This window comes from Actinacidiphila yanglinensis, from assembly GCF_900107965.1.
GTDB lineage: Bacteria > Actinomycetota > Actinomycetes > Streptomycetales > Streptomycetaceae > Actinacidiphila > Actinacidiphila yanglinensis.
Genome location: NZ_FNVU01000004.1, coordinates 457,310 through 513,042, shown reverse-complemented (window position 1 = coordinate 513,042; position 55,733 = coordinate 457,310). Strand labels below are relative to the sequence as shown.

Below are 55,733 nucleotides of genomic sequence, written 5' to 3'. Positions count from 1 at the left end.
ACGATGCTGCGGCGGGGCGACGAACTGCTCGTGGTGGCCACCGACCCGGTGCGCGACGCGACGGAGGACAGGCTTCGCGCCGTCGGACGCGGTGGAAAACTTGCAGGCTGGCTGAGCGGCAGCCGGTGACGTCATGGCGCGGTCACGCGGAGTGGCTTACGTATCATGACCCCGTTCATGTCGAATGCGATCCCTGCCTGACGCAGGACCGGCGCGGAGACCCGCGCTGAGCGGACGGTCCTCGGTGTCTGCATGCCCCAAGGCGCGTGCTCACACCACCAGGCGGCAGAAAGTCCGGACAGTGGCATCCAAGGTGCCAGCCTCCCCACCTCCCCCCTTGTCCTCCCCGGCTTCACCCCCGCCTTCACGTGCGGGCTCCCCGAATGTGTCCGGCCCGCCGGACAGCAAGGCGCAGAGCCCGGGTTACCGGACCCTTCTCCGCACCCCCAAGGCGTGGGCGTTCGTCGTCCCCGGCCTCGCCGCGCGGCAGCCGCTGGCGATGCTCACCATCAGCATGGTGCTGCTCGTCCGGCACGCGACGGGTTCCTACGGGACCGCCGGTGCTGCCGCGGCCATCACCGGGGCCTCGATGGCCCTGTGCGCGCCCCGTAGCGGTCGGCTGGCCGACCGCTACGGACAGCGCGCGGTCCTGCTGCCCGCGATCGCCCTCCATGCGTTGTCCGTCCTGGGCGTCGTGGCACTCGCAGCGACCGGGATAACCGCCTGGTGGCTCCTCGCGGCCGCCGTACCGGTGGGGGCCACGGTTCCCCAGATCGGGCCGATGGTGAGAGCCCGCTGGGCCGTCGCCCTGGACGATCCCTCATCCCCTCTCATGCAGACCGCAGCCGCCTTCGAGTCGGTGAGCGACGAGTTCACCTTTGTGGTCGGCCCGGTCCTCGCGACAGCACTGTGCACTGGCGTGCACCCGGCTGCCGGGTTGGTCGCCGAGGCATCGCTGACCGTCGCCGGTGGCGCACTGTTCGCCGCACAGCGACTTTCGGAACCACCTGCTCATAGGGTTTCGGCGAGCAGCGGTGTCGCGCACGCATCCGCCTTGTCGCTGCCTGGGGTGCGCGCCCTTGTGGTCGCCTTCTTGGGTGTGGGCGCCGTGTTCGGTGGCATGCAGGTGTCGCTCGCCGCCTTCACTCAGGAGATCGATCGACCCGGCCTCAACGGCGTCCTCTACGGCATGTTCGCTGCCGGCAACATGCTGGCCGGAGCGGCCTACGGCGCCGTCTCCTGGCGTCACGGGCCGCGCACTCGGCTGCTCGCGGCATACGCGGGTCTCACGGTGGCCTGCGCGCCCCTGTGGGCCGCCCATTCCCTCGCCCTGTTGAGCGTGCTCCCGCTGATTGCAGGAGCGTTCATCGGGCCCACCATCGTGACCGCGTACTCGCTTGTCGACGCTCTCGTACCGCGAACAGTGCGGACCGAAGCCTTCACGTGGCTGACCGGGGCCGTGGCGTTCGGACAGGCGATAGCGGTGACCGTGGCCGGCCTGCTGACCGATGCACAAGGTTCTTCCGCCGGATTCGCCGTGCCCCTGGCGGGCACGGCGTTGGCACTCGCAGTACTGGCGGGATTGCGCGCGCACCTGCTGCCCCACCCTGCCGGACGGGCCGTGACGGGTGGGATCGGTCACCGTCCGCCCGTCTCAGTGGACTGACGGCGGGAAATACTGCACTATTGAGCGTCGTTAGCACTCAACAAGTGAGAGTGCCAGGAGGAGCAAGTGCCGACGTACCAGTACCAGTGCACCGAGTGCGGCGAGGCCCTTGAGGCGGTGCAGAAGTTCAGCGATGACGCGCTGACGGAGTGCCCCAACTGCAGCGGGCGGCTGCGCAAGGTCTTCTCGGCGGTGGGCGTGGTCTTCAAGGGCTCCGGTTTCTATCGGACCGACAGCCGTGGGTCGTCGTCGAGCAGCACCCCGACACCCAAGAGTGGCGGCTCGGACAGCAAGTCCACCGAAAGCAGCAAGTCCTCGAGCTCGAACAGCGCGACACCGTCCAGCTCCTCTACGTCCTCGAGCAACACGTCGGCAGCCTGACCTGCGTGTTCGGGGGCACCCCAAGAACTCAAGACCGAACGAACCCCCGCTGCTGCGTACAGCGGGGGTTCTTCGTGTCGCGTGGCGCCGAATAGGGTGATCTCCATGGTGGAGAGCAGCGGCGCGCAGGCGCAGGCCGAGATCGGCGTCATCGGTGGGTCCGGGTTCTATTCGTTCCTCGACGATGTGACGGAAGTCACTATCGACACTCCCTATGGCGTGCCCAGTGACTCCCTGTTCATCGGCGAGGTCGCTGGACGCCGGGTGGCGTTTCTGCCACGGCACGGGCGCAAGCACCATCTGCCCCCGCACAGGATCAACTACCGCGCCAACCTGTGGGCGCTCGCGTCCGTAGGAGCGCGCCAGATCCTCGGGCCGTGTGCGGTCGGGGGGCTGCGTGCGCAATACGGCCCGGGCACCCTTCTCGTCCCCGACCAGCTCGTCGACCGCACCAAAGGCCGGGTGCAGACGTACTTCGACGGCGAGGCGCGGGCCGACGGTCAGGTGCCGAACGTGGTCCATGTGACCTTCGCGGATCCGTACTGCCCGGTGGGCCGCAAGGCCGCGGTCAGCACCGCCAAGCAGAGCGGTTGGGAAGCCGTCGACGGCGGGACGCTGGTCGTCGTCGAGGGCCCCCGCTTCTCCACGCGTGCGGAGTCACTGTGGCACGCGGCCCAGGGCTGGTCGGTCGTGGGGATGACAGGACACCCCGAAGCGGTCCTCGCTCGGGAACTCGGCCTCTGCTACACGTCGTTGACGCTGGTGACGGATCTGGACGCAGGCGCCGACACCGGCGAGGGCGTTTCGCACGAGGAAGTCCTCGAGGTCTTCGCGGCCAATGTCGGCCGAATGCGCGACGTCCTCTTCGACGTGGTCGCAGCCCTGCCCGACAACGGTGGGCGCGACTGCCTGTGCGTGAACCCGCTCGGCGGCCAGGAACCGGGCATCACACTTCCCTAGCACATCGACGCCGGCGGTCAATGGCCGCAATCTCCTTTCGCCCCAATGGATGAGCCATTTTCCACAAGCGCTCTGGTTTTCCACAGGGGCTTGAACGGCGTTGCGGAAACTGCGCGATCGTGGAAACACCGACCGGACCTCGGTCGGTTCTTCCTTCCACCTCGGGCGGTGCTCCAGCATGCAATCCCCAATTCCCGCCGTTCTCCCTGCCTCTTGCACGCTCCCCCAGGCGCACACCAAGGCAATGCCGGGCGCACTTGAGCCCTACACCCCGCCACGCGTCGCGCTCCCCCTCTTCCCACCGATCCACGCCGGCGGCAGGGGCGGAGGAAAGCTTGCGACGACTCTCCGGCGCAGACGGCGGCAACTCGCTGCCGGGATGGCCGTGGCGGCAGCCCTGTTCGCCGTGTCCACGGCACACGGCGACCCGCCAACACAGGGATCTCCAGCGAGGCCTCGCGGTCCCGCGCCGGCGGCGACACCAGCCGCCGCGTCACGAAAGACCCCGGCAGATCCGCTGGTGAAAGCGCCTGTGCGGATCGCAGATCCGGCAGCGGTGGCCCTTCTACGCCCGGGCGTAAGGGTGGACGTCCTGGCCGGCCCTCGAGTGGTGGCGTCCGGTGCCGCGGTCGTGGCACTGCCACCGGACCCCATCCATTCTCAGCAGGCAGTTCCGGTGGGAACCGAAGGAGCAGCCACGCCCAGTGGCGCGCTGATCGTGCTGGCGGTGCCGCGCAGTACGGCCGCAGCCTTGTCCGGCGCGGCCGCGACCTCATCCCTGGCGGTGGCACTGTGCTGAATCACCCGTTCGTGAAGGGAAATTGGACAGCCTCGCCTCGCAGTGCCTTCTATGGCGACACGCATCAATACGCCGCGACGGCGTACGAGGAGAGGCACAACGGTGATCGACAGGGGAAACCCGAGCCTGCTGGCGGGCTTCAAGGAATTCATCACTCGCGGGAACGTGATCGATCTCGCCGTGGCGGTGGTCATCGGTGCCGCGTTCAGCAACGTCGTGAACTCGGTGGTGAGCGGGTTCATCAATCCGCTCGTCGGTGCTTTCGGTACGAAGGACCTCGCTGGGTACTCGTCCTGTCTCAAAGGACCCTGCAAGGTGAACGGCAAGGGGGACGTGGTCAGCGGCGTCCCGATCATGTGGGGTTCGGTACTCAGCGCCATGCTGACATTCCTGATCACCGCGGCAGTGGTGTACTTCCTGATGGTCGCGCCGATGGCCCGCTTCCTGGCGCATCAGGCAGCCAAGCGCAGGCCGCAGGAGCCGATCGTGGAGGACAAGGCGCCCGAGGCCGACGAGATCGTACTGCTGAGGGACATCCGGGACGCACTGGTCGCTCCCCGGGCCGGCAACTGATCGCTGCGGCGAAATCGGTTCGTGCGAGCCGCGCCGACGGCAGGGACAGTGGCCGCGCGCAGCTGCTTCAGAGGTGGTGCGGCGGCTTCTCGTTCAGGAAGCGCGTGAAGTCGTCGTCCGCCGTTCCAGAGGACCCATCGCCCCAGCCACGGTCGGTGTCATCGGCGGAGGGCCGATCGAGCGGATCGTCGAAGACGAGTCCGGCGCCCGCGGACGGCGATGTCTCCTCGGAGGCCTGCGCGCCCGTCGAGGCGGCGCCTGCCGACCTCGGGTCGACCGCTTCGGGGTCGCGCCCGGTTTCGTCGCCTGTGCTCATGCCACCAGCGTACGGCGGTGCGCAGGACTCTCGGGAACCGTCACCACCCAAGAACGTGTACGGAGATACCCCAAGTGTCCGTTTGAGCCCTCAGGCCGGATATACCTGGCCCCATGGACACACCGAAGCCGACGCCGTCCGGCCCGCCCCCGCCCGCCGGGGGAGTCGCGCAGGTACTGGACATCGACCGAAGCGACCTCGCGTACCGTCACTGGTTGAGCACTGCTGTGGCGAAGGTCCATGCCGACGCCAACAGGTCCGCCGATACCCATTTGCTGTCAGTTCCGCTTCCGACGAACTGGGGCGTGGACCTCTACCTGAAGGACGAATCGACCCACCCGACGGGCTCCCTCAAGCACCGGCTGGCCCGCTCGCTGTTCCTGTACGCCCTGTGCAACGGATGGGTCCGGCCGGGTCGGCCGGTGGTCGAGGCCTCGAGTGGATCGACGGCGGTGTCGGAGGCGTACTTCGCCCGTCTGATCGGTGTCCCCTTTGTGGCCGTGATGGCCCGCGGAACGGTCCGGTCGAAGGTGGAGCTGATCGAGTTCCAGGGCGGGCGATGTCACCTGGTGGACAACCCGAGCGAGGTGTACGAGGCAGCCGCCCGGCTCGCCCTGGAGACCGGCGGCCACTACATGGACCAGTTCACGTACGCGGAGCGCGCAACGGACTGGCGGGGCAACAACAACATCGCGGAGTCGATCTTCCGGCAGATGGCTGCGGAACGTCACCCGGTCCCGACCTGGATCGTGGCGACCGCGGGAACGGGGGGCACTTCGGCGACGCTGGCCCGATACGTCCGGTACGCGCAGGCGACCACGGGGATCTGCGTGGCCGACCCTGAGAACTCGGCCTTCTTCGCAGGCTGGCGGGACGGCGACCCGGACGCCACGACTGCGATCGGTTCGCGGATCGAGGGGATCGGCCGGCAACGCGTTGAGCCGAGTTTCGTGCCGGGCGCCATCGACCGGATGATGCGGGTGCCGGATGCGGCTTCGGTCGCGAGTATCCGCGTCCTGGAGAGGCTGCTGGGTCGTCGCGCGGGAGCCTCGACCGGAACGGGCCTGTGGGCAGCTTTTCGGATCATCTCGGAGATGCGTGAGCGCGGTGAGCGCGGCAGCGTCGTCGGGCTGCTGTGCGACCCCGGGGAACGCTACGTCGAGAAGTACTACGCGGATGCCTGGCTGGCCGAGCAGGGCATCGACATCGCGCCCTATCTGGTGTGCCTGGAGCGTTTCGTCGAAACAGGACGACTGAACGATCCGGAGGCCGGCAGCGTCGGTTGAGCGGATGAAGCGGTGGGCGAGGTCGGCCAAATCTCCGAACCCGGCGCGCCCTGGCGAGGCGCATCCCGGGTGAGCTCGGAGACCCCCGTCGGCGTGGTCAGATCCCGGCGGCACCGAGGAGCGTGCCGACGGCGTAGGTGACGGCCATCGCGATGATGCCTCCTGCGGCATTGCGCAGGACCGCAGGACGTACCGGCGCGTTGCCCAGGCGGGCGCTGATCGTGCCGCAGGCGACGAGAGCGACGAGTACGGAGACGACGGTGACGGCCAGGCGCCAGCCGTGCGGTGGCAGCACGATGGCCAGGAGCGGCAGCAGCGCTCCAGCGGTGAAGGAGACGAAGCTCGCCCAGGCGGCGTGCCAGGGGTTGGCGAGTTGGTCGGGGTCGATGCCGAGCTCAACGCGGGCATGGGCACCGAGTGCATCACGGGCGGTGAGTTGTTCCGCGACCTCGCGCGCCAGTTCGTGGGTGATGCCGCGTTTTTCGAGCAGGTCGGTGAGCTCGGCGAGCTCGGCTTGGGGGGTGGCCGCGAGTTCTTCTCGTTCGACGGCGAGGGCTGCCTGCTCGGAGTCGCGCTGGGTGCTGACGGAGACGTACTCACCGGCAGCCATCGACAGCGACCCGGCGAGGAGTCCGGCGAGTCCCGCGGTCAGGAGCGCGGATCGGGAGTCCGTGGCACCAGCGACACCGACAACGATGCCCGCGGTGGAGACCACGCCGTCGTTGGCACCCAGGACCGCGGCACGCAGCCAGTTCAGACGCGGGCCGAGGTTGTTGTGGTGTGGCTCGTCCGGGTGTTCGCCGGAACGCTCTGGCAGGTCCGGTGCGTCGGGCTGTTCGCTGCCGCCGGCGCGGTCGTCGTTCATGGCAGGCAGCGTCTCATTCCGCGCACGGTGGGTGCCGGTAGGACAGGCCGAACCCCGGCGCGGGGGGGATGCGCCGGGGTCCGGGTCTTGGGGCCACGCTGTGCGTGGCGATGGGTTACGCCGCTTCGTAGTCCAGCCCGGTGGCACGGGCCATTCGCTTGAGGTCAGCGAGGGCGTGCTTCTCGATCTGGCGGATACGTTCGCGGGTGAGGCCGTGTTCCTTGCCGACCTCGGTGAGGGTGCGCTCGCGGCCGTCCACGATGCCGTAGCGGGCCCTGATGATGGACGCGGTGCGGTCGTCGAGTCGGTCGATGAGGCCGTCGAGCTCTTCCCGGCGCAGCATGACCAGGACGGAGTCCTCCGGCGAGGGCGCTGCACCATCCTCGACGAGGTCGCCGAATTCGGTCTCGCCTTCGGCGTCAACGGACATGTTGAGCGATACCGGGTCGCGGGCCCAGTCCAGGACGTCGGAAACGCGCTCGGGAGTGGAACCCAGTTCGGTGGCGATCTCGGCGGGCTCGGCGTCGCGGCCGTTCTCCCGGTTGAATTCGCGCTGGACGCGGCGGATCCTTCCGAGTTCCTCGACGAGGTGAACAGGAAGCCGGATGGTGCGCGACTGGTCGGCGATGGACCGGGTAATGGCCTGCCGGATCCACCAGGTCGCGTAGGTGGAGAACTTGAATCCCTTGGCGTAGTCGAACTTCTCGACGGCGCGTACCAGGCCGGCGTTCCCCTCCTGGATCAGGTCCAGCAGCGGGAGGCCGCTGCGGGGGTAGCGTCGGGCGACGGCGACTACCAGGCGAAGGTTGGAGCGAATGAAGATGTCCTTGGCGCGTTCACCTGCGGCGACGAGCTTTTCGAGTTCTTCTCGCTGCACGTCGCCGCCTGCGGTTGCGGGCAGTTCGGTGTCGGCGGTGAGTATGCGCTCCGCGTAGACGCCTGCTTCGATGTCCCGGGACAGCTCAACCTCCCTGGCGGCATCGAGCAGCGGTGTGCGCGCGATCTCGTCCAGGTACATGCCGACGAGGTCGCGGTCGGCGACTTCCCCGCCTGCGGCGCGAACGCTGCTGGTCCCGCCTGCGTGACGACGGGCGACGGCACGGGTTGCCATGCGTGCTCCCTTTCGAAGGTGCGAAGAGTCTGTCTTTCGGATCGGTTCGGTCGCATCGCCGGCTTCCGCTGTCGGCGGCTCCTGTTCTGCGGCTGCCCCTTCCGCTCTGGATAACGACTGGAATACGGACACAATTCCCATGTCGTCACCTGTTTTTTATGATCATGCAGTACCCTGTTCCGCCACACAGAGAGGCCATATGGTGCCGGATCGTATGAACGTGCAGGTCAGTCCTGGCTGCGAGGACGATCTGGTCGCCCTCACGGAGATCTACAACCACTACGTCCGCGAGACGGCCATCACGTTCGACGTTGCTCCCCTCACGCCCAGTGAGCGCCGCCCGTGGCTGCTCTCCCATGCGAAAGACGGCCCGCATCGTCTGATGGTTGCTCGGATACCGGGTTCCACGGGACGAGTGGTCGGTTACGCGACCAGCAGCCCGTTCCGCCCGAAGGCCGCGTATGCGACGTCGGTGGAGACCAGCATCTATCTTGCTCCGGACGCCGGCGGCCGCGGGATCGGCAGCCTCTTGTACGGGAGGCTCTTCGAGCTGCTCGTGGCAGAGGACGTTCATCGCGCGTACGCCGGCATCGCCCTCCCGAACGACGCCTCGGTGCGAATCCATGAGCGGTTCGGGTTCCGGCAGGTCGGCCTGTACGAGGAAGTGGGTCGCAAGTTCGGCGAGTACCACGACGTGGCGTGGTTCGAGAAGCGGCTCGGCTGAGATCCCCGGGTGCGGGTAAGGCAGGGCGAGCGCACGGATCACCGAGGCATTTCTTTGAAGTTTCAACCGCAGGCGCTACCGTCGTCCGTAAGCTTGAAATTTCAAGGAGGGTGCGATGTCCACGCAAGCACCAGAACGTATGCCCGCGCTCTACCTCTCCCATGGAGCGCCGCCGCTGGCCGACGACCCCGTGTGGCCGGGACAGCTCGCCGCCTGGGCAGCAGACCTGCCCCGCCCCAAGGCGATCCTCATCGTCTCCGCGCACTGGGAGGAGGCACCCCTGGCGATCGGCGCGACGAGCCCAGTGCCCCTGGTGTACGACTTCTGGGGCTTCCCGGAGCACTACTACCAGGTGACGTACGACGCTCCTGGAGCCCCCGCGCTCGCGGAGGACGTACGCAAGCTGCTGCGGGGCGCCGGTCAGCCGGTGCAGGACGTGCCGGAGCGCGGCCTTGACCACGGGGCGTACGTCCCCCTGGTGGAGATGTTCCCGGCGGCCGACATCCCCGTGCTCCAGGTGTCGATGCCGACGCTGGAGCCGCAGAAGCTGATGGGGATCGGGCGCCGGCTCGCGCCGCTGCGCGACGAGGGCGTGCTGATCGTCGGCAGCGGTTTCTTCACGCACAACCTTGCGGCACTGCGGCACGCGGGCAGCGGGCCGCCGAGTTGGTCGACCGAGTTCGACGACTGGGGGCACCGGGCGCTGCAGGCAGAGGACATCGACGGGTTGATGGACTTCGAGCACACCGCTCCGGCGGGACGGCTGGCCCATCCGCGCACCGAGCACTTCGCGCCTCTTTTCGTTACGCTCGGCGCCGCCGGGTCCGAGCTCGGCAGCCAGCGCAGCATCATCGACGGTTTCTGGATGGGGCTCGCCAAGCGCTCCGTCCAGTTCGGCTGACAGGAAGACACCCACACCCATGCGGAAACGACGCATCACGACCGGCGCTGCTGTGCTGGCCGGAGCGGCCCTGCTGGCCGCCTGCGGGTCGAGCGGCGGCGGTGGTTCGCCCAGCAAGACGGACTCGGCCGACAGCAAGCCCGCCGGTCCGGCGGCCTCGCCGCTGTCGTGGCCGGCGCCTGCCGACGCCTCGGCGCACGTGAAGGCAGCCGGGCTGCCGATGCTCGGCCAGGAGGGCCAGGTGCTGCACATCCACAGTCACCTGGACGTGTACGTGGACGGCAAGGCCGTGACGGTGCCGGCCCTGGTCGGCATCGATGAGTCCGCGCAGCAGATCAGCCCGCTGCACACCCACGACACATCAGGCGTCGTGCACATCGAGTCGCCGGTGAAGCGGGACTTCACGCTCGGCGAGTTCATGACCGAGTGGAACGTGCCCATCAGTGCGGACGCGCTCGGTCCGCTGAAGGTCGGCGGCGGCAAGGAACTGCACGTGTACGTCAACGGCAAGGAGCGGGCAGGCGACCCGGCCGCGTTGAAGCTGGCCGCTCACGAGGAGATCGCCCTGGTGTACGGCTCCCCCGCCGACAAGGTGCAGGTGCCAGCGTCCTACAACTGGCCCGAGGGCCTGTAGCGCGTACCCGATCGGCTCTCGGCCCCGGCGACCGGCACAGGGTCTTGCAGTAAGGCGGCCGGACGCGCCTGCGTCCCTGGACGCGTGGTGCAGCCGCTGGTACAGGTGCGGGAAACGGCAGGTCCCCACCGCTCTCCGGTGATCCGGAGCGGTGGGGACCTGCCGTTCGCGCGTTGCGCCTAGGACGCGGTGGTCACCGTCAGTGGGCGACGACGGGGATGGCGACCTCGTCGAGGGAGTCGTCGCCGTCGGCACGGGCGGTGCTGTTCTGGACGCCCGCGTTCAGGAAGGTGAACGCGATGGCCGAGGAGGCCAGCAGGATGCCCATCGCCACGTAGATGGCGACGGAGTAGCCGTGGACCGCGGCCTCGTTGATCAGCAACGGGTTCTTCTTGTCGGCCAGGCTGTGGATGTGGCTGCCCGCCCACGAGGTGGTCGCGCTCGCCGCCAGGGTGTTCAGCAGCGCGGTCCCGATGGAACCACCGACCTGCTGCGAGGTGTTGACCATGGCGGACGCCACGCCCGCGTCCTCCGGGCGCACGCCGTACGTGGCCAGGCTCATCGCCGGCATGAACGCGGTGCCCATGCCGAGGCCCATGAGGATCAGGCCGGGCAGCAGCACCTCGGCGTAGCTGGAGTCGACCTTGATCTGGGCGAGGATCGACATGCCGATCGCGGCGACCAGGAACCCGGGGCCCATGAGGAGCCGGGGGCGGACCCGCAGCATCAGCCGCGCGCCGATCTGGGTGGAGCCCACGACCATGCCGCCGACCATCGGCAGGAAGGCGAACCCGGACTTGAGCGCCGAGTAGTCCTTGACCTGCTGGAGGTAGTACGTGAGGAACAGGAACAGGCCGAACATGCCGATGACGGCGAGGCCGAGCGAGAGGTAGATACCGCCGCGGTTGCGGTCGGTGACGACGCGCAGCGGCAGCAGGGGCGCCCGGACCCGGGACTCGACGAAGGCGAAGGTGGACAGCAGCACCACGGAGGCGACGAACAGGCCGATCGTCACAGCGGAGGTCCAGCCGTCGGTCTGCGCACGGCTGAAGCCGTAGACGAGGGTGATCAGGCCGGCGCTCGCGAGGACAACACCGGGGACGTCGAGACGGTTGCGGTTGCGTCCCTTGGCGGGCTCGTGGATGTAGGTGACGGCGCCGATGACGGCGACGACGGCGAACGCGATGTTGACGAAGAGCACCCAGCGCCAGTTCAGGTACTGGGTCAGCACGCCGCCGAGGATGAGGCCGACGGCCGCGCCGGCGCCTGCGATGGCACCGTAGACACCGAACGCCTTGGCGCGCTCCTTCGCCTCGGTGAACATCACCGCGAGCAGCGAGAGGGCGGCCGGGGCGAGCAGCGCACCGAAGGCACCCTGCAGGGCGCGGGCGCCGTAGAGCATGGCCGGGTTGACCGCGGCGCCGCCGATCGCGGAGGCGGCCGCGAAGCCGAGCAGGCCGACGATGAAGGCGTTCTTGCGTCCCCACAGGTCGGCGATGCGACCACCGAAGAGCAGCAGGCCACCGAAGGCCAGGGTGTAGGCGGTGATGACCCACTGACGGTCGCCGTTGGAGATGCCCAGGTCCTTCTGGGCGGACGGCAACGCGATGTTCACGACGGTCGCGTCGAGCACGACCATGAGCTGGGCGAGCGCGATGAATATGAGCGCTGTCCAGCGCTTCGGATCGGGTTGGAGCTGTTCAGGCATGAGTGGTCTCACAAAACGAGTCGCGGAGTGACAGGACGTGGGGACGTGTGTCAGCAGGTGATACGGGAGCGGATCGGCATCCTGAACCCGTGCCGGCGTGCAGGGGGACGAGCGGACTTCTGCGGCGCCGGTTCGGCCGCCGTGCCGGCTGGGCCGTTGCATGCGGGCGGTGATCGGCTGAGACGATCATCGGCGCGGCGAAGTGGACCACGCTGATACCCGCACGGTGAACAAGCGAACGATTATTGGCAGCCTTGCAGATCCTCCAGGGTCGCGGCGGTCCCCTCGAGCGTCGAGCGCGCGGGGGCGCGCAACCCGTCGAGGAAGAGTTGTAGGTGGCGTCGGACGAAGCGGTCGAAGCCCACGCAGCCGGTACCCGGAAGCGGCCGGGTCAGCTGCGTCAGCGCCACCATCAGGTCGCCGACCGCGATGTCGCCGCGCAACTGACCCGAGCACTGGGCCCGGTCCATGATCGCGGTGATCGCGTTCTCCATGCGGCGTCTTCCCTGCTCCACCACGGGCTCAGCGCGATCGAAGGCGGACGACAGCATGGGGCACAGAGCGCCGACGCGTTCATCGGCGGCCTCGAAGACGAACCGCTGGAGTGCGGAGAAGGCGTCGGGCTCCTCGACGAGGGCGTCCTCTGCGCGCTGTGCGGTTCGCGCCATCACCGACAGTGCCACCTGGCGGATCAGTTCCGTGCGGTCGGTGAAGTGGCGGTACAGCGTCGCGTTGCCGACGCCGGCGCGGCGCGCCACCTCGTCGAGGGGGAAGTCGGGGCCGAACTCCACGATCGTCTCGCGGGCGGCGTCGACCATCCGCTCACGGTTGCGGGTGGCGTCCGCACGCAGCCTCATGGTGCGCGGCTTGGCGGCGGTGCCGATGTCGAGCGTCACGGCCAAGCTCCTTCCGGCGATGTGGCCCCGTCTCCACAAGGCCGGGAAGGCCCTGCGGCGAAACGGAGAAGGGCTCTCCGTTTCGTACGCATGGGTAAACGGGGAGTCGATCCCCGGATATTTCCAACAGATAAGTGATGAGGGTCACATCGGATGAGCTCTTTTGTTGAACCTTCAAGGAACGCCCCCTACGATGTCGTCCATGAAGTGGCTGACCGAAGACGAGCAGGCGACCTGGCGGGCCTTCCTGCACGCCACGACCCTGCTGGAGGACCATCTCGACCGCCAGCTCCAGCGGGACGCGGGCATGCCGCACATGTACTACGCGCTGCTGAGCACACTCTCCGAGACGCCGCAGCGCCGGATGAGGATGACCGAACTTGCCGAGCAGACCAAAATCACCCGCTCCCGCCTCTCGCACGCCGTCGCCCGCCTGGAGGGCAACGGCTGGCTGCGCCGCGAGAGCTGCCCCTCCGACCGTCGCGGCCAGATCGCCGTCCTGACAGACGCCGGGTACGAGGAACTGGTGCGCACCGCACCCGGGCACGTCTCCGCCGTCCGCGCGGCGATCTTCGACCGCCTCACCCAGGAGCAGGTCGAGCAGCTCGGTGATATCTCGCGGATCATCGCCGACGGGCTGCACCATCCCGAGGGCGCGGACGTACCCTGGCGGCGCTGAGTCGCCACCTGCGGCCCTTTCGTCCGGAATTCGCCCCGAGGGCCATGTCGCCCTTCCCGGTCCGCTCAGGACGTCAACGGCGCCCCGAGCGGGCCAGCCAACGGCCTTCGTGCCGGCTGACCTCGATCGGCCTGCCGAAGCACTCGCTCATCCGCTCGGCGGAGAGGACCTCCTCGACGGGACCGGCCGTGAGCATCCGGCCCTCCTTGAGCAGCATCACGTGGCCGATCGCCGGGGACAGCTCCTCCAGGTGGTGCGTGACGGTGATCGTGGACAGCGCGGTCCGGGTGACCGCGAGCCGGTGCATCGCGTCGATCAGGTCCTCGCGTGACGGGAGGTCAAGGGCATTGAACGGCTCGTCGAGCAGCAGCAGCGACGGGTCGGCCATCAGCGCCCGGGCCACCAGGATGCGCGCGCGCTGGCCTCCTGAGCACACGCCGAAGGCGCGCTCCGCGAGCTCCTTGATCTCCAGCTCGGCCAGCAGCGCGTGCGCCCGCTCCCGGACCTCGGCGTCGTACTTGCGCCACAGCGGCTGCACGGTGCCGGTGTGGCCGGTCAGGACGACGGTGTACGCGGCGGCGTCCTGGGGGACCTTCTGCGCGGAGGACACCAGGCCGATGTGGGCGCGCAACTCCCGCATGTCGACACGTCCCAGGCGGTGGCCGAGGACCTCGACGGTGCCGGTCGTCGGGTGCATCAGGGCGCCGATCAACCGGAGCAGGGTCGTCTTGCCTGCGCCGTTGGCACCCAGTAGCGCCCAGTGCTCCCCGGAGCGCACGGTCCAGTCGATGTCGTCGAGGATGACCTGGCCGGTGGTGAAGCGGCGCACGCTGACCGCATCGAGAGCCGCGACCACCGGCGGCGTGTGGCCCGTCGTGTCCTTGCCGTTCGCTGCCATGCCTAAACGGTAGCTGTACCCACCAACTGTCTGCGGGGGCGTTCCGCGATGTGGATACGGCCCGCCCCTTACGCCCTCACCGCGCCTCGACCAAGGCCTCGGCCGGCGCGACCTCACACTGCGGCCGGACCCTGGGCGGTCGGGTCCGACAGGCTCGCCGGCACACCGCGCCGGTAGAGCAGCAAGGTGACCAGGAAGCCGATCGCGAAGAATCCGGCGGACCACCAGTACGCCACGGTGTAGCTGTGCAGCTGTGCCTGGGCGGCGACCGCGGCGGACCGGGGTTTGCCGGCCGCGTAGCTGGCCGCCGCAGAGGTGGCCAGAGTGTTCAGCAGCGAGGTCCCGACGGAGCCGCCCACCTGCTGGGAGGTGTTCACCATCGCGGAGGCCACACCGGCGTCGCGCTCCTTGACTCCCGCGGTGGCCAGGTTCATGCCGGTCGCGAAGATCATGCCCAGCCCCAGACCCAGAAGGAGCAGCGGGGGCAGCACATGGGCGGCGAAGGTGCTGCTGCCGTTGAGCGCGGTGAGCCAGGCCATCGCCCCGCCGCCCAGCAGCATCCCCGTGGGAACGATCGGCTTGGCACCGAAGCGCGGCACCAGGACGTTCGTCGTGGTCACCGACACGATCATGACGACGATGACCATCGGCAGGAAGGCGAGGCCGGTCTTCACCGGCGAGTACGACAGGCTGCGTTGCAGGTAGTAGGTCAGGAACAGGAACACGCCGAACATGCCCGCGCCCGAGATGAACATCGCGAGGAAGGAAGCGCCCCGGTCGCGGTCGCCCACAACGCGCAGGGGCAGCAAGGGATGGCGCGCACGCTGCTGCCACAGCACGAAGGCCACCAGGAGCACCGCTCCGGCGAGCAGGAACCCCCACGTGCTCACCGCGCTCCACTCGTGCCGTTCGGCGTTGGAGAAGCCGTAGACGATGGAGAACAGGCCCCCGGAGACCAGGATCGTGCCGGGCAGGTCCAGGGAGGGCCGGTCGGGAGGCGCTCCCGCGCGCAGCAGGCGCAGGCCGCCGAGGAAGGCGATCAGCGCGAAGATCAGGTTGACGTACAGGCACCAGCGCCAGTCGAGGTACTCGGTGAGCAGGCCACCGAGGAGCAGGCCGACGGCGCCGCCCGCGCCGGCGATGGCGCCGTAGATGCCGAACGCCTTGGCGCGCTCCTTGGGATCGGTGAACGTCGTCGTCAGCAGCGACAGGGCCGCCGGGGCGAGCAGGGCGCCGAACATGCCCTGGAGGGCGCGCGCGATGACCAGCACCTCGAAGCTGGGCGCCGCGCCGCCGATGGCCGAGGCGACCGCGAAACCGATCAGGCCGACGAGGAACGTCGTCTTGCGCCCGATGAGGTCGGCCAACCGCCCGCCGAGCAGCAGCAGCGAGCCGAACGCGAGGGCGTAGGCCGTGACGATCCACTGCCGGTTGCCGTCGCTGAAGCCGAGGTCCGTCTGCGCCGAAGGCAGCGCGATGTTCACGATCGTCGCGTCCAGTACGACCATCAACTGGGCGAGGGCGATGACGCCGAGCACCCACCAGCGGTGGGATGCGTCACCGGCGGTCGAACGCGGGGACCTCTTCGGGCCGCCCCCAACGCCCGAGGCCGTAGAAGTGTCCTGGATACCACGGGCCATGAGGTGGGTCTCCTTAGGCGCGGACGCGCAGCCCCCTGGGCCCCCCGGGGTCTTTGCCACGGTAAGCGCAGGTCCGGGTGGCCGCCACGCGAGTGACCCGGGCCCTTCGCAGAGCGGCGCCGGGCCGCTGTCGCATACGCGACGCGGGGTCAGATCGGCGGCAGCACGGGCCGACGGGATGCGGCGTGGAGACGGCGAGGCCGCCCGCGCCCGGGCCCCGTCCCGGGCGCGGGGGCAGATGCTCCGTGCCCTGACACGCCGTCGGCTGCTGGTGCGAGGAACCGGAGATCACCCGCGACCGCCATCGGGCGACCGTCCCGGGAGGCGATGACGGTCACGGAGCGGTCGGCCGCGCGGGAGTCGGTGGTGCGCGCGAGCGGGCTGCCGGCCGGCGGCACGGAAGGGGCCTCGCCGGTGGCACGGGCCGACGGGACCGATCCCGTGGCGACCTCATGTGCCCCGAGCAGCAGACGAACGTCCACCCGGCATGCCCTTCGTGCGACCGACTGCCGCTCGCCCTGTGCTTCGGCGGGTGTGCGGCACCGACAAAACGATCTTTATCCGACGTCCGGTGACGCTAACCCCACGTCACCCGGATGCCACGGCTCCGCGTGCGCGTCGGCGGGTGGCGGTGTAGGGCACCCGTCAGCCGCGGCGCCGACGCCGGGCGCGATGGCACGGACCGATCCCATAGTCCGCTGATCTGCGTGATCGACGCGCCGGTCACCCTCACGGCCCCGTCGTGCCGTTCACGTACGCACTAACACCGCGCGCGGTACGGGTGCTCAGGCCGTTTTCTGAAGTCCGGAGGGTCGGAACGTCCGAGTGGTCGCGAGGGGACGAGGGAGAGTACGGATGTCCGGCGATGCTGACGCCACACCCCCCAGTGGCGCGAGCCTTGCCCCGCTCAGTGAGGACGAGCGGGCCGAGCTCGCCGCACTGCGGGCCCGATATCCCGCGCGCCACAGACTGCGGTCGGCCGTGTCCGCCGTACTGATCACCCTGGCCGCGCTTCTCGCGCCCCTGAGCGCGGTTGCGGTGTGGGTAGCGGACGACATGGCGAACACCGACCGCTATGTGCGAACGGTCGAGCCTCTGGCCTCGCAGCCCGACGTCCAGGCGGCGGTGACCGACAGGGTCACCGATGAGGTGATGAAGCGGGTCGACATCAACGCGATCCTGTCGCAGGTGGCGCCCGACAAGCGGGCGGAGGTCAAGGCCGCCCTCGGTGCGCTGAACGGTCCGATCACCAGCGGCATCAGGGACTTCGTGCGCCAGACGGTCGCGAACTTCGTGGCGAGCGACGCCTTCCGGACGCTGTGGGTGCAGCTCAACCGCCACGCGCACGCCGCGTTCACCGGCGCGCTGACGGGTAACAGCAACAGCGCGGTGAAGATCAACGGTGACACGGTGACGCTCGACCTGGCGCCGGTCGTGGCGCAGGTCAAGCAGCGGCTGGTGGACCGCGGCCTGACGGTGGCCTCGAAGATCCCGGAGGTGCACACGGACTTCACGCTCGTGAAGTCCGATGACGTCAAGCGGGTGAGGACGGGTTTCCGGGCGCTGCAACTGGCCGGGAACTGGCTGCCCGTCATCACGGTGGTCCTGGCGGGCGCCGGGGTACTGCTGGCGGCCCGCAGGCGCCGGGCGCTGGTGACGGCGGCGCTGGCGGTGGCCGCCGGGGTCGCGCTTTTGGGGATCGGACTGTCGATCTTCCGGATCTTCTATCTGAACCAACTGCCGGCGAACACCAACGAGCGGGCGGCGGGCGCGATCTACGACCAGATCCTGCACTTCCTGCGGGGGACGGTGCGCACGGTGATCGTGCTCGGGGTGGTCGTCGCCATCGGTGCGTGGCTGAGCGGATCCGGGAAGTGGGCGCTGCGGGTCAGGTCGGTGTGGGAGTCGGGCATCACGGCGGTCAGGGAGGCCGCCGGGCTCCGCTCGACGGGGTCGGTGGGGCCGTGGGTGCACCGGCACCGGCACCTGCTGCAGTGGCTGGTCGTCCTGGCGGCGGTGGTCGCTCTGCTGCTGTGGTCCTATCCGACGGGCCTGGTCATCTTCTGGATCGCCTTGGTGACGCTCGTGGGACTGGCGATCGTCCAGTTCCTTGACGATCGCCAGCAAGGCGGCGGGAAGACGGCGGCCGCGCCGTAGCGGGCACGCAGCCGCAGGTGCGTCGGGCGTTGGCGACTCCTCCCGTCAACCAGACGCCCGGGAACTCACTCGTACGAAGACGCGCGTCACGTCTCCTCCCGCGACGTCACCCCTCCACGGCGAGCGCGGCGAGCTGTTGCGCGAACGGCACGACTGCCATGTCGTCCACGTCGGCCGGTCGGCCCGGCTCCTCCGGTCCGTTGCTGTCACCCAGCGGTCGGTCCGGGCGGGCGCCCAGGAGCGCGGCGAGTTCGGACGCCGCCCGGTCCACGCGGCCGGCGAGCGCGCCGGCGCCGTCCGACGCCCAGTCCTCGGAGGCGGCGTACACCGCGGTCGGGACGACCACCGCTCGCAGGTAGGCGAACAGGGGGCGCATCGCGTGTTCCAGCACCAGGGAGTGCCGGGCGGTGCCGCCGGTGGCCGCGATCAGCACGGGCAGCCCGGCGAGCGCCTCCTTGTCGATCACGTCGAAGAACGACTTGAACAGCCCGCTGTAGGAGCCGGTGAAGACCGGGGTGACGGCGATCAGCCCGTCGGCGGAGGTGACCGCGTCGACGGCGTCACGCAGCCGGGGCGAGGGGAAGCCCGTGACCATGTTCTGCGCGATGTCGTTGGCGAGCTCGCGCAGTTCGATCACCTGGATGTCGGCCTCGGCGCGCCGGCCGGTGGCGGTCGCCAGGCGGTCGGCGAGCAGCCGGGTGGACGACGGCTTGCCGAGGCCCGCGGTGACGACGACCAGTCGCTTCGTCATGCCTGCACCTCCTGGGGGTCGGCCGCGATGTCTGCGGCGTCCTTGGCGTCCTGGTCACGCCGTGCGACCAGCGCCTCGTGGGTGGGACCGTCCGGGACCTGCGCCGGGCGCCCCATGGCGAACTCCTCGCGCAGGACGGGCACGACCTGCTCGCCGAGGATGTCGAGCTGTTCGAGCACCGTCTTCAGCGGCAGACCGGCATGGTCCATCAGGAAGAGCTGGCGCTGGTAGTCACCGAAGGACTCGCGGAAGGACAGCGTCTTCTCGATGACCTCCTGCGGCGAGCCGACGGTCAGCGGGGTCTGCTCGGTGAACTCCTCCAGGGACGGGCCGTGCCCGTAGACCGGCGCGTTGTCGAAGTACGGGCGGAACTCGCGGACCGCATCCTGGGAGTTCTTCCGCATGAACACCTGTCCGCCGAGGCCGACGATCGCCTGCTCGGGCGTGCCGTGGCCGTAGTGCGCGAAACGGTCGCGGTACAGGCCGATCAGCCGCTTGAAGTGGTCCTTGGGCCAGAAGATGTTGTTGGCGAAGAAGCCGTCGCCGTAGTACGCGGCCTGCTCGGCGATCTCCGGGCTGCGGATGGAGCCGTGCCACACGAACGGCGGCACGCCGTCCAGCGGCCTCGGCGTGGAGGTGAAGGACTGCAGCGGGGTACGGAAGCGGCCTGCCCAGTCCACCGACTCCTCGCGCCACAGCTTGTGCAGCAGCGCGTAGTTCTCGACGGCCAGCGGGATGCCCTCGCGGATGTCCTTGCCGAACCACGGGTAGACCGGGCCGGTGTTGCCGCGCCCCATCATCAGGTCGACCCGGCCGTCGGCGAGCTGGTGGAGCATAGCGAAGTCCTCGGCGATCTTCACCGGGTCGTTCGTGGTGATGAGGGTGGTGGACGTGGACAGGATCAGGCGCTCGGTCCGCGCCGCGACGTATCCGAGCATGGTCGTGGGCGAGGACGGCACGAAGGGCGGGTTGTGGTGCTCGCCGGTCGCGAAGACGTCGAGCCCGACCTCCTCGGCCTTCAGCGCGATCGCGACCATCGCCTTGATCCGGTCGCGCTCGCTCGGCGTGCGACCCGTGGTCGGGTCGGTCGTGACGTCGCCGACCGTGAAGATTCCGAACTGCATCGCTCTCCCACCATCCCCAATTGGTTGACCATTCAACCACACCGAACAGATCGCTCCGGTCCCCTATTCCCAGCCTCCACCCGGACCCCGTCGCTGCCCGCATCCGTGGTTGTCCACAGGCCCGCACCCCGCGCTTGCGCAGGCCGCCGGAATCCGCGAGACTCGGAACCGAACGAATGGTCGGTTGGGAGGCAGCGATGGCCGCAGGACCCGCGCGCGCCGCGGAGCAGGACGAGGACCGGGACCCGGGTGCCGAGAGTCGGCTCCAGGCCGGCTTCGACGCGACAATCGGCAAGGACCAGCGGATCGAGCCGCGCGACTGGATGCCGGAGGGGTACCGCCGGACCCTGGTCCGGCAGATCGCGCAGCACGCGCACTCCGAGATCATCGGCATGCAGCCGGAGGGCGAGTGGATCACCCGCGCGCCCTCTCTGCGCCGTAAGGCGATCCTCTTCGCGAAAGTGCAGGACGAGGCCGGCCACGGGCTGTACCTCTACTCCGCCGCGGAGACCCTGGGCGCGGACCGGGCGGATCTGACCGAGCGGCTGATCTCCGGACGGCAGAAGTACTCGTCGATCTTCAATTACCCGACGCCGACCTTCGCTGACGTCGGCGTCATCGGCTGGTTCGTCGACGGCGCGGCGATCTGCAACCAGGTGCCGCTGTGCCGCAGCTCCTACGGTCCCTACGCGCGAGCGATGGTACGGATCTGCAAGGAGGAGTCCTTCCACCAGCGGCAGGGCTATGAGCTCCTGCTGACGATGATGCGCGGCACGCAGGCGCAGCGCGCGATGGTGCAGGACGCGGTGGACCGCTGGTGGTGGCCGTCGCTGATGATGTTCGGGCCGCCGGACGGCGACTCACCGAACTCGGCCGCCTCCATGGCCTGGAAGATCAAGCGCCACACCAACGACGAGTTGCGGCAGCGGTTCGTCGACATGACCGTGCCTCAGGCCGAGAAGCTCGGCGTCACCCTCCCCGACCCGCAGTTGCGGTGGAACGAGAAGCGCGGACGGCACGACTTCGGCACGCCCGACTGGTCGGAGTTGAAGCGCGTGATAGCCGGCGACGGGCCGTGCAACGACGAGCGGGTCGCGCGACGCACCGCCGCACACGAGGACGGCGCCTGGGTGCGTGAGGCGGCCGCCGCACACGCCGCCAAGCAGGCCGCACGCGCTCAGGCACGGACACACGAGGGGGCAGCGGCATGAGCGATGCACAGATCGGCCGCAACGGCGACAACGGCACACCGTCCAAGGGCGACTGGCCGCTGTACGAGGTGTTCGTCCGCGGCAAGCGCGGCCTGAACCACGTGCACGTCGGCTCGCTGCACGCCGCTGACGACACGATGGCCCTCACGCACGCCCGTGACCTGTACACGCGTCGCAACGAGGGGGTGTCGATCTGGGTGGTCCGTTCCTCGCACATCGCGGCGTCCACTCGGGACGAGAAGGACCCGTTCTTCGCGCCCAGCGCCGACAAGGTCTACCGGCACCCCACGTTCTACGACATCCCCGACGACGTCCCCCACATATGAGGCGCACCCGAAGGAGGCAGACGGCATGAGTTCCACCGAGGCGGCCGACGACGACCACGTCTACCTCTCGCTGGCCGAGGGACATGACGACGGCGACGCCCGCTGGGCGTTCGGCACCGGCTTCTCCGACCCGCTGCACGGCGTCGACACCGCGGTGCCCGACGCCGTGGACGGCTCCGCCCTGGCCGCGGTGTGCCTCGCACTCGGCGACGACGCCCTGGTCGCGTCCCAGCGCCTCGCCGAGTGGTGCACCCGCGCACCGGAGTTGGAGGAGGAGGTCGCGCTCGCGAACATCGGCCTGGACCTCCTCGGACAGGCCCGGATGCTGTACGCGCGCTGCGGTCAGGTCGACGGCACCGACCGCCGCGAGGACGCCTACGCGTACTTCCGCGCGCCCGCCGACTTCCGCAACGTGGCACTGGTGGAGCTGCCGAACGGCGACTTCGCGTTGTCGATCGCCCGCCTGCTGATCCTTTCGACGTGGCGGCTCGCCCTACTGTCCCGTCTCGCCGGCACCTCCGACCCGGTACTCGCCGCCATCGCGGCCAAGGCCGTACCCGAGCTGACCTATCACCGCCAGTACGCCGCCGACTGGGTGGTACGGCTCGGGGACGGCACCGAGGAGTCGCACCGCAGGATGCGGGCCGCCCTGCGCGAGCTGGCACCGTACGTCGAGGAGTTGCTCACCGCGACCGGCGACACCGTGCCCGGCATCCTCGCGGCGCCGGACACCGGGACCGAGGCCGTACGCGAGGAGACCCTGGGCGTACTTCGCCAGGTCCTGGCCGCGGCCGGGCTCGACCTGCCGGAGCGGCCCGCGGCGCCGTATCGGGGGCGCGGCGGCGAGCACACCGAGCACCTGGCCCCGTTGCTCGAGGAGTTGCAGAGCGTGGCCCGAGAGCACCCGGAGGCGACATGGTGACCACGCCTGCCCTCCCCGATGAGCAGCGGGCCCGGCGGATCGCCGCCGAGGTGCCCGATCCCGAGCTGCCGATGCTCACCCTGGCCGATCTCGGGGTGCTGCGCGAGGTGCGGACCACGCCGGACGGGACCGTCGTCGCCAGCCTCACGCCGACGTATTCGGGATGCCCCGCCATGGCCGAGATGCGGGCCGACGTCGCCGCGCGGCTGCACGCGGCCGGATTCGCGCAGGTCGAGATCCGCACCGTCCTCGACCCCCCGTGGAGCACCGACCGGATCAGCCCCGAAGGCCGGCGCAAGCTGCGCGAGCACGGCATCGCGCCCCCCGGCCGCGCGCCGCGCAAGGCCGCCGGGCCCGTCCCGCTGGTGCTCGGCGCCACCCGGCAGGCCGTCCCCTGCCCGCGCTGCGGCAGCACCGACACCGAGCAGACCTCCCGCTTCTCCGCCACCGCCTGCCGGTCGCTGTGGCGCTGCCACGCCTGCCTTGAACCCTTCGAGCACGTCAAGGAGTTGTGATGGCCCCCACCACCGCAGCCACCCCGCACAGGGAGACCGCCCGCCCGAGGCGGCGACCCGCGTTCCACTCCCTGAGGGTCTCCGAGGTGCGGCCGCTGTGTGAGGACGCGGCGGTCGTCGGCTTCGACGTGCCCGCCGAGCTGGCCGAGGAGTTCGCGCACCGGCCCGGCCAGTCCCTGACGCTGCGGCGCACCGTGGACGGACGCGACGAGCGCCGCTCCTACTCGATCTGCTCACCGGCCGGCGCGCCGCCCCGTATCGGGGTGCGGGTCGTGCCCGACGGGCTCTTCTCGTCCTGGCTGGTGCACGACCTGCGGCCCGGGGACACCGTGGAGGCATTGGCGCCCAGCGGCGCATTCACCCCCGACCTCGACACTCCGGGTCACCACGTGCTCATCGCCGCCGGGTCCGGCATCACCCCGATGCTGTCCATCGCCGAGTCCGTGCTCGCCGCCGACATCGTCTCGAAGGTGACCCTCTTCTACGGCAACCGCCGCACCGACACGGTGATGTTCGCGGACGAGCTGGCCGATCTGAAGGACCTCCACCCCGCCCGGTTCCAGATCGGGCACGTGCTCTCGCGCGAGCCCCGCGAAGCCGAGCTGCTGTCCGGACGCCTGGACGCCGACCGGCTCGCCGCGCTCGTCGAGGGCCTGGTCGACGTGCCGAGCGTCGACCACTGGTGGCTGTGCGGCCCGCACGGCATGGTCACCGATGCGCGGGGGCTGCTGGCGGACCTGCACATACCCGGCGACCGGGTCCACCAGGAGCTGTTCTTCGCCGACGACGAGCCCATCACCCCGCTGCGCCACACCGACGACGCCGTCGAGGGCCCGGTCAGCCAGGTGACGCTCACCCTCGACGGCCGCACCACGACCGCCGCCCTTCCCACCGACACCACGATCCTCGACGGTGCGCAACGCAGCCGCCCCGACCTCCCCTTCGCCTGCAAGGGCGGCGTCTGCGGCACCTGCCGGGCCAAGATCACCGAGGGCCGGGCCGACATGCGCCGCAACTTCGCCCTGGAGGCCGCCGAGGTCGAGGCCGGTTACGTGCTGACCTGCCAGTCCTTCCCGGCGTCCGACGCGCTCACCGTCGACTACGACGCCTGAGGCACACCTCCGGGCGGCGCTGCGTGGGGTCTCGACGAGCCCTGCGCCGCGCCGCCCCGCGCGTCAACGGCGTCGCAGCCGCTTGTCGAGGATGGGCGGGGTCGGGTCGATGTAGAAGTCGCCGGCGTGGACGTCCACCCCCGGGGGCACGATCTCGTCGATCCGGTCGAGGACGTCGTCCCCCAGCACCACGTCGGCGCCGGCGAGCAGGTCGGCCAGCTGCTCGGGCCGGCGCGGACCGATCAGCACCGACGTCACCGCCGGGTGCGCGCGGACGAAGGCGATGGCCAGGTGCGGCAGCGACACCCCCACCTGTGCGGCCAGCTCCGCCAGTTTCCCGACGGCCTCGGCCTTGGCCTGGACGCCAGGTTGCGACAGGTCGAACATCTTCGCGCCGAGGCCGGCGTTACGGTGCCCCGCGGTCGGGTCGGCCCGGCCGGACAGCCAGCCGGAGTTGAGCGGGCCGAAGGTCAGCACCCCCATCCCGTAGCGCTGCGCCGTGGGCAGGACACGATTCTCGATGCCGCGGGTGAGGATCGAGTACGGGGGCTGCTCGGTGCGGAAGCGGTGGTGTCCGCGGCGCTCGGCGGTCCATTGCGCCTCGACGGTCTCCTCGGGCGCGAAGAAGGAGCTGCCGATGGCGCGGATCTTGCCGGCACGGACCAGGTCCGACAGCGCGCCGAGGGTCTCGTCGACGTCGGTGCGCGGATCGGGCCGGTGCATCTGGTAGAGGTCGACGTAGTCGGTGTCCAGGCGGCGCAGGCTGGCGTCCAGCGCCCGGCGGATCCAGCGCGCCGAGCCGCCGCGCTGGTTGGGGTCCTCGCCCATCGGCAGCCCGAACTTGGTGGCCAGGACGATGGCGTCGCGACGGCCCTTGAGCGCCTTTCCGACGATCGTCTCCGACTCGCCGCCGGAGTAGACGTCGGCCGTGTCGATGAAGGTGACGCCGGCGTCGATCGCCGAGTGGATCATGCGGACGGACTGGTCGTGGTCGGTGTTGCCCATCGCGCCGAACATCATCGCGCCCAGGGCGTACGCGCTCACGGACATGCCCGTGCCGCCGAGAATTCGCTGTTCCATCGGTCCTTCGCTCCGTTCCGCGGGTGGGTTCCAGGGGCGTGCGGCTTTTCGCCGCGCAAGGCATTGCGGGTCCCAACGGATGGGGCAGTCCCGCGCTTGCTCCGGCCTCGTCCCCTCGGTCCCGAGCACGCCCGGACACGTAGGGATCAACGGGCCCGGTTCCAGGCAAGCACGGCATCGGTCCGCGGTGGGAGACCCGCTCCTACCGGGGGTCCGGCGGAACCCCCCGGGCATCGGAAGCGCGGAGCCCTCCCGGCGATCGGACGTGTCCGTCGCGGATGGGCAGCGGATGGGGTCGTACGGCTCCGCGGCCGGCCACCGACAACCGGTACAGTGTGCAGCGCACCACCTCGGTGGGCGCAGGTCCCCGCCCCAGTAGCTCAGGGGATAGAGCACGGCTCTCCTAAAGCCGGTGTCGCAGGTTCGAATCCTGCCTGGGGCACACGCGTAGCAGCAGGTCGGAGAAGCGAGAGGGCGCCACGTTTTCGAACGGGGCGCCCTTGGTCGTGGGTCGCCCTAGCAGGCGAGCATCTTCTGGATGGCCTGGCGGGTGACGCCGAGTTCGCGGGCGATGTCCGCCTGCGAGACGCCCTGGGCGATCAGGCCCTGCATCAGGTCGCGGCGCTCGGCGGCGAACTGCCGGGACAGGCGGGCGTGATGGATCGCCTGGTCGCGGACCTCCCTGATCCGGTCGAAGGTCTGCTCGTGCGCGGAGAGGTCCCTGGTGCCTGCCATGCCATCAGGATGACAACCCCCGGTTGTCACGTCAACCCCCCGTTGTCACCCCGGGGACGCCGTCCTCAGGCGGACCGGTTCTCCGCGCCGACCATCCAGGCGTGCTTCTCCAGGCTGTCGATGATCGTGTGGAGGAGGTCGGCGGTCGAGGGGTCCTCGCTGTCGACCCGGTCGTGCACGGTGCGCACGGTGTCGGCGGCGGCGCGCAGGCGTGCGGTGATCAGATCGACCACGGCAGCGACGCTCTGCTCGCCCTCGGGGTAACGGGGAAGCGTGGTCGCGGCCACGACCGTGTCGGAGCGCCCGTCCGGAACGGCCTTCACGGCCCGCATGCGCTCGGCGATGGTGTCGGTCGCCTCCCGGACGTCGTCGACGACCTCGTCCAGTTGCAGGTGCAGGTCCCGGAAGTTGTGGCCCACCACGTTCCAGTGCGCCTGCTTCCCCTGGAGGCTCAGCTCCACGAGGTCCACCACGATCTGCTGCAGGGCCGCGACGAACTCGGGCGAGGCCGTGAACCCTGCGAGGTCCTCGTCCGAACGCCGGGAGGACCCCGGGGCGGCGGAAGCAGTCATGACGGCTCTCCTTCGGGTGGTGACGGACCGGGCCCGGCACAAAGCCTGTGGGGGATGCCACCGAGCCTACGAAGATCGCTCCCGGCCGCCACCTGACCCCAGCCCGGCGGGAGACCCTCGACGACGCGCCGTGCACGGGGCCTGCGGCTGCAGGACGGCCGGGGCGTTCACACGATCGGGCGCATCCTTCCGGACCAGCGTCGTCCACCCGGGGATCCGACAAGGGTGGGGCGGGGATCGGGCGGGCCCCCTGTGCGTGCCTCCGTCACAGCGAGCCCGCCCGGGCTCAGGGCGCGGATCAGGTGCGCGACCAGCTCTGGTTGCTGCCGCCGTTGCAGGTCCAGATCTCCAGTGGGGTGTTGTCGGCGGTGCCGGCGCCGGTGACGTCCAGGCACTTGCCGGACCCGGTGTTGACCACCGTGCCGTCGGCCCTGACCCGCCACTGCTGGGCGGCCGAGCCGTTGCACGCGTTGATCTGCACGCCGGTGCCGTCGGTGGTGCCGGCGCCGATCACCTCCAGGCACTTGGTGTCGTACACGGTCAGCTGGTCGGTTGCGGTGGACGTCCACGCCTGGTTGTTCGCGCCGTTGCAGTCCCACAGCGCGGGCTTCGTGCCGTTGTCCTGGCTCGCGGCGGGCACGTCGACGCAGCGGCCCGAACCCTCGCCCTTGAGCGGGCCCGTGGTGTTGCCGCGGGCCCACGTCTGGTTGGCGCCGCCGTTGCAGTCCCACAGTTCGAGCAGGGTGCCGGTCGCGGTGGACCCGCCGGTGGCGTCCAGGCACTTGCCCGAACCGGTGTTCACCACGCTGCCGTCGGCATTGACCGTCCACTGCTGGGCGGCGGTGCCGTTGCAGTCGTAGATCTGGACGGCCGTCCCGTTCGCGGTGCCGGCAGCCGCTGCGTCCAGGCACTTGGTCCCGGACACCTGGAGTTGCTTGGCGGGGGTCGCCGTCCAGCTCTGGTTGGCGCCGCCGTTGCAGTCCCACAGCTCGACCGGCGTGTTGTTGTTCTGGCTGAGGCCGGTGACGTCCGCGCACAGGCCGGAGTTGGCGTCCTTCAGGAAACCGCTGATGTTCCCCGCTGCGTTGGGCGTGACGGACAGGTTGTCGAACTGGTCGGTCTGGTAGCCGACAACGCCGATGCCGACCTGGCCGCTCTGGTACGAGTTGTCGGCGACCGTGCCGAGGGTCGCACCGTCGAGCTTCGCCGTGATCTGGTCACCCGAGAAGCCGAGGCTCAGCGTGTGCCAGGTGTTCAGGCCGATCGACGCGTGGGTGCCGGAGGCGAGGGTGCTCAGGTTTCCCGCGCTGGTGTTCTTCGCGATCGACCAGGCACCGCTGTCGCTCAACCGGACCTCGTACGCCGCCTGGTGGCTCTGCGGCCGGTTCTGCGTGTTGGCGCGGCCCAGCAGTTCCACGGTGCCGGCCTGCCGCAGGTCCACGTCGGAGCTGACCGTGTAGTTCGACCAGGTCGGATCGCCGATCAGCGAGTACGCGTCGGAGTCGTCCTGCCATTCGATCGGCTTGACCGGCGCCATCTGCTGCACGCACTGCCCCGAACGGCCGGACGCACAGGGCTGGACCTCGTAGGAGCCCTGCATGTCGGAGAGGTACGTCGCCTCGGTGCTGGTGGCGTCGTTGTCGAAGTTGTCGGAGTAGGGCAGCGCGAGGGCGTGGGCGGCCGGGGCGGTGGCGGTGCCCTTGCCCTGGCCGGTGGTGGTGGAGGCGGTGTAGATGTAACCGGGCTGCATGGTCAGGGAGTACGTCCCGTCGGCGGCCGGGGTGATGTCCTGGGTGTGGACGAAGTCGGTTGCGGAGGAGGGGTGGTTGACGTCGGTGGCCCAGACGTGGACGGCTCCGGTGCCCAGGCCGCCCTGGACGGTGAAGGTCGCGGTCTGGGCGGCGGTGGCGGTGGTGGTCTCCAGGACGGTGGAGTAGTCCTTGCCGTTGGGTGACTTCAGCGTCACGTAACTGCCGTTGGACTCGGCTCCGTTGAGGTAGCCGGAGGCGGAGTCGATGAACGTCCAGCCGGGCTGGGCGAACTGCGTGACCTGGGCGGTGGCCCAGGTGTTCTCGCCGATGCTGTAGTTGCCCGACCAGGGGGAGCCCGCGGTGGCCAGGCCCACCGTGGCATAGGGCAGGTTCGGGTAGATCGCCGCGACCAGGGGCCAGTTGAGGTAGGCGGTCATGTCGGCGTCGACGTAGCCCCGGGTGATCGAGCGGATCAACGCGGGAGCACCGGAGTTCATGTCGAGGGAGCCGTTCTCGCTGGCCCACAGCGGTTTGCCGTTGTTCTTGGCGTTGGCGGTGCTGGAGCAGGTGTCGGCGTTGCCGCCGTCTCCGCCCTGGCAGGGGTAGTGCGCACCGATGACCTGCACGGCGTTGTTGAACGCGGAGTTCGACGCCATGTCGTCCGCGACACCCCAGCCGCTGTCGTCACCGACGATCTGCACTCCGGAGTAGCCGGCGGCGTTCAGCGCGGAGCGGAGCTGGATGTACCAGTTGACGTCGTGGCCGCGCTCGTTCCAGCCACCGAGGTAGTCGATGGACAGCCCGTCCTGCTTGGCGCAACCGAGCCAGGAGATGAGGTAGTTGATGGTGTCGGTCGACCAGAAGCCGCCGCTGATCCAGCCGGGCGCCGCCCAGGCCAGGCCGTAGAGCTTGATGGCGGGGTTGCGGGCCTTGGCCTGCTTCATCAGCCAGAACTCGTAGCCGGCGTTGCAGTTGACGGTGCCCTTGCTGTGCTCGATGGACGGCTCCGAGCCGTCGGTGGAGTTGGCGTCGCCGCCGATCTCCGCCTTGAGGATCTGCAGGTCGGCGCCGTAGTCGGGCGTGAACAGGTAGTCCAGGATCTGCGACTGCTGCGCGGCCGGATAGTCGGTCAGCAGCCGGGAGTTGCCGCCTCCGCCGCTGATCGCGCCGATCCCGTCGAACGTCCGGCCGCCCTTGCTGCCGTCCACGGTGATCGTCGTGGACGCGGCGGCGTGCGCGGGGGACACACCGACCGCAAGCAGGGCGGCAAGCAGCGCGATCACCCACACCGGGGCAAGTCTGCCTATGCGTGCCATAGTTGACACCCTTCATTGGGGGGAATGGCGCACAGTGTGCGGTCGTGTTCGCTTCTCGGTCAATCCTCGCGACGGAAAAAACAGAAGCCAACAGGACCGCAAGCGTCCGACCAGCGGCGTACCCCGGAGAACCGCGCATGCCCGACGGGCTTCACCGACCGCGCGCGGTCTCCGGGAGCCGGGCTCCGGACGGACTCATCGGGTCAGATCCCTGCGGAAGGCGGCGAGGAGGCGGCCGGTCCGCTGGACCGGCAGGGCCTGCGCGCAGATCCGGTCCAGCGCTTCGTGGAAGACGGCGACCTCGTCACCCTGATCGAGGTACATCGCGCCGGCGAGGTACTCGATGTAGACGATGTCGGAGATCTCCTCGTGCGGCAGGCGGAAGATGTGGAACGGCCCGTACATCCCCTCGTGGGGGCAGGTGCCGAACGGCATGATCTGGAGCGTGACATGGGGCAGGTCGATCAGTTCGGCCAGCCGGTCGAGCTGGCCGCGCATCACGTCGGGCGGGACCACCGGGCGGCGCAGCACCGTCTCGTCGATCACCATCCATATCTCCGGCGGCGTCGGGGCGGTGAGGAGTTTCTGCCGCTCGGCGCGGACCGCGACACGGCGGTCGAGGCCGGGTCCGGCGCCGTTGCTCCCGGTGCGCAGGACAGCGCGGGCGTACGCCTCGGTCTGGAGCAGGCCGGGGACGTAGTGGGGTTCGTAGCCGCGGATGAGGGCGGCCGCCTGCTCCAGGCTGACGTAGGCGTTGAACCAGGACGGCAGCGCGTCGCGGTAACCATGCCACCAGCCCGGCTCGTTGGCCTCCCGGACCAGGTCGAGGAACGGCACGGCCTCGGCCTCGGGCACGCCGTACGCCTCCAGCAGGCTCCTGACGTAGGGGAGTTTCCATCGGCCCTTGGCGATCTCCATCCGGCGGATCGTCATGGGGGCGACGTCGAGTACGAGCGCGGCGTCCTCGAAGGACATCTCGGCGGCGGCGCGCAGATCACGCAACCGCCTGCCCAGGACCATCAATCGGACGGTCGAGCCGTTCGACGCGTGCGCTGCGGTCATCTCCCCCGCCTCCTCGCGCGGCGTCCCAATGGCAGCAGTGTGCCACTTCGAGGGGAGAATCACACTGCGAGCAGGTCACGGTGGAATTATCAACTATCAAGAGGAAAAGGTGCGTTGAGCACGCATCGATGGGCCGTCGACCGGCCTTCCCAGGTCGTCGTGGGTGATGGCGGCGGTGGGGACGTCAAGCGCGCGGGCGCAGCGGCGGATCGTGTCGTCGCTCGCACCGGCCAGGCCGCGCTCCAGACGGGACAGATGGCCGCGATCGAGGCCGGTCAGCGTCTGCATCTCGCGAAGGCTCATCTTCCGAGCAATGCGGAGTGCCCTCATTGCCGCACCGTTCGTTCTCACGTCTCGAAAGTATCCGTCAACCACCCTGGCTGCAAGCCGCATTGGAGCATCGAACATTGCTATCAGAGCTTTTCAGCTCTCTCCCCCCGCACACCCGCGAGCCCAACTCCCGTTCCGTCATGCAACCAATGGACTACTTCCGGCCGCATCCGGCGCTGGTCGAAGGCTCGGAAGACGGCTGCGTGGTTGCCTGGGCTCCGGCATGATGTGGGCCATGGACGGAGATTGGTTGCGACTGGGCGGCGTCATCCGAGCAGCACGCAAACGCAAAGGGCTCAGCCAGGTACGCCTCGGTGACGCGATCGGCGTGAAGCGGACCGCCATCCAGACGATCGAACGCGGGCACGAGTTCCAGAGCGTCACGGCGACACTGCGCGACATCGAACGCATTCTGGAGTGGGGCCAGGGCTCGATCGAGCACATCCTCGACGGAGGCGATCCGCTGCCCTCCGACACACCGGGCAACCGCTACTACACCAAGCACGCGCGCCAGGACTCCGGTGGCGAGTTGCCGGTGCGCATCTCGCGCGCGCTCACCGAGGGCACCACGCTGGACACCGCCATCCTGCCGCTGTCCCCCAACACCGAGATGGTCGTGGTGGTCAAGGGCAAGCCCAACGCCACGCACGACCAGATCATGGCGGCCCTGACGGCGTGGGAGGAGAAGGGCGGCTACCTGGAGCGGCTCGGGGAGCTGACGGAGGGCAGGGAGGACTGACCCCGCCGGGGCGGAGCCCCCTCCCGGCCGCCCGGCTCGCGCCGCCCCCCTCCACTCGGCAGGTGCCCGACGAGTTGTCCACAGGCCGCACGCACTCGCGTACGCAGCGTAGTCGCGATGTGATTCCATGGCCGGACCGGCGAGAGGCCACCGGACAGGGCGGTGGCCTGGGTCTCGCAGGTACGTGAGCGGGAGCCGGGTCGGGTCGAGTCGAGGGGGTGTCGTCGTATGGACGCGGTGGGACACGCGCTGTCCATCACCGGGTCGATGACCTGGGAGATCACCTGGGCGCTGGTGCTCGGGTTCGCACTGTCGGCGGTCGTGCAGGCGGTGGTGCGCAAGGCGACGGTCGTGCGGCTGCTGGGGGACGACCGGCCCCGCACGCTGGGCACGGCAGCGCTGCTGGGCGCCGCCTCCTCGTCGTGCTCGTACGCCGCGGTGGCGCTCGCGCGCTCGCTCTTCCGCAAGGGCGCGGACTTCACCGCCGCCATGGCCTTCGAGATCGCCTCGACCAATCTCGTGGTCGAACTCGGAGTGATCCTCGCCCTGTTGATGGGTTGGCAGTTCACGCTCGCCGAGTTCACCGGCGGCCCGGTGATGATCGTGGTACTCGCGGTGCTCTTCCGGCTGCTCCTGGACGGCGGCGCCGTCCGGCAGGCGCGGCGGCAGGCGGAGCGCGGGGTGGCCGGGTCGATGGAGGGCCACGCGGCGATGGACATGTCGGTGACCGGCGACGGACCGTTCCTGCGGCGGCTGCTGTCGCGGGAGGGCTACACCTCGGTGGCGCACGTCTTCGTGATGGAGTGGGCCGCGATCATCCGCGACCTCGTGGTGGGGCTGCTGGTGGCCGGAGCGATCGCCGCATGGGTACCGGACTCCTTCTGGAGCGGCTTCTTCTTCGAGGGCCACCCGCTCGCCGCGAAGGTGTGGGGCCCGCTGATCGGGCCGCTGGTGGCGCTGGTCTCCTTCGTCTGCTCGATCGGGAACGTGCCGCTGGCGGTGGTGCTGTGGAAGGGCGGCATCAGCTTCGGCGGGGTGGTGGCGTTCATCTTCGCCGACCTGCTGATCCTGCCGATCCTGAACATCTACCGGAAGTACTACGGAATACGTATGACGCTCCTGCTGTCGGCGTCGCTCTACGTCGCGTCGGTCGCCGCCGGGTATGTGGTCGAACTCGTCTTCGGCGGCCTCGGATTGGTCCCCGATCAGGCGCGGGCGAAGATCCCGGAGGACGGCGTGAGCTGGAACTACACGACGTGGCTCAACATCGTGTTCCTGCTGGGTGCGGCCGCGCTGGTGGTCCGCTTCCTGCGCACCGGCGGACTGTCGATGCTGCGCATGATGGGCGGCTCCCCGGAGTCCTGAGCCGTAGCCTGGCGGTAGGCGGGTGGGCCCCGCCCGGTGCGCGGGTGGGCCTGCCCGGTGCGCGGGCGGACCTGGCAGGTCGGGCCTGGACCGGGCCGGGCCTGCCGGCGAGTGGGCGACCCCCGACCGGGCGGACACGGCGGCTCGGGACGGGACGGACAGAGGACGGGCACGATGACACGCAGACCGGGGCGCAGGGCGCCGGCCGCGCCGCTGGGGCAGCGTGAGGGGGTCGACCCGGTGCGAGTGCGTCTGCCCGGCCCCGGGCCGGCGAGTGGCTCGGGTGCTGCGGGTGCTGCGGGCTGGGCGACGGTGGGCGGGTACCTGCTGGCGCGGTACGGCCCGGCGGTGGGGCGCGAGCGGATCGAGGCCATGCTCGCCGAGGGGCGGTTCGTGACCGCGACCGGACCGGTGGAAGAGCGGACGCCGTACGAAGCGGGGGCGTGGGTGTGGTTCCACCGGGACTTCCCGGTGGAGCCGGTCGTGCCGTTCCCGGTGGAGGTGCTGTACCGGGACGAGCGGATCGTGGTCGCGGACAAGCCGCACTTCCTGGCCACCACGCCGCGCGGCAGCCACGTCACCGAGACGGCACTGGCCCGGCTCCGGCGCGACCTGGGGCTGCCGCTGCTGGCGCCGGCGCACCGGCTGGACCGGCTGACCGCGGGCGTGGTGCTGTTCGTCGTACGCCCCGAGGACCGCGGGGCGTACCAGACGCTCTTCCGGGACCGGCGGGTGCGCAAGGTGTACGAAGCGGTCGCGGCCCACGACCCGGCGGTGGCGCTGCCGTTGACGGTGCGCAGCCGCATCGAGAAAGAGCGCGGGCAGATGGCGGCGCGGGAGGTGCCCGGGCCGTGGAACGCGGAGAGCCGGATCGAGCTGCTGGCGACGGGGGGCGGGCTCGGCCGCTACCGGCTGCTTCCGCTGACCGGGCGCACGCACCAGTTGCGGGTGCACATGAACGGGTTGGGGCTGCCGTTGCTGAACGACCCGGTCTATCCGGTGCCGGCGGATGGGCCCGAGCCGTTGGCGGGGCGGGACCCGGCATCGGGGGTGGGGGGCGCTGAGGCGGATCCCTTCGCCAGGCCGCTCCAGTTGCTGGCGCGGACGCTGGAGTTCACCGATCCGCTGACGGGGCGGGAGTTGCGGTTCGACAGCGCCCGCCTCCTGGCCGCGTGGCCGCCCGGCGCGGAGGAAGAGCGCGCGGGCGGCTGACGGCCGGGCAGCGAGGCGTCAGGGGCCTGGGCGCCGGGCAGACGTGCTGGTCAGGCGGCGGTCCCTCAGGTCGCGGGGACGGCGGGCGGGTCGGGCTGCAGCACGGCGAAGAACGCTCCTTCGGGGTCCCGGAGCAGCGCGATCCTGCCGACGCCCTGCACATCGGTGGCAGCCATGAGGAGCGTCGCCCCGCGCGAGGTGGCCCTGGTCACCACGGCGTCGGTGTCGGCGACCCCGAAGTACGGCTGCCAGTAGCACAGGCCGTCGGGCAGCTGCTCGGGCGCGAGCTGCATGATGCCGCCGTGCGAGCCGGCCTGGCCGCCGCCGGCGCGGGAGACGATCGTGTAGCTGCCGGCGTCTCCGGGCAGCGGCATGTCCTCGGTGTCCCAGCCGAAGACCGTGCCGTAGAAGCGCTTGGCCTGGCCGGCGTCCGTCGTGTAGAGCTCGGTCCAGCACAGCGCGTCGGCACCGGTCCGGTCCAGGCCCTTGAGGCTGCCGGGCTGGAGGACCGCGAACTCGGCGCCCGCCGGGTCGGTGTACCCGGCGATCCGGGCCTCCCCGGGAATGTCGAGCGGTGCGAACCGGACGGTCCCGCCGCCCTGCTCGACGGCCTTGGACGTGGCGTCGGCGTCGGCGGTCTCGAAGTACACCGTCCAGGCCGGGCTGGCACCCTCGCCGGTGATCGGCCCGAGACCGGCGACGGTCTGCCCGGCGAGCTGGAACATGCCGTACCCGCCGGCGTCGGGCCCGGCCGAGCGGAACTCCCAGCCGAACACGGCGCGGTAGAACTCCGTCGCGGCGTCGACGTCGCGGCTGCCCAGGTCGAGCCAGCTCGGCGCGCCGGGCACGTAGTCGTTGGTGAGCATGGTGCGGTCCTCCGTGATCGTGGGGCGCGGGGTACGCAACGCGGACTACCGGATGCGGAATACGGGGAGGTGCCGGGATTCAGTGGGATTTGCAGCCGATACGTGTGCTGTGTCCTCCCTCACACTCAGGATGCCAGCAGACCGCGGGCCGCGCCGTTTCTGCCAGGTCACGCCGGGGCGGTCGGCCGCGGACCGGGGCGCGGCGGGCACGCGCGGTGGTCAAACGATTCGGGATTGTCAGTGCCCCGGTCTAGGGTGGATCACATGTACGGGGGAGATCTCGATCAGGCGAACGCGGCCCTGCGCGCTTATGTGCAGGAGCATGGCGACCGGCCGTGGACGGCCGAGGAGTTGACGGAGCTGGCGCGGCTGCGCGCCCAGTGGACGGCAGCAGCGCGCGGCGTTCGCATCGAGATACGTCCCGTGTCCGGATCGGTGCGCGGCTCCTCGGTGGTCACCACCGCCGCTTGAAGGGGCGCGCGGCCCCCGGCGTCAGCCGTGGACGACCGCGTGCGGGGGACGCAGGGCGTCGGTACCGGGAGCGGGCTCGGCAGTGTCGTCGCCGAGCGCGGTGATCCGGTTGGCGGTGTCGACGTGGACCACGGCCGGCCGCAGCGTACGGGCCTCGGCGTCCTCGACCTGCGCGTAGCTGATCAGGATGACCAGGTCCCCGGGGTGCACGAGATGGGCGGCGGCACCGTTGATGCCGATGACGCCTGAGCCGCGTTCGCCCTCGATCACGTAGGTCTCCAGGCGCGCGCCGTTCGTGATGTCGACGATGTGCACGAGTTCGCCCGGCAGCAGGTCCGCGGCGTCCATCAGGTCGGCGTCGACGGTCACGGAGCCCACGTAGTGCAGATCCGCCTGGGTCACGGTGGCCCGGTGGATCTTGGACTTGAACATGGTGCGCAGCACGGCGTCGCCTCCTGGCGGATGAGTGGTCGCGTTCCCGGGTGGGATACGCGCCGTCGCCTCCAGGGTAGAGCCGCCGGCAACAGGCGCGGCCAGGGGTCGGAGCGGAGTGCGGAAGATCTCAACCGGCTGCGGCGGGGGCCGGCTCGGACGGCGGCGGGGACGCCGGCGGCGCCGGGTCGGCGGCGGGCGCGGGCAGCAGGTCGTAGAGCTCGCCGAGTGCGGCGTCGAGCCGGACCACCGCGGCGGGCCCGGTGCGTGCCGGCCGCGGGGGCGTGGCGTCGGGCCGGCGGCCGAGGCGGCGGCGTACCTGCCCCAGGTTGAGCGCGGCCAGGCCGAGTTGGGGCCGGGCGGCGGCGAGTGTGTGCGCGTCGCACAGGGCGAGCGAGCGGGCGGCGTGCGCGCAGGTGGCCAGCGCGTCGACCCAGTCGGCGTCGTGCGGCCGTGCGGGGACGGCCCGGCGCGCGGCCCGGGCCGAGTGGCCGAGGGCACGCCGGGTCAGCGTGCGGTGGGCGCGCGCGGGCGCGGCCACCACCGCGAGTTCGCGGACGGCGCGGTCGAACCGGCGGGCCAGGTGGCGGACCGCCGCAGGGCGCGGTTCGGGTTCGCGCGCGGCGGCCAGCAGGTCCTGGAGCACCCGCAGCGCGTTGCCGGCCCGGCCGCGCAGGACCAGGGTGGTCGGCAGCGGCAACACGAAGTACGCCGCCGCGATCCCGCAGGCCGAGCCGAGCAGGATCCCCTCGGGCCGCTGCACGATGAGAGCGCCGCCCTGCTCGCCGTTGAGGCTGTTGAGCACCGCGAGCAGGCTGGTGACGCAGAACGCCCAGACCGCGTAGGTGGTCTCGCGCAGCCACAGGCCGACCAGCAGGTAGCAGAAGATGACGGCGATGGCGGCGACGTGGTCGCCCGCCACCTCATGGGCGACCAGCGTGCCGGTGACCGCGCCGGTGAAGGCGCCCGCCACCCGCAGCCCGCTGCGGTGCACGACGTCACCGCGTCCCCGTGCGGCGCTGCACACCACGAACGCGGTGATCACCGTCCACGTCCAGTGCCGCGGAAAGATCAGGTGGCCGGCCGTGAACGCCGCCGCCATCGCGACGACGAGTTGCGCGCTCAGCCGCGCCTGGGGCTGCGGGTTGCGCCAGCCCCCCGGTCGCGCCGCTGGGGCGGGTACGTCGGGCGCCGCCTCCTGCACGGAACGCACCCGGCGCACGGCCTCGGATGCGGAACGTACGGCGCCGAGGGCGATGTCGACGGCGTCGGGCACGGAGGAGGGCGCGGCGCCGGACGCGCTGTGGGCCTCCTCGTCCCGGGCGACTGTGCCCTCGCCGGCCGGGCCGGGCGTCACCTCTCCGGCCGGGCCGGGCATCGCGCCGCCGGGTGCCGCGGGCTCGTCATCGCCGGCCCGGGAGCGTACGGCCGGGGTCCGTACGAACCGTTCCGCGGCAACCCGCTCGGAATCGGCCCCGTCGGAATCGGCCCGCTCGGATGCGGCTTGCCCGCGTGGGAACGGCTCCTGCGCGGGGACGACCTGCGCGGCCTCGCCCGATGCGGCCGGCTTCGTACCGTGCCGAGGCGCCGCGGAGCGTTCGTACCGTGCGGCCACCTCCGCGGTGAGGACGGCCGCCGCAAGGGTGTCGAGCGGGGCGCGGTCGGTCCCGTCGGGCAACCGGGCGGCGTCCAGGCGGTCCTCGACGGTCAGCGCGGTGCGGTGCAGGGCGGCAGCGGCCTTCGCGTGCGCGGCGGTTCCCGGGGCGAGGGCGCGCAGGCGGGCGGCGGCCCGGACGAAATCGCCGGCCGCTGCCGCCGCCTCGCGGGTGGGGCGGGACGGCAGCGCGATCTGGGAGGCGAGCACGCAGGCCACCGCGATGACCCCGCACACCGCGCCCCACAGCGGCCCGGTGGCCTTGGCGGCCGACGGCGGCACCGGGGTGACCAGAACGGCGATCAGCGGGGTGAGCGCGAGCCGGCCGAAGCGCCGCACCTTGCCGCCGAAGCGCATCAGGTAGCGGGACCCGCCGACCGCCCCCACGAAAACCGCCGCGCCGCACCACGCGCTCTGCACCATCAGCCGCCCGACGAACGCGGCGAGGAGGCCGACCAGGGGGACGTGGACGAGCGCCGACAGCCGGTGCGGCAGGCTGGTCGCGTGCAGGCTGCGCGACACCATCACCGCGACCACCGTCGCGATCACCACCATGCCGCCCGGCAGGCCGGCGGCCCGGCCGATCGCGCCCGACACCAGCAGCGCCGCGACGGCGGCGGCCAGGGTGCGTACGGCGATCCGCAGCCGCACCCGTCCCGGGTCGAGCAGGCGCAGCCGGATCAGCATCCTTCGTCCTCTGCCATGAGCCTCTCCTCGGGCGGGGTCGGCGTGGTCACGTCGGTCGGATTACTAAGCCTTGCGTATGACTCTCGCCATCTGCAACTCGATTCTTCCCTCCCTTCACGCCCTATCGACCCGATTCCGGGTAGATTGATCATACGCGTAGCTTAGGAAATGACCTGATGTCGTTCCCTCCCCCGCCCTTCGATGACAGCGCGGTGGTCCGCCGCTCGGTGAACCGCCTGGCCCGCCGGATGCGCGCCGAGCGGCTGCCGGACTCCCTGCCCAGCGCCCGGCTCGCCGTCCTCGCGCAGCTCTACCGCGGCGGCTCCAGCACTCCCGGCGCCGTGGCCGCGGCACTCCACGTCCAGCCGCAGTCGCTGACCCGGACGCTGGCAGCGCTGCGCGAGGACGGTCTCGTGACGCGGTCGCGGGACGAGGTCGACGGGAGGCAGTACGTCCTCGAGCTGACGCGGAGCGGCTTCGAGGCGATGGCCCGCGACGTCGGGTACCGGGACGCGTGGCTGCGCCGCCGGATGGCCGCCGAGCTCAACGAGACGGAGGTGGCGGTGCTGCGGCTGGCCGCCACGCTGCTCGACCGGCTCGCCGCCGACGACACCGCCGACACCGCCGACACCGACACCCAGGTCCATGGCGGCTCCGACCCGAACACCGACGCGGACGCCGACGCCGACTGACGTTGCCGCCGGCCACGAGCGGACACGACGGCCCCGACCGATCACGTACCCACCGATGGGAATACCCCTAGGGGGTATATGGTTGCTGTGAGAGGGGGACGGGGAAGGCGCCCGTCCACCGCAGGCGGCACGACAGCCGCGAGAGCCGTACGCGTCACCACGCACGCGTACCCGTGGAGGAGGAGCACAGCATGAGCGAGGCCGTCTACTCGGTGTCGGGGATGAGCTGCGGGCACTGCGAGTCCGCGGTGAGCAAGGAGATCACGGCGATCCCCGGTGTGACCTCCGTGACGGCCGTGGCGAGCAGCGGCCTGCTGACCGTCGCGTCGGAACAGCCGCTGGACGACGACACGGTGCGCGCGGCCGTGGACGAGGCGGGCTACGACCTCGTCGGCCGGGTCTGACCGACCGGGACGACACGGCGGCGCGGGCACCGGGAAACGGTGACGGCGCACGAAGAGGCGCCCTGCGAACAAGCGCAGCACGGGCGGACTCCGCACGCGCGTAGCGCGCCGCTGCCCGGCACCCGACGCGCGAGGCGAACGTCGAACGGATCGACCAGGGAGTGAACATGGCGACCACCACGGCACACGCACACAGCGGGCCCGAGGGCCGGCGGGTCGAGCTGGCCATCGGCGGCATGACCTGCGCGTCCTGCGCCGCCCGGATCGAGAAGAAGCTCAACCGGATGGACGGGGTCACCGCGACCGTCAACTACGCGACGGAGAAGGCCCGGGTCGACTATGCGGGCGGCGTGGCGGTCGGCGACCTGATCGCGACGGTCGAGGCCACCGGGTACACCGCGGCGGTGCCCGCTCCCCCGGCCGCGAAGACGCCACTCCGTGGCTCGGACGGCGCCGAGGGTGACCTGGACGGCGCCGCGCCCCAGGGTCCGGGCCCCTCCGAGGACCCCGAACTCACCACCCTGCGCCAGCGCCTGACCACCGCGATCCTGCTCGGCCTGCCGGTGGTCCTGCTGTCGATGGTCCCCGCCTGGCAGTTCACGAACTGGCAGTGGCTCGCGCTGACCCTCGCCTCCCCCGTGGTGGTCTACGCGGGCTGGCCGTTCCACCGCGCCGCGCTGGCCAACGCCCGGCACGGCGCCGCCACCATGGACACCCTGGTCTCCGTCGGCACTCTCGCCGCCTACGGGTGGTCGCTGTGGGCGCTGTTCTTCGGGGACGCGGGAATGCCGGGCATGACCCATCCCTTCGAGTTCACCGTCTCCCGCGGCGACGGGGCGAGCGAGATCTATCTCGAAGCCGCCGCGGGCGTCACGGCGTTCCTCCTCGCCGGGCGGTACTTCGAGGCCCGCGCCAAGCGGCGGGCGGGCGCCGCGCTGCGCGCACTGCTCGAACTCGGCGCGAAGGACGTGGCGGTGCTCCGCGACGGCACCGAGGTACGGGTGCCCGTCGGTGAGTTGGCCGTGGGCGAGCGCTTCGTCGTGCGCCCGGGCGAGAAGATCGCGACCGACGGAGTGGTCCGCGAGGGCGGCTCCGCGGTCGACGCGTCGCTGCTGACCGGCGAGTCCGTCCCGGTCGAGGTCGGGCCCGGCTCCCTCGTCACCGGCGCGACCGTCAACGCGGGCGGCCGGATCGTCGTCGAGGCGGCCAAGGTCGGCGCCGACACCCAACTGGCCAGGATGGCCCGCCTGGTGGAGGACGCGCAGAGCGGCAAGGCGGCCGTCCAGCGGCTCGCCGACCGTATCTCCGGGGTGTTCGTGCCCGCGGTGATCGCGCTGGCGCTCGGCACCCTGGTGGTCTGGCTCGCCCTCGGCGAGGGCGCGACGGCGGCGTTCACCGCGGCGGTCGCCGTGCTGATCATCGCCTGCCCGTGCGCGCTGGGCCTGGCCACCCCCACCGCGCTGCTGGTCGGCACCGGGCGCGGCGCCCAACTCGGCATCCTCATCAAGGGACCCGAGGTGCTGGAGTCGACCCGTGCCGTGGACACGGTGGTGCTCGACAAGACCGGTACGGTCACCAGCGGTTCGATGACGCTCGTCGCCGTGCACGTCGCCGACGGCGAGGACGAGGACACCGCGCTGCGGCTGGCCGGCGCCCTGGAGCACGCTTCCGAGCACCCGATCGCCCGCGCGATCGCGGCCGGCGCGGCCGAGCGCACCGGCACACTGCCGGTGCCGGAGGGCTTCGCCAACGTGCCGGGGCTGGGCGTGCAGGGCGTCGTCGACGGGCACGCGGTGCTCGTCGGCCGCGAGCGCCTGCTGAACGAGTGGTCGCACGAACTGCCGCCCGCGCTGTCCGCGGCGAAGGCCGCGGCCGAGCAGGACGGCGCCACCGCCGTCGCGGTCGGCTGGGACGGGAAGGCCCGGGCCGTGCTGGTCGTCGCCGACGCGGTCAAGCCGACCAGCGCCGAGGCGGTTCGGCGGCTGCGCGCGCTCGGCCTGCGGCCGGTGCTCCTCACCGGGGACAACACGCAGGTGGCCCGCGCGGTCGCCGCGCAGGTGGGGATCGCGGCGGAGGACGTCCACGCGGAGGTGCTGCCCGAGGACAAGGTGTCCGTCGTACGGCAACTCCAGGAACGGGGACGGGTGGTGGCGATGGTCGGTGACGGCGTCAACGACGCGGCGGCCCTCGCGCAGGCGGACCTGGGCCTGGCGATGGGGACCGGCACCGACGCGGCGATCGAGGCGGGCGACCTCACCCTGGTACGGGGCGACCTGCGCGTCGCGGCCGATGCGATCCGGCTGTCCCGGCGCACCCTCGGCACCATCAAGGTGAACCTCTTCTGGGCCTTCGCCTACAACCTCGCCGCCATCCCGCTGGCCGCGGCCGGACTGCTCGATCCGATGATCGCGGGTGCGGCGATGGCCCTCTCCTCCGTGTTCGTCGTCGCCAACAGCCTCCGGCTGCGCCGCTTCTCCGCGCTGGACTGACCCACCCGGCTGCCCCGTTCGGCCCGGGCGGGCCGGGCAGCAGGTGACGGCGGCGACCGGCCACCAGAGGGGCGCGTGGGGGCACCTCCCAGCCGCCAGGCTGGGGGAGAACGGCACGGGCAACCCCCACCGGCGGGGGGCCGAACCGTAATGGCGGGTCCCCGCTCCGCCCCACGCGACGCCACGCCACCCCACGCACTGTCAGTGCCACGTGTGACCATTCCCGCATGAGCGGAGCGCAGCGACTTTTCGGCGACGATCAGCGGCGGGCCCGGCTGGCGGTACGCCACCGGCTGGCGGCCGGGCGGGCGGCGGCCACCTGCGAGGAGGTCGTCGACGCGCTGGCCGTCCTGCACGCGACGGACCCGGCGACGGTCTTCCTCACGGTGGGGGCGCGGCTGGCCGACCCCGCGGCGGTGACCGCACGGATGGAGGCCGCGCTGTACGGGCCGGCCTCGACGCTCACCCGGATGCTGGCGATGCGGCGGACGATGTTCGTGGTGCCCCGTGAGGCGGCGCCGGACGTGTTCGCGGCTGCCGGGCAGCAGATCGCGGCGCGCGAGCGGAAGAAGCTGCTGCAGTACCTCGCGGAGGGCGGCGGCTGGGACGAGAAGTGGCTCGCCGCGGCCGAGGCGGAGGTCGAGGCGGCGCTCGCCGAGCTCGGTGACAGCAGTGGGGCCGAACTGTCCCGCCACGTCGCGCGGTTGCGCGAGAAGGTGACGGTCGCCCGCGGCAAGCCGTACGAGACGACGCAGAACGTGGCGAGCCGCATCATCCGCACGATGGCCGCGGAGGGCCGGATCGAGCGGCGCAGGCCGGCCGGTTCATGGATGAGCGGCCAGTTCCGCTGGGCGCGGGCCGAGCCGCTGCCGGCCCGTCCGGTCCCGCAGGCACGCGCCGCGGTCGTCCGCGCCTGGCTGGCCGCGTACGGGCCGGGGACGGCGGCGGATCTGAAGTGGTGGACCGGCTGGGGCCTGGGCGAAGTCGGGAAGGCGCTCGACGCGGTCGGAGCCGAGACCGTACGACTCGAGGAGAGCGGCGAGGGGTTCGTGCTTCCCGGGGACAGCGACGGCGCGACGGCGGAGGACGCGCCCGCGGCCGTGCTGCTGCCGGGGCTCGACCCGACGCCGATGGGCTGGCAGCGGCGGGAGTGGTTCCTGCCCGAGGAGCACCGCGCCGCGCTCTTCGACGGGACCGGGAACGTGGGGCCGACCGTGTGGTGGGGCGGCGAGGTGATCGGCGGCTGGGGCCAGCGCGCCGACTGCACCGTGGTGTGGCGGCGGTTGGCCGACCGCGGCGCGGATGCCGACCGTGCGGTGGACGCGGCGGCCGCCGAACTGACCGCGCGGCTGGCGGGCGTACAGGTCACTCCGCGTTTCCGCACGCCGCTGGAGCGGGAGTTGGCCTCCTGAAAGGGCCCGACGCACGAAGCCCGCGGTGTCTACCGGGTAGCTACCCGGTAGACACCGCGGGCGGTCCCGAACGGACCGCGCGGGGCGGCCCGTTCGGGTGCGGCGCAATGGCCGCGGCCGGTTCGGGACCGGCTCCGATTCAGAAACGGGTCCGGTTCAGAACCGGGTCAGTTTCGCCCCGAAGCCCGGTGCGCTGAGGTCGCTCTGCAGGACCACCGGCACCTCCGTACGGGCCGCGCCGGTTCCGAAGCTGAGCGTGCCCACCTTGGTGCCGGCCGGCGCGTTGTGCGGCAGGCCGCCGTCGTCCGGGGTGAGGGTGAGGTCCTTCTTCATGCCGGGCCAGCCGATCGCGGCGAGGTCCTTGCCCACCACCACCGGGGTGGTGCCACCGAGTCCGTCGTCGACCTTGCCGACGACCGTGCCCTTCTTCACTATCGTCGCCGAGTCCAGGCCGGCCTGCACGGAGTCGATGAGCGTCTGGCTGCGCTGCAGCGCGGTCTGGAGGCTGTCGTTGACAGTGCTCCCGCCGTGCTGCTGGAGCACCACACCGAGGATCAACTGCTGCTTGCCGTCGACCGTCTTGTGCGCCGCCCACATCAGCGCGCCGCCGGCCGGCGTGCTGGAGCCGGTCTTGATGCCGACCACGCCGAACTTCACCAGGTCGTTGTTGTTGTTGTAGATCCGCCCGACACCGGGGATGTCGATGTTCGGCATCGCCACGACCGAGCGGAACACGTCGTTCTTCATCACCTGGCGGGCCAGGTCGAGTTGGTCCACCGCGGTACTGACGGTGGTCTCCTCGATGCCGCTGGCGCCGGTATAGGTGGTGTGCGTCATGCCCAGCTGCTTGGCGGCCTTGGTCATCTTCGCGACGAAGGCGTCCTGCGTGCCGGAGTCCCAACGGGCCAGCAGGCGAGCGATGTTGTTGCCCGACGGGATCAGCAGCAGTTGCAGCATCTGCCGCTCGTCGAAGCGCTGCCCCGCCTTGACCGGCGCGGTCGACTGGTCCTCGGAGCTCGCCTCCTGCGCGGCCTGCGCGTCCACGGTGATCATCGGCCCGCCCTGCTTGCCGGTGAGCGGGTGGTCGTGCAGGACGACATAGGCCGTCATGACCTTGGTCAGGCTCGCGATCGGCACCGGCGACTGGGTGCCGTGCACTCCCAGCGAGCCCAGCCCCTCGACCTCGGCGACCGACTGGCCCTCGGTCGGCCACGGCATCGTCTGCGGCAACGGGGTGCCGGCGAAGGTATACGACGGGACCGTGGTCAGCGCCAGCTTCGGCGACGGCAGCGGCCTGACCGCCTGGACCACCACGAAGACGATCGCCAGCAGCACGACCAGCGGGGTCCAGATCTTGAACCGGCGCACCACGGTGCGCAGCGTGGTCTCCGCCGGGGGCGGGGTGTTGGTCAGCTCGGCGAGCAGCTTCAGCGGCTGCTTGTCGGGAACCGGCGGCACCGGCATGCCGCGGGTGCCCTCCGGGCCGACGACGTCATCCTGCGACGTCCCCCCGGACCGGCTGCCCGGGGCGTCCTGCTTGCCGGGCTTGCCCGGGACGCCCGCGGGCGGCTGCGCGGGAGGCAGCGGCACCGAGCGGGGGCGTGCACCGGGAGCCTGGGCCGGCGGAGCGGAGTCCGCACGGGTGGGGCGGCCGGGCGTGCCGAAGGCCAGGGGGCCGCTGGAGGAGCCCTGGCGGCTCTTCTGCGACCCTTCCGGCCATTCCGCGGGGATGTCCGAGACCAGCGGCTTCACCAACGGCCCGGGGCGCTCCACAGGCGCGGCCGGGGGCGCGGAGGGCGGCGGAGGCGGAGTGGCCGCGCGGGAGCGCGCAACGTCCACGTCGGACGGCGGGAGTTCACCCGCGCGGGTGTCGCCCGAACGGGTGCCGTCGGGACCGTCCGCGGAGGCTTCGACGGCCCCTGCTCCAGCTCCGGTTCCGGCGTCCTCGTCCTCGTTCTCGTCCTCGGCTTCCTCGATGTCCGACGCTGCGTCGGCCTCGGCCTCGCCCGCATCTGCTCCGCTCGGGGAGACCGCCACGTCCGCATCGCCCTCGTCCGCGCCGGCTCCCTCCGCGCCGGCCTCGGCGCCCGACGCCCCGTCACCATCGGTCGTTCCAGCGGCGCCGGCCGCCTCCTCACCATCGGAAGCGGCCCCGGAATCGGCCTCGGGAACGGCCTCGGAATCAGCGCCGGAATCGGCATCCGCGTCCGCTTCGCCCTCACCGTCCGCTTCGCCGGTGTCCTCCGCGGGCTCGGCCGGTTCCGCACCGGCCGGGCGAGCCGGATTCCCACCTGCCACACCAGACCCAGCAGCCTCCGCGGCCCCAGCATCCTGATTACGATTCGGTTCCGTTTTCCCGCCCTCGTCCTGCGCCGAACGGGGCGCGGGAGGCGCCGCCGGGGGCGCGGGATCGGCCACGGCGTCCACTGCCGCTCCCTCGTCGGACGTAGCCACCGCACCCGCCCGCGTAGGCGCCTGCGACTCCGCGGAGGAGTCGGGCTCGGGGTGGGAACGGGGCGCTGAGCTGGGATCTTCGACGTCGTCCTGCGCATGCGCGCGCGGCTCGCCGTCGTCCTCTCCCCCGGGGCGCCCGCCGGCCCCGCCCTCGGCCACACGCTCCTCCGGTGCCTCGACAGGCGTTCGGAACACCGCCAGCCTCGGATCCGTGGCCGGATGGATACCCGGCTCCCCCGACGTCTCGTGCTGCTGCTCCCTGCCGGGGGCGTCGCCCGCCACGCAGACCTCCTCCACACATCGTGATGACACATGCACACACTGTGTAAAAACGCTCGGAAACCGCGCCTCTACCGGTCCGGGACCGCACACGCAAGTGTCCCGCGACAGGCGCGCAGCCCGTCTGCGACACCCCATCCACCCCGTAGACGAGAACGACATACCACCCGGTTCCCGCCGATATGGAGAAGGCGCTCTCGACAGGCCGGTGTGAGAGGCGTCACCCTGTCATTCATCCACGCGGGGAGGCATGGATGGGCAAGAGCCGCAGAACAATTCCGGAAGAGCTGTTGCTGCTCGCCTTGGACCCGACCACCGGGACCACGGCACAGCCGCAATCGCTCGACCTCGGCCTCGCCGGGGCGCAGCTCGTCGAGCTGGCCCTGGCCGGACGGATAGCCCCTGACGGGGATCGTATAGCCGTGGTGCACCCACGGCCGACAGGAGATCCGACTCTGGACTCCGCGCTCGAACTGCTGCGCCGCCGTGGCAGTCCGGTGCGTGCCGTCCACTGGATCGGCGGGCCCCGACTGGGGCTGCGCCAGACGTATCTCGCGCACCTGGAGCGGTGCGGCATGGTGCACGCCGTGCCGGGTCAGATGTGCGGGGTACTGCCGACCACGCGGTACCAGGCGACCGACAGCGCGGTCAGCCGGGAGATCAGGTCCCGGCTGGACAGCGCGATCCGCACCGGCGTACCGCCGGACCCGCGGACCGCCGCGCTCGCCGCGCTCGCCCACGCCGTGGGTCTCGGCAAGCACCTGTACCCGGGGAACGAGGGCCGGTCCTCGCGATCGCGCCTTCGCGACCTGATCAGGTACGACCCGATGGGCGGCCTCGTCGCACACGCCGTGATGGATGTGCAGAACGGGGTGGCGGCGCAGCCCAAGCGTCCACCGGCCCAGGCGCAACGCACGGCGGGGCACAGCGGGATGGCGCGGGCGGGAGCCCGGTGACCTGACCGGCGGCAGGCCGACAGCATATGTCGTTCACGCGACACAGAGTACACATCACGTAGCTACCCGTACACAGGGCGGTGGCGGTGCCCCCGGGAAACCCGGAGGGCCTCCGAGTTCATCGGGGGGCCTCCGGATCTTCGGGCCGGAAGGCACACCGCATCCCCAACACCACCCACAGCCGGCCGCGTTCGGGATGTCCCACTGGCGCGCGGGGTGGCGGTGCACCGGACGTCGTCCGGGCATCCGTCACCCCGCGCGCCGGCGTCTTTCCACTCTTCCGTGGCCGCTCTCGGTTCTGTTCTCCGGTTCCGTGCCGGCCCTTCGGCGGCCGCCGCCCTCCCGCACCTCGCAACTCTTCCGTTGCAAGGTTGTCCACCGATTCGGCAGCGCGGTGATGACCGGTAGTGGCAGGCTGCTGACCATCAGTATGGTTCAGCGTGGAGGTGCAGTCCCTGTGGTCGCGAACGTGAACCCCACCGTCAGGCGCCGCCGGCTGGGGTCGGAGCTGCGCAAGCTCCGCGAGCAGAAGGGGATGACGGCCGAAGAGGTCGCGGCCCGGCTGCTCGTCTCCCAGTCGAAGATCAGCCGTCTGGAGAACGGCCGGCGCAGCATCAGCCAGCGCGACGTCCGCGACCTGTGCGGGGTGTACGGCGTCGAGGACGTGCGCATCGTCGAGTCGCTGATGCAGATGGCCAAGGAGTCCCGGCAGCAGGGCTGGTGGCACGCCTTCGGTGACATCCCGTACAGCGTCTACATCGGTCTGGAGACCGAGGCGGCGAGCCTGCGGGTGTTCGAACCCCAGGTGGTGCCGGGCCTGTTGCAGACCCCGGCCTACGCCGCCGCGATGATCGCCGGGAACCTGCCGGAGGCCACCGCGGAGCAGGTCGACAAGCGGGTGAACGTGCGGATGCGCCGCCAGGAGCGGATCACCGACCCGGACTCGCCGCTGCGGATGTGGGCGGTGGTCGACGAGGCCGCGCTGTGCCGCCGGGTCGGCGACGACCAGGTCATGCACGAACAGCTGGTCCGGCTGGTGGAGATGAGCCATCTCCCGCATGTCACCGTGCAGGTGCTGCCGTTCGAGGTGGGCGCGCACCCGGGCCTGAGCGGGCAGTTCGCGGTGCTGGAGTTCGCCGACACCACCGACGCGACGGTGGTGTACCTGGAGGGCGTGAACAGCGACCTGTACCTGGAGAAGGACACCGACGTACAGGCGTACAGCGTGATGTACGAGCACCTGCGGGCCCAGGCGCTGAGCGCCGAGCAGACCCGCGCCTTCATCACCGACGCCGCCGCCCGTTACGCGGAACAGCAGGGCTCCGGCGAGTGACGGTGGGCAGGATACGCCTTTGCCGGCTCAATGCGGAAGCCTTGCAAGGAATATGCCATCCGGTCGGGTGAAGTGGACCTCCACGCCCTGAGGGTGCCGAGTAGCGTCGATCACGTCAGTCAGTGGCGTGCACCGCGCCGCCTTCACCAGCACAGACCGGAGCAGAGATGGCTATCAAGCTCGGCAGCACCCCCGTGTGGATGAAGTCCTCGCGTTCGACCGGCAACGGCGCCTGCGTCGAGGTCAAGTCCCCCGCGGTGGAGGCCGTGGTGGTCCGCGACTCCAAGGACCCGCAGGGTCCGGTCCTCACCTTTTCCCCCGACGCGTGGGCTTCCTTCGTCACCGACGTGGACGCCGGGGCGTTCGAACTGCGCTGACAGGCGGCTGCGCGAACGGTACTCACAACCGGCGCTCCCCGCACCAGCACTTCAGCGAGCACCGCCATCAGTCACCACGATGACCGGCACGACAACGAGTACGCCAAGCGGCACGGCAGGCGGGGCCCAGGCACCGCGCCGGCACGACAAAGGCATCACTGCCGGCCGCACGATCCGCACCACCCGCACCGCAGAAGAGCCCTCTCGACTGGCCGCCGTCCTGGCCGAGAGGGCTCGCTGCGCGCCGGGGCTCAGTCCGTCGCGGGCTTCAGCAGCGGGTCGGCGACCCCATCCGGCCCGTCCGGTCCGTTGACAGCCGCGAGATCGGCTCCCGCGTCGGAGTCGACCTTCGCGATCAGCGCGTCCCGTTCGGGGGTGTCCTCCGGCTTGATCCAGCCGATCACGATGAACAGCACCAGCGAGACCGCGACCGGGGCCGCGATCTGGTACTCCAGGTTCACCCCGCCCGAGACGGCGTCGTTCACCGGGTAGTTGAGCAGGTAGAAGGCGAGCAGGCCGAGCGCCCAGCTGGTCAGGGCCGCGGTGGGGCCCGACTTGCGGAAGCGCTTCATCAGCCCGAGCATGAACGGGATCGCGATCGGCCCGACCAGCCCGGCCACCCACTTGATCACCACGGTGATGATGTTCTTGAACGTCGGCGAACTGACCTGGGTGGCCACCGCCATGGACAGCCCGAGGAAGACCAGCGTGGTGCTGCGGGCCGCGATCAGGCCGATCCGGGTGGTCCAGCCGCGCGCGGTCCGGGAGACGGCGGGCGCGATGTCGCGGGTGACCACGGCGGCGATCGCGTTGGCGTCCGAGGAGCACATCGCCATCGTGTGCGAGAAGAACCCGACCACCACCAGCCCCAGCAGTCCGTGCGGCAGCAGCCGTTCGGTCAGCAGCGCGTACGAGTCGGAGGCGTCGGGCTTGTTCGCGTGCACCAGCAGCGGCGCGACCCACATCGGGAAGAACAGCACCAGCGGCCAGACGAACCACAGCGCCGAGGACAGCGCGGCCGAGCGCGAGGCCTCACGAGCGGTCGGCGTGGCCATGTAGCGCTGCGCCTGGTTCCACATCCCGCCGTTGTACTCGAAGGTCTTGATGAACAGGTACGCCAGCAGGAAGACGGTCGTGTACGGGCCGGCGGTGGGGTGGCCGTGGTGGCGCAGCGCGGGCTCGTCCCACACGTTCCAGATCCCGCTGATGCCGCCGATGTGCCGGAGCGTGGCGACCAGCATCGCGATACCCGCGATCAACTGGATGACGAACTGGCCGAGTTCGGTGAGCGCGTCGGCCCACAGGCCCCCGACCGTGCAGTAGAGCGCGGTGATCGCGCCGGTGATCGCGATGCCCTGGGTGATGGTGATGCCGGTGAAGACCGACAACAGGGTCGCGATCGCCGCCCACTTGGCACCGACGTCCACGATCTTCAGCAGCACCCCCGACCAGGCCAGCGCCTGCTGGGTGGTGAGGTTGTAGCGGTCCTTGAGGTATTCGAGCGGCGAGGCGACATGGAGTTGCGAGCGCATCCGGTTCAGCCGCGGCGCGAAGAGCTTGGCGCCGATGCCGACGCCGATCGCGATCGGGAACGCCCAGGTGGCGTAGGACGTGACGCCGTACTGGTAGGAGATGCCCGCGTAGCCGGTGAACATCACCGCGCTGTACCCGGCCATGTGGTGCGAGATGCCGGACAGCCACCAGGGCATCCGGCCGCCGGCCGTGAAGTAGTCGCCGACGTCGTCGACGCGCTTGTGGGACCACAGGCCGATCGCGACCATCACGCCGAAGTACGCGATGAGAACGGTCCAGTCGAGACTGTTCATGTCCCCTCCCGGGGGTCCGCCTTGTGAACGTGGAGGCGCTTCGCCGTGCCGCTCGCTCTGGCGGTCGCCCCCGTACGGGAGTTGGGGACTTCGGGGATTGAACCCTTGTTCCGGGGGCCGGGTCAAGGGTTCCTCGTTCATGGACTTGAACTCAAGTCAGGACTCAGAACGATTTTACTTCTTCTTTGCTTGCCTTGGCATTGTGATGACCTGCGCGCCGAACCCACGATGAGCGGGCACTTCGCCGGACGTCCGCACCCCCGCGCCCTGCCGCGCGGCATGACGGAACGGCCGCCCGGGACGCGGGAGTTCCGGGCGGCCGTGCAGGAAGGAGGGCAACCGGCGGGACAGGACCGGCGGTCAGGACGCTCAGAACGCCTGTCGGAACACCTTGGCGAGCCGGGACAGCCCCTCGCCGATCTCCCCCGGGGTGTGCGTGGTGAACGACATGCGCAGCGTCGCCGGATCGGGATCGGCCGCGAAGAACGGCGCCCCCGGCACGTAGGCGACGTCATGGGCGACCGCATCGGCCAGCAGCGCGGTGGCGTCGAGACGGTCGGGCAGCCGCACCCAGACGAACATGCCGCCTTCGGGCCGGTTCCAACCCGACCCGGCCGGCAGCGCGTCCGGCAGTCCGGCCAGCAGCGCGTCCCGCCGGGACCGGTAGGCGGTACGGACCCGGTCCAGGTGCGCGTCCAGGTCGTTGTCGGCGAGGTAGCGGGCCGCCGCCGCCTGGTCCACGGTCGAAGTGTGCAGGTCCGCCGCCTGCTTGGCGATCACGCAGGCCCGGCGCAGTGCCGCCGGCGCGCGCAGCCACCCCAGTCGCAGCCCGGGCGCCATCACCTTGGAGAAGCTGCCGAGCAGCACGGTGCGATCGGCCGCCTCGTCGTAGGAGGCGACCGGCGGCCGGTGCTCGCCCTCGAAGCGCAGTTCACCGTACGGGTCGTCCTCGACGATCCACAGGCCGTGCCGCCCGGCGATGCTGGCGACCGCGGCGCGACGGGCGGAGGGGAGCGTACGGCCGGTCGGGTTCTGGAAGTTGGGGATCAGGTAGAGCAGCTTGGGCCGTTCCACGCGCACCAACTCCTCCAGCGCGTCCGGCAGTACCCCGTCGGCGTCGGTGGGCACCGGCACCACGCGCGCGCCCGCGAAGCCGAAGCACTGGAGCGCGGCGAGGTAGGTCGGGTTCTCCACCAGGACGGTGTCACCGGGTTCGAGCAGGGCGGTGGCGATCAGGGTCAGCGCCTGCTGCGAACCGCCGGTCACCAGCAGGTCGTCCGGCTCGGTGGGCAGGCCGCGCCCGGCCAGTCGGGTGGCGATCGCGGCGCGCAGCGCGGGGTCGCCCTCGGTGGTGGAGTACTGGAGCACCTGCCCGGGACGCTCGGCCAGCACCCGGTCGTACGCGTCGCGCAGTCCCACCGCGTCGAACAGCTCCGGCGCGGGCAGCCCGCCGGCGAAGGAGATCACCTCGGGCCGCGCGGTCAACGCCAGGATCTCGCGTACCGGCGAGGCACCCACCGAGCGGACGCGTCCGGCGAGTTCGGGGAGTGCACCGCGGGTGGTCGTCATGGCGTGCAGCCTACGAAGAATCGTTGCGGTGTCCAGCTACTTTTCACGATCCGGGCAACGGCCTCGGGCGGGGCGGGAGTCCGAGGGGCGGACGTGGCCTAGAGGGGCGGAGGTGGCCCGGAGGGGCGGATGGGACCCGGGCCGCGGATGAGAGCGGGAGCGGCGTATCCGGGCGGGAGGAAGGGCGCGTGGCCCTCACGCCGCCGGGTAGCGGTCCAGCCAGGCCGGGCTCGCGCCGGAGGGGCCGTGCAGGGCGGGCGCCTGGGTCATCTCCATCGCGAAGTCGTCGGCGAGCTGCAGGACGGTGGCCCGGCCCTCCAACTCGGCGATCCAGGCGGGCGGCAGCGCGGTCTCGCCGTGCTGGACGCCGAGCAGGTTGCCGCAGATCGAGCCGGTCGAGTCGCTGTCGCCGGAGTGGTTGACCGCCAGCAGCAGCCCGTGCCGGACGTCCTCGGCGACCAGCGCGCAGTACACGCCGATCGCCAGCGCCTCCTCGGCGGTCCAGCCCTCGCCCAGCGCCTCGACCCGTTGCGGGGAAGGCAGGCCCTGCCGCACAGCGCCCAGGGCGCCCTGCAGGGCGTCGGTGGTCTCCTGGTGGCCGGGGCGGGCGCCCAGCAGCGCGAGGGCGTGCTGTACGGAGCCGTCCAGCGCCTCGCCGCGGGCCAGGCCGTGCACGATCACCGCGAAGGCGCCGGACGCCAGTTGCCCGGTGGGGTGGCCGTGGGTCTGCGCGGCGCACTCGACGGCGAGCTGGAAGACGAGTTGCGGCTCCCAGCCGACCAGCAGACCGAAGGGCGCCGAGCGCATCACACCGCCGCAGCCCTTCGACCCGGGGTTCTTCGGCTCCTCCAGGGTGCCCATCCGGTCGTCGGACAGGCCGCTGAGGCATGCGCCGCCCGGCGCGCGGCGCGCGTAGAGCCACTCCTCGCGGGCGAGCCAGCCGCTGTCCTTGCGGCGCTCGTCCGGGCCCCACTCGTTCTGGGTGGCGGCCCAGCGCAGGTAGGCGCGGTGGATGTCGGTCGGCGGGTGCCAGGCGCCGGTGTCCCGCCGGACCTGGGCCCGGATCAGGCCCTCGACCGTGAACAACGTCATCTGGGTGTCGTCGGTGATGGCACCGCGTCTGCCGTACGCGGGCACGTAGTCGGTCACGCCGTCGGGGCCGTGGGTGCCGAGGATCGCCTCCAGCGACTCGAACTCCACGCCCGCGCCGAGCGCGTCTCCGATGGCGCCGCCCAGCAGGCAGCCGCGCACCCTGCTGCGGAAGTCCTGCTGCTGCGCGCGTCCCCAGACAGCGGTCAATGCGGTCCCCTTCGAACATCCCCCGATCCGAACCCGTACTGCGCCTGCACGATATCCGACGGAACCAGGAGCGGAAGGGGTGCTGCTGGTAGGTGCGGGGTTGTCCGCGAAGCACCGACTTTTCCGGCGTTTTCCGGGGTTTCTCCCGGTACGCGGCAGGCCCGGCGCGGGTGGCGATCGCGGCTGGTCAGGGGGCGTACGCCAGGCGCTGGCACGACCGCCGGAGTGCGCCCCGGCGTACGCGAGGCGCACTCCCCTGTCCGGGCCCGTCAGCGGCCGGTGCTGAACACCCCGACCGCGTTGGCGACCGGGCGCTCCGCGACGCCTGAGGGGTTGTTGCGCACGGTGGCAGCCGGGGCGTCCGGGGTGCGGGTGACCATCGTGGTGGAGCCGCCGCCGTCGAGGTTGACGGCGTCGTCGGCGCCCGCCCGGCGCATCACATCGGCCACCTCGGCGACGGTCAGACCCGGATCGGCCGCGGCCGTGCCGTCCAGCGCGAGCAGGTACAGGGTGCGCCCGTGGTCGCCGAAGCCCGCGGCGGTGCGCACCGCGGCCGTCTTCGCGTCGAGCCCGGCCAGCGCGGCGCCGTCACGCAGCACCGGGAAGCCGCCCACCGCGAAGGTGTAGGGCACGTGGGACCCGCTCGGGGCGAGGCGCTCGCCGACGTCCGCGCGGTCGCCGACCTTCAGCGTGCGCAGGGTGTCCGCGCCCGCGTCCCGTCCGACCAGGACGGTGCTGCCCGGCTCGATCGCGCCTTCGCCAGGGGTGTCGGCCACGGCGGTGACCCGGCCGCCGCGGACGGTCACCTCGTAGGTGTCGGTGCTGCACGCGGCGCCCCGGGCGGTGTCGGAGCCGCAGACGGCGCGCTCGCGCGAGATGGTGCCCCAGCCGCTGGTGTAGGCGCCGATACCGCCCTCGGGCAGGGCGTACTGGTTGAAGCCGCCGAGCGGGTAACTGCCCTGCCGGGTACGGACGCTCCCCACCAGGGCGAGCCGGTCCAGGCGGGCCCGGCGGTCGACGCCGACGCCGAGGACGTCCTGCGTGGTCTCGCCGGGCGGCATCGCCGGGCCGAACCGCTGGGAGTTCGGCACCGCGGCCTTCAGCGCACGGCCCGAGGAGATCTCCGGACCGTCGGAGGAGCCCGTCGGTGTGACACCGGCGTGCTCCTCCGAGATGTTGAAGAAGTCGCCGTTGACGGCGCCCACCGCCTGGGCGGCGTCCGCGAGTTGGGAGACGGGCGCGCGTGCTGCCACCGCTCCCGGCGTCAGCAGGTTCACCCGCACTCGGGGGTCGGACAGGTCAGCGGTCAGCATGTACCCGGTCACGGGACCCTTCGCGCCGTCCACCGTGAACTGACCGTACGTCACTCCCTTTGCCACCTGCTCGACCTGCGTGTACGGCAGGCCGCCGCCGTCGTCCGCGCCGGCCGCCGACGCCCCCGCCAGGCTGCCGGCCAGTGCCCCCAACGCGGCGAACGCCGCACCGCCGACCCGCACCCGAACCTTCGCACGACCGCTCACGTCTGCTCCTCCGGCTCGCAACTCACCTCTGTCCGGGAGGACTTCACCAGCCCGGCGCGAGCCATCAGGTGAACACCAGGCGACCGGGGATGGACGCAGAAGCGAATTAGCCTGCGTGGAGCAGCAGTTGGGGGCGTATCGAGGTATAGGCGTGCGCGCCACCCTTTCCTACGGCATACGGGTGTGCCCGACGCGAGACCGCGGGACGGGTACGGCGGGGGAGGCGAGGACCGGCCGGGGGGCGAGTCGAGGGAGGTCGGGCCCGGGTGCCGGGCGCCTCACCCATGAGCCGTCGCGGCGCGGCCGGCCACCCGGACGGGCGTAGCGCCGCATCGATCCTGCGGCATCACGTTCCCCGGCAAACAGGGCATGGCCACACGCCCGTCACCCGGACCCGGGATCGTGGTCGCCATGGACAGACGAGAGGTACTGAAGCTCTCCGCGAGCGCTGGTGCGGCCGGCGTCCTTACGCTGGCTCCCGTGGACTTCGCGGCCGCCTCCGACTCCGGCGCGGGCCCGGGATCGGACCCGGGCTCCGCGTCCGGCGGTTCCCCGGCGCCCGGTACCGAGGTGACGCGGACCCTCACCGGCCACCTGCCGACCGGCGTGGCCGACTTCGTGTACCTGCCGCTGGACGTGCCGCAGGGGGTCCGGCAGATCAGCGTGTCGTACACCTACGACCGGCCCGCGGTGGCC

The 55,733-nt window shown here is 71.1% G+C and carries 51 protein-coding genes and 1 tRNA gene (2 of these 52 running past the window's edge); 29 read left to right on the top strand and 23 right to left on the bottom strand.

Features of this window, described 5'->3' with window-relative positions; translation table 11 throughout:
• From C4U44_RS12105 to mscL, 5 genes are all read left to right on the top strand, one after another.
• On the top strand, window positions 1-129 hold the end of the coding sequence (locus tag C4U44_RS12105) for a potassium/proton antiporter (RefSeq protein WP_103885703.1). The gene continues 1,368 nt to the left of window position 1, outside the view; only the last 129 of its 1,497 coding nucleotides appear in the window; the start codon falls outside the window, past its left edge; it ends in the stop codon at window positions 127-129.
• 370 nt (window positions 130-499) lie between these two features.
• The gene (locus tag C4U44_RS12100) at window positions 500-1,666 is read left to right on the top strand and encodes an MFS transporter (protein WP_407642823.1); all 1,167 of its coding nucleotides are present in this window, start codon (window positions 500-502) and stop codon (window positions 1,664-1,666) included.
• Between the two features lie 66 nt (window positions 1,667-1,732).
• A complete protein-coding gene (locus C4U44_RS12095) occupies window positions 1,733-2,047 on the top strand; it encodes an FmdB family zinc ribbon protein (RefSeq protein WP_103885701.1) in 315 nt (104 codons plus the stop codon).
• 105 nt (window positions 2,048-2,152) lie between these two features.
• On the top strand, window positions 2,153-3,007 hold the full coding sequence (locus C4U44_RS12090) for an S-methyl-5'-thioadenosine phosphorylase (RefSeq protein WP_103885837.1): 855 nt from the start codon (window positions 2,153-2,155) through the stop codon (window positions 3,005-3,007).
• 901 nt (window positions 3,008-3,908) lie between these two features.
• Window positions 3,909-4,379 (top strand): large conductance mechanosensitive channel protein MscL, encoded by a 471-nt coding sequence (mscL, locus tag C4U44_RS12080; protein WP_235032000.1) that lies wholly within the window; start codon window positions 3,909-3,911, stop codon window positions 4,377-4,379.
• A 67-nt stretch (window positions 4,380-4,446) separates the two neighbouring features.
• Here the strand turns inward: mscL and C4U44_RS12075 are convergent, their stop codons facing one another.
• Window positions 4,447-4,695 (bottom strand): hypothetical protein, encoded by a 249-nt coding sequence (locus C4U44_RS12075; protein WP_103885698.1) that lies wholly within the window; start codon window positions 4,693-4,695, stop codon window positions 4,447-4,449.
• 113 nt (window positions 4,696-4,808) lie between these two features.
• On the opposite strand from C4U44_RS12075, the gene C4U44_RS12070 reads away from it, so the two are divergent.
• Complete coding sequence (locus C4U44_RS12070) at window positions 4,809-5,981, top strand: PLP-dependent cysteine synthase family protein (protein WP_103885697.1); 1,173 nt, start codon at window positions 4,809-4,811, stop codon at window positions 5,979-5,981.
• Between the two features lie 97 nt (window positions 5,982-6,078).
• Here C4U44_RS12070 and C4U44_RS12065 read toward each other — a convergent pair whose 3' ends face one another.
• Window positions 6,079-6,846, bottom strand: a complete 768-nt coding sequence (locus C4U44_RS12065) for a VIT1/CCC1 transporter family protein (RefSeq protein ID WP_103885696.1) — start codon at window positions 6,844-6,846, stop codon at window positions 6,079-6,081.
• A 115-nt stretch (window positions 6,847-6,961) separates the two neighbouring features.
• The gene (locus C4U44_RS12060; RefSeq protein ID WP_103885695.1) at window positions 6,962-7,957 is read right to left on the bottom strand and encodes a sigma-70 family RNA polymerase sigma factor; all 996 of its coding nucleotides are present in this window, start codon (window positions 7,955-7,957) and stop codon (window positions 6,962-6,964) included.
• 214 nt (window positions 7,958-8,171) lie between these two features.
• Between C4U44_RS12060 and C4U44_RS12055 the strand changes: the two genes are divergently transcribed.
• The 3 genes from C4U44_RS12055 to C4U44_RS12045 all read left to right on the top strand — a co-directional run bounded on the left by C4U44_RS12055 (window position 8,172) and on the right by C4U44_RS12045 (window position 10,216).
• A complete protein-coding gene (locus C4U44_RS12055) occupies window positions 8,172-8,681 on the top strand; it encodes a GNAT family N-acetyltransferase (RefSeq protein ID WP_235031999.1) in 510 nt (169 codons plus the stop codon).
• Window positions 8,682-8,796: 115 nt separating this feature from the next.
• On the top strand, window positions 8,797-9,582 hold the full coding sequence (locus tag C4U44_RS12050; RefSeq protein WP_103885693.1) for a dioxygenase family protein: 786 nt from the start codon (window positions 8,797-8,799) through the stop codon (window positions 9,580-9,582).
• 19 nt (window positions 9,583-9,601) lie between these two features.
• On the top strand, window positions 9,602-10,216 hold the full coding sequence (locus tag C4U44_RS12045; RefSeq protein WP_103885692.1) for a hypothetical protein: 615 nt from the start codon (window positions 9,602-9,604) through the stop codon (window positions 10,214-10,216).
• A 199-nt stretch (window positions 10,217-10,415) separates the two neighbouring features.
• Here the strand turns inward: C4U44_RS12045 and C4U44_RS12040 are convergent, their stop codons facing one another.
• Both C4U44_RS12040 and C4U44_RS12035 read right to left on the bottom strand, forming a co-directional pair.
• A complete protein-coding gene (locus C4U44_RS12040; RefSeq protein WP_103885691.1) occupies window positions 10,416-11,924 on the bottom strand; it encodes an MFS transporter in 1,509 nt (502 codons plus the stop codon).
• A 242-nt stretch (window positions 11,925-12,166) separates the two neighbouring features.
• Window positions 12,167-12,781 carry a TetR/AcrR family transcriptional regulator gene (locus C4U44_RS12035; protein ID WP_103885836.1) on the bottom strand — a complete coding sequence of 205 codons (615 nt, stop codon included), beginning with the start codon at window positions 12,779-12,781 and terminating at the stop codon, window positions 12,167-12,169.
• Between the two features lie 232 nt (window positions 12,782-13,013).
• On the opposite strand from C4U44_RS12035, the gene C4U44_RS12030 reads away from it, so the two are divergent.
• Window positions 13,014-13,499, top strand: coding sequence for a MarR family winged helix-turn-helix transcriptional regulator (locus C4U44_RS12030; protein WP_103885690.1), 486 nt, complete (start codon window positions 13,014-13,016; stop codon window positions 13,497-13,499).
• Window positions 13,500-13,572: 73 nt separating this feature from the next.
• Here C4U44_RS12030 and C4U44_RS12025 read toward each other — a convergent pair whose 3' ends face one another.
• Window positions 13,573-14,397, bottom strand: coding sequence for an ABC transporter ATP-binding protein (locus tag C4U44_RS12025; protein WP_103885689.1), 825 nt, complete (start codon window positions 14,395-14,397; stop codon window positions 13,573-13,575).
• Between the two features lie 113 nt (window positions 14,398-14,510).
• The gene (locus C4U44_RS12020) at window positions 14,511-16,037 is read right to left on the bottom strand and encodes an MFS transporter (protein ID WP_103885688.1); all 1,527 of its coding nucleotides are present in this window, start codon (window positions 16,035-16,037) and stop codon (window positions 14,511-14,513) included.
• Between the two features lie 981 nt (window positions 16,038-17,018).
• On the opposite strand from C4U44_RS12020, the gene C4U44_RS12015 reads away from it, so the two are divergent.
• Window positions 17,019-18,194, top strand: coding sequence for a hypothetical protein (locus C4U44_RS12015; RefSeq protein WP_235031998.1), 1,176 nt, complete (start codon window positions 17,019-17,021; stop codon window positions 18,192-18,194).
• 106 nt (window positions 18,195-18,300) lie between these two features.
• On the opposite strand, the gene C4U44_RS12010 is transcribed toward C4U44_RS12015, so the two are convergent.
• Together C4U44_RS12010 and C4U44_RS12005 are read right to left on the bottom strand one after the other, a co-directional pair.
• Window positions 18,301-18,945 (bottom strand): FMN reductase, encoded by a 645-nt coding sequence (locus tag C4U44_RS12010; RefSeq protein WP_103885686.1) that lies wholly within the window; start codon window positions 18,943-18,945, stop codon window positions 18,301-18,303.
• A complete protein-coding gene (locus C4U44_RS12005) occupies window positions 18,942-20,069 on the bottom strand; it encodes an LLM class flavin-dependent oxidoreductase (protein WP_103885685.1) in 1,128 nt (375 codons plus the stop codon). Before C4U44_RS12005 ends, C4U44_RS12010 begins: the two co-directional genes overlap by 4 nt.
• Before the next feature lie 197 nt (window positions 20,070-20,266).
• On the opposite strand from C4U44_RS12005, the gene paaA reads away from it, so the two are divergent.
• The 5 genes from paaA to paaE are packed head-to-tail and all read left to right on the top strand — an operon-like array spanning window position 20,267 to window position 24,155.
• Window positions 20,267-21,280: a 1,2-phenylacetyl-CoA epoxidase subunit PaaA gene (paaA, locus tag C4U44_RS12000; protein WP_103885684.1), complete on the top strand. Its 1,014-nt coding sequence runs from the start codon at window positions 20,267-20,269 to the stop codon at window positions 21,278-21,280.
• Window positions 21,277-21,606 (top strand): 1,2-phenylacetyl-CoA epoxidase subunit PaaB, encoded by a 330-nt coding sequence (gene paaB, locus C4U44_RS11995; RefSeq protein ID WP_103885683.1) that lies wholly within the window; start codon window positions 21,277-21,279, stop codon window positions 21,604-21,606. Before paaA ends, paaB begins: the two co-directional genes overlap by 4 nt.
• A 25-nt stretch (window positions 21,607-21,631) precedes the next feature.
• Window positions 21,632-22,528 (top strand): 1,2-phenylacetyl-CoA epoxidase subunit PaaC, encoded by an 897-nt coding sequence (paaC, locus tag C4U44_RS11990; RefSeq protein ID WP_103885682.1) that lies wholly within the window; start codon window positions 21,632-21,634, stop codon window positions 22,526-22,528.
• Window positions 22,522-23,043 (top strand): 1,2-phenylacetyl-CoA epoxidase subunit PaaD, encoded by a 522-nt coding sequence (gene paaD, locus C4U44_RS11985; protein ID WP_103885681.1) that lies wholly within the window; start codon window positions 22,522-22,524, stop codon window positions 23,041-23,043. The genes paaC and paaD overlap by 7 nt, the downstream gene beginning before the upstream one ends.
• A complete protein-coding gene (gene paaE, locus C4U44_RS11980) occupies window positions 23,043-24,155 on the top strand; it encodes a 1,2-phenylacetyl-CoA epoxidase subunit PaaE (RefSeq protein ID WP_103885680.1) in 1,113 nt (370 codons plus the stop codon). Before paaD ends, paaE begins: the two co-directional genes overlap by 1 nt.
• 63 nt (window positions 24,156-24,218) lie before the next feature.
• Here paaE and C4U44_RS11975 read toward each other — a convergent pair whose 3' ends face one another.
• Window positions 24,219-25,235 carry an aldo/keto reductase gene (locus tag C4U44_RS11975; RefSeq protein WP_160145021.1) on the bottom strand — a complete coding sequence of 339 codons (1,017 nt, stop codon included), beginning with the start codon at window positions 25,233-25,235 and terminating at the stop codon, window positions 24,219-24,221.
• A 369-nt stretch (window positions 25,236-25,604) separates the two neighbouring features.
• Here C4U44_RS11975 and C4U44_RS11970 point away from each other — a divergent pair.
• Window positions 25,605-25,677 (top strand) — tRNA-Arg (locus tag C4U44_RS11970).
• A gap of 74 nt (window positions 25,678-25,751) precedes the next feature.
• On the opposite strand, the gene C4U44_RS11965 is transcribed toward C4U44_RS11970, so the two are convergent.
• From C4U44_RS11965 to C4U44_RS11945, 5 genes are all read right to left on the bottom strand, one after another.
• Window positions 25,752-25,970 carry a hypothetical protein gene (locus C4U44_RS11965; protein WP_103885678.1) on the bottom strand — a complete coding sequence of 73 codons (219 nt, stop codon included), beginning with the start codon at window positions 25,968-25,970 and terminating at the stop codon, window positions 25,752-25,754.
• A 65-nt stretch (window positions 25,971-26,035) separates the two neighbouring features.
• A complete protein-coding gene (locus C4U44_RS11960; protein WP_103885677.1) occupies window positions 26,036-26,542 on the bottom strand; it encodes a Dps family protein in 507 nt (168 codons plus the stop codon).
• A gap of 298 nt (window positions 26,543-26,840) precedes the next feature.
• A complete protein-coding gene (locus tag C4U44_RS11955) occupies window positions 26,841-29,609 on the bottom strand; it encodes a ricin-type beta-trefoil lectin domain protein (protein ID WP_103885676.1) in 2,769 nt (922 codons plus the stop codon).
• A gap of 195 nt (window positions 29,610-29,804) precedes the next feature.
• A complete protein-coding gene (locus tag C4U44_RS11950) occupies window positions 29,805-30,671 on the bottom strand; it encodes a helix-turn-helix domain-containing protein (protein ID WP_103885675.1) in 867 nt (288 codons plus the stop codon).
• A gap of 96 nt (window positions 30,672-30,767) precedes the next feature.
• A complete protein-coding gene (locus C4U44_RS11945) occupies window positions 30,768-31,001 on the bottom strand; it encodes a helix-turn-helix domain-containing protein (protein ID WP_265737322.1) in 234 nt (77 codons plus the stop codon).
• Window positions 31,002-31,236: 235 nt separating this feature from the next.
• On the opposite strand from C4U44_RS11945, the gene C4U44_RS11940 reads away from it, so the two are divergent.
• The 3 genes from C4U44_RS11940 to C4U44_RS11930 all read left to right on the top strand — a co-directional run bounded on the left by C4U44_RS11940 (window position 31,237) and on the right by C4U44_RS11930 (window position 34,317).
• Window positions 31,237-31,740, top strand: coding sequence for a helix-turn-helix transcriptional regulator (locus tag C4U44_RS11940; RefSeq protein ID WP_160145019.1), 504 nt, complete (start codon window positions 31,237-31,239; stop codon window positions 31,738-31,740).
• A 228-nt stretch (window positions 31,741-31,968) separates the two neighbouring features.
• Window positions 31,969-33,105, top strand: a complete 1,137-nt coding sequence (locus tag C4U44_RS11935; protein ID WP_103885673.1) for a permease — start codon at window positions 31,969-31,971, stop codon at window positions 33,103-33,105.
• A gap of 174 nt (window positions 33,106-33,279) precedes the next feature.
• A complete protein-coding gene (locus tag C4U44_RS11930) occupies window positions 33,280-34,317 on the top strand; it encodes a pseudouridine synthase (protein WP_103885672.1) in 1,038 nt (345 codons plus the stop codon).
• 65 nt (window positions 34,318-34,382) lie between these two features.
• Here the strand turns inward: C4U44_RS11930 and C4U44_RS11925 are convergent, their stop codons facing one another.
• Entirely contained in the window at window positions 34,383-35,183 is an 801-nt protein-coding gene (locus C4U44_RS11925) for a VOC family protein (protein ID WP_103885671.1), read from the bottom strand.
• Between the two features lie 264 nt (window positions 35,184-35,447).
• Between C4U44_RS11925 and C4U44_RS11920 the strand changes: the two genes are divergently transcribed.
• Window positions 35,448-35,654, top strand: a complete 207-nt coding sequence (locus C4U44_RS11920) for a hypothetical protein (RefSeq protein WP_146088249.1) — start codon at window positions 35,448-35,450, stop codon at window positions 35,652-35,654.
• A gap of 21 nt (window positions 35,655-35,675) precedes the next feature.
• Here C4U44_RS11920 and panD read toward each other — a convergent pair whose 3' ends face one another.
• Both panD and C4U44_RS11910 read right to left on the bottom strand, forming a co-directional pair.
• Window positions 35,676-36,098, bottom strand: coding sequence for an aspartate 1-decarboxylase (panD, locus tag C4U44_RS11915; protein ID WP_103885669.1), 423 nt, complete (start codon window positions 36,096-36,098; stop codon window positions 35,676-35,678).
• A 118-nt stretch (window positions 36,099-36,216) separates the two neighbouring features.
• Entirely contained in the window at window positions 36,217-38,427 is a 2,211-nt protein-coding gene (locus tag C4U44_RS11910) for an FUSC family protein (RefSeq protein ID WP_103885668.1), read from the bottom strand.
• A gap of 176 nt (window positions 38,428-38,603) precedes the next feature.
• On the opposite strand from C4U44_RS11910, the gene C4U44_RS11905 reads away from it, so the two are divergent.
• The 4 genes from C4U44_RS11905 (at window position 38,604) to C4U44_RS11890 (ending at window position 43,424) form a co-directional block, all read left to right on the top strand.
• Window positions 38,604-39,119, top strand: a complete 516-nt coding sequence (locus tag C4U44_RS11905) for a MarR family winged helix-turn-helix transcriptional regulator (RefSeq protein WP_103885667.1) — start codon at window positions 38,604-38,606, stop codon at window positions 39,117-39,119.
• Window positions 39,120-39,310: 191 nt separating this feature from the next.
• A complete protein-coding gene (locus tag C4U44_RS11900) occupies window positions 39,311-39,523 on the top strand; it encodes a heavy-metal-associated domain-containing protein (protein ID WP_103885666.1) in 213 nt (70 codons plus the stop codon).
• Window positions 39,524-39,690: 167 nt separating this feature from the next.
• On the top strand, window positions 39,691-42,012 hold the full coding sequence (locus tag C4U44_RS11895) for a heavy metal translocating P-type ATPase (protein WP_103885665.1): 2,322 nt from the start codon (window positions 39,691-39,693) through the stop codon (window positions 42,010-42,012).
• A 227-nt stretch (window positions 42,013-42,239) separates the two neighbouring features.
• Complete coding sequence (locus C4U44_RS11890; protein ID WP_103885664.1) at window positions 42,240-43,424, top strand: winged helix DNA-binding domain-containing protein; 1,185 nt, start codon at window positions 42,240-42,242, stop codon at window positions 43,422-43,424.
• Window positions 43,425-43,580: 156 nt separating this feature from the next.
• Here C4U44_RS11890 and C4U44_RS11885 read toward each other — a convergent pair whose 3' ends face one another.
• Window positions 43,581-45,461: a D-alanyl-D-alanine carboxypeptidase family protein gene (locus tag C4U44_RS11885; protein ID WP_235031996.1), complete on the bottom strand. Its 1,881-nt coding sequence runs from the start codon at window positions 45,459-45,461 to the stop codon at window positions 43,581-43,583.
• A 950-nt stretch (window positions 45,462-46,411) separates the two neighbouring features.
• Between C4U44_RS11885 and C4U44_RS11880 the strand changes: the two genes are divergently transcribed.
• From C4U44_RS11880 to C4U44_RS11870, 3 genes are all read left to right on the top strand, one after another.
• On the top strand, window positions 46,412-47,113 hold the full coding sequence (locus C4U44_RS11880) for a GOLPH3/VPS74 family protein (protein WP_103885662.1): 702 nt from the start codon (window positions 46,412-46,414) through the stop codon (window positions 47,111-47,113).
• A 457-nt stretch (window positions 47,114-47,570) separates the two neighbouring features.
• On the top strand, window positions 47,571-48,446 hold the full coding sequence (locus C4U44_RS11875) for a helix-turn-helix domain-containing protein (protein WP_103885661.1): 876 nt from the start codon (window positions 47,571-47,573) through the stop codon (window positions 48,444-48,446).
• A gap of 167 nt (window positions 48,447-48,613) precedes the next feature.
• The gene (locus C4U44_RS11870; RefSeq protein ID WP_103885660.1) at window positions 48,614-48,823 is read left to right on the top strand and encodes a DUF397 domain-containing protein; all 210 of its coding nucleotides are present in this window, start codon (window positions 48,614-48,616) and stop codon (window positions 48,821-48,823) included.
• 251 nt (window positions 48,824-49,074) lie between these two features.
• Here the strand turns inward: C4U44_RS11870 and C4U44_RS11865 are convergent, their stop codons facing one another.
• The 4 genes from C4U44_RS11865 to C4U44_RS11850 all read right to left on the bottom strand — a co-directional run bounded on the left by C4U44_RS11865 (window position 49,075) and on the right by C4U44_RS11850 (window position 55,037).
• Window positions 49,075-50,649, bottom strand: coding sequence for a sodium:solute symporter family protein (locus C4U44_RS11865; RefSeq protein WP_103885659.1), 1,575 nt, complete (start codon window positions 50,647-50,649; stop codon window positions 49,075-49,077).
• Window positions 50,650-51,018: 369 nt separating this feature from the next.
• Window positions 51,019-52,218 (bottom strand): aminotransferase-like domain-containing protein, encoded by a 1,200-nt coding sequence (locus C4U44_RS11860; protein ID WP_103885658.1) that lies wholly within the window; start codon window positions 52,216-52,218, stop codon window positions 51,019-51,021.
• A 195-nt stretch (window positions 52,219-52,413) separates the two neighbouring features.
• A complete protein-coding gene (locus C4U44_RS11855) occupies window positions 52,414-53,517 on the bottom strand; it encodes an ADP-ribosylglycohydrolase family protein (protein WP_200823219.1) in 1,104 nt (367 codons plus the stop codon).
• A gap of 269 nt (window positions 53,518-53,786) precedes the next feature.
• On the bottom strand, window positions 53,787-55,037 hold the full coding sequence (locus C4U44_RS11850) for a phosphodiester glycosidase family protein (RefSeq protein ID WP_103885657.1): 1,251 nt from the start codon (window positions 55,035-55,037) through the stop codon (window positions 53,787-53,789).
• Window positions 55,038-55,448: 411 nt separating this feature from the next.
• Between C4U44_RS11850 and C4U44_RS11845 the strand changes: the two genes are divergently transcribed.
• Window positions 55,449-55,733, top strand: the start of a protein-coding gene (locus tag C4U44_RS11845; protein ID WP_103885833.1) for a CehA/McbA family metallohydrolase. The gene runs 1,275 nt beyond the window's last position; the window shows 285 of its 1,560 coding nt (coding positions 1-285); the start codon lies at window positions 55,449-55,451; its stop codon lies off the right edge, out of view.

What these genes read in the sequence shown, in the direction of transcription:
- C4U44_RS11910 (WP_103885668.1), bottom strand. Translation starts at nt 38,427, where the DNA reads ATGCTGATCCGGCTGCGCCTGCTCGACCCGGGACGGGTGCGGCTGCGG.
- C4U44_RS11860 (WP_103885658.1), bottom strand. Translation starts at nt 52,218, where the DNA reads ATGACGACCACCCGCGGTGCACTCCCCGAACTCGCCGGACGCGTCCGC.
- C4U44_RS12025 (WP_103885689.1), bottom strand. Translation starts at nt 14,397, where the DNA reads ATGGCAGCGAACGGCAAGGACACGACGGGCCACACGCCGCCGGTGGTC.
- C4U44_RS11925 (WP_103885671.1), bottom strand. Translation starts at nt 35,183, where the DNA reads ATGCTCACCAACGACTACGTGCCCGGCGCGCCGAGCTGGCTCGACCTG.
- C4U44_RS12065 (WP_103885696.1), bottom strand. Translation starts at nt 6,846, where the DNA reads ATGAACGACGACCGCGCCGGCGGCAGCGAACAGCCCGACGCACCGGAC.
- C4U44_RS11975 (WP_160145021.1), bottom strand. Translation starts at nt 25,235, where the DNA reads ATGGAACAGCGAATTCTCGGCGGCACGGGCATGTCCGTGAGCGCGTAC.
- C4U44_RS11945 (WP_265737322.1), bottom strand. Translation starts at nt 31,001, where the DNA reads ATGAGGGCACTCCGCATTGCTCGGAAGATGAGCCTTCGCGAGATGCAG.
- paaE (WP_103885680.1), top strand. Translation starts at nt 23,043, where the DNA reads ATGGCCCCCACCACCGCAGCCACCCCGCACAGGGAGACCGCCCGCCCG.
- C4U44_RS12060 (WP_103885695.1), bottom strand. Translation starts at nt 7,957, where the DNA reads ATGGCAACCCGTGCCGTCGCCCGTCGTCACGCAGGCGGGACCAGCAGC.
- C4U44_RS11870 (WP_103885660.1), top strand. Translation starts at nt 48,614, where the DNA reads ATGGCTATCAAGCTCGGCAGCACCCCCGTGTGGATGAAGTCCTCGCGT.
- C4U44_RS12040 (WP_103885691.1), bottom strand. Translation starts at nt 11,924, where the DNA reads ATGCCTGAACAGCTCCAACCCGATCCGAAGCGCTGGACAGCGCTCATA.
- C4U44_RS11965 (WP_103885678.1), bottom strand. Translation starts at nt 25,970, where the DNA reads ATGGCAGGCACCAGGGACCTCTCCGCGCACGAGCAGACCTTCGACCGG.
- paaB (WP_103885683.1), top strand. Translation starts at nt 21,277, where the DNA reads ATGAGCGATGCACAGATCGGCCGCAACGGCGACAACGGCACACCGTCC.
- C4U44_RS11955 (WP_103885676.1), bottom strand. Translation starts at nt 29,609, where the DNA reads ATGGCACGCATAGGCAGACTTGCCCCGGTGTGGGTGATCGCGCTGCTT.
- C4U44_RS12070 (WP_103885697.1), top strand. Translation starts at nt 4,809, where the DNA reads ATGGACACACCGAAGCCGACGCCGTCCGGCCCGCCCCCGCCCGCCGGG.
- C4U44_RS11920 (WP_146088249.1), top strand. Translation starts at nt 35,448, where the DNA reads ATGTACGGGGGAGATCTCGATCAGGCGAACGCGGCCCTGCGCGCTTAT.
- C4U44_RS11950 (WP_103885675.1), bottom strand. Translation starts at nt 30,671, where the DNA reads ATGACCGCAGCGCACGCGTCGAACGGCTCGACCGTCCGATTGATGGTC.
- C4U44_RS11865 (WP_103885659.1), bottom strand. Translation starts at nt 50,649, where the DNA reads ATGAACAGTCTCGACTGGACCGTTCTCATCGCGTACTTCGGCGTGATG.
- C4U44_RS12035 (WP_103885836.1), bottom strand. Translation starts at nt 12,781, where the DNA reads ATGAGGCTGCGTGCGGACGCCACCCGCAACCGTGAGCGGATGGTCGAC.
- C4U44_RS12055 (WP_235031999.1), top strand. Translation starts at nt 8,172, where the DNA reads ATGAACGTGCAGGTCAGTCCTGGCTGCGAGGACGATCTGGTCGCCCTC.
- C4U44_RS11900 (WP_103885666.1), top strand. Translation starts at nt 39,311, where the DNA reads ATGAGCGAGGCCGTCTACTCGGTGTCGGGGATGAGCTGCGGGCACTGC.
- C4U44_RS11960 (WP_103885677.1), bottom strand. Translation starts at nt 26,542, where the DNA reads ATGACTGCTTCCGCCGCCCCGGGGTCCTCCCGGCGTTCGGACGAGGAC.
- C4U44_RS11940 (WP_160145019.1), top strand. Translation starts at nt 31,237, where the DNA reads ATGGACGGAGATTGGTTGCGACTGGGCGGCGTCATCCGAGCAGCACGC.
- C4U44_RS12075 (WP_103885698.1), bottom strand. Translation starts at nt 4,695, where the DNA reads ATGAGCACAGGCGACGAAACCGGGCGCGACCCCGAAGCGGTCGACCCG.
- C4U44_RS11935 (WP_103885673.1), top strand. Translation starts at nt 31,969, where the DNA reads ATGGACGCGGTGGGACACGCGCTGTCCATCACCGGGTCGATGACCTGG.
- C4U44_RS11890 (WP_103885664.1), top strand. Translation starts at nt 42,240, where the DNA reads ATGAGCGGAGCGCAGCGACTTTTCGGCGACGATCAGCGGCGGGCCCGG.
- paaC (WP_103885682.1), top strand. Translation starts at nt 21,632, where the DNA reads ATGAGTTCCACCGAGGCGGCCGACGACGACCACGTCTACCTCTCGCTG.
- C4U44_RS12010 (WP_103885686.1), bottom strand. Translation starts at nt 18,945, where the DNA reads ATGACGAAGCGACTGGTCGTCGTCACCGCGGGCCTCGGCAAGCCGTCG.
- C4U44_RS11905 (WP_103885667.1), top strand. Translation starts at nt 38,604, where the DNA reads ATGTCGTTCCCTCCCCCGCCCTTCGATGACAGCGCGGTGGTCCGCCGC.
- paaA (WP_103885684.1), top strand. Translation starts at nt 20,267, where the DNA reads ATGGCCGCAGGACCCGCGCGCGCCGCGGAGCAGGACGAGGACCGGGAC.
- C4U44_RS12090 (WP_103885837.1), top strand. Translation starts at nt 2,153, where the DNA reads ATGGTGGAGAGCAGCGGCGCGCAGGCGCAGGCCGAGATCGGCGTCATC.
- C4U44_RS12045 (WP_103885692.1), top strand. Translation starts at nt 9,602, where the DNA reads ATGCGGAAACGACGCATCACGACCGGCGCTGCTGTGCTGGCCGGAGCG.
- C4U44_RS12050 (WP_103885693.1), top strand. Translation starts at nt 8,797, where the DNA reads ATGTCCACGCAAGCACCAGAACGTATGCCCGCGCTCTACCTCTCCCAT.
- C4U44_RS12030 (WP_103885690.1), top strand. Translation starts at nt 13,014, where the DNA reads ATGTCGTCCATGAAGTGGCTGACCGAAGACGAGCAGGCGACCTGGCGG.
- C4U44_RS12020 (WP_103885688.1), bottom strand. Translation starts at nt 16,037, where the DNA reads ATGGCCCGTGGTATCCAGGACACTTCTACGGCCTCGGGCGTTGGGGGC.
- C4U44_RS11930 (WP_103885672.1), top strand. Translation starts at nt 33,280, where the DNA reads ATGACACGCAGACCGGGGCGCAGGGCGCCGGCCGCGCCGCTGGGGCAG.
- C4U44_RS11895 (WP_103885665.1), top strand. Translation starts at nt 39,691, where the DNA reads ATGGCGACCACCACGGCACACGCACACAGCGGGCCCGAGGGCCGGCGG.
- C4U44_RS12100 (WP_407642823.1), top strand. Translation starts at nt 500, where the DNA reads ATGCTCACCATCAGCATGGTGCTGCTCGTCCGGCACGCGACGGGTTCC.
- C4U44_RS12005 (WP_103885685.1), bottom strand. Translation starts at nt 20,069, where the DNA reads ATGCAGTTCGGAATCTTCACGGTCGGCGACGTCACGACCGACCCGACC.
- C4U44_RS11880 (WP_103885662.1), top strand. Translation starts at nt 46,412, where the DNA reads ATGGGCAAGAGCCGCAGAACAATTCCGGAAGAGCTGTTGCTGCTCGCC.
- paaD (WP_103885681.1), top strand. Translation starts at nt 22,522, where the DNA reads ATGGTGACCACGCCTGCCCTCCCCGATGAGCAGCGGGCCCGGCGGATC.